Here is a 55,147-nt window from a genome sequence, read left to right as displayed (position 1 = left end):
GATGGGCCGGAGTAGAAAATATAGACAAGTCTAGCAGAGGTGCAAATATAGATGCTAGAATACTTGGAGTATATGAAAGAGTAACGGGAAAACCTTTTTTACAATTTGGAAATAATCCCAATCCTTGGGCTAATGCGGCTGCTAGTATAAAAAGTAGAGTTAAGCAGTTTGAAGATTATTTTTACGCCAGCGTAGAGCTTCAGACCAAATACGGCGGATTATTGGATACCAAGTATCAATATTTTAACTATGACGAGAAGAGATACGGGTATGATTTTTCTAAAGTAAATCAAAAGCTACTTGAGCTTTATAGTAGTAAAAAATATGAAGAAGTGGTTATTTTATCTAACCTAATTAGAAAAGCCGGAGGATATAAGATCACTCTGCTTGAAGGGTTTAAGGCAAATTTAGAAAAACTTACTAAAGATGACAAATATTTTAATTCGATCACACAAAGTCAGCTTATAAAAGGAACCGATAAAGATGATAGGATATATGGCGGCAATAACAATGACTGGATAGCAGGCGGCAGCGGTAACGATGAGCTTAGCGGAGGCAAGGGCAATGATACGCTTTATGGCAATGAAGGAAATGATCTTTTAAATGGTAACGAGGGAGACGACACCCTAAAAGGCGGAAGCGGTAAAGATATTCTATACGGAAAAGACGGCAACGATACCCTCTACGGAAACGAAGGAAACGATAATCTTCAAGGAGGAAACGGTAACGACACTCTAGAAGGCGGAGCGGGTAACGACTATCTTGATGGAGGAGCGGGAAATGATATCTATCTCTTCGGTAGAGGAGACGGAGTAGATACTATAAATAACGGCGACAGCTCTAAAGATAGAGTAGATATTATTAAATTTAAAGAGGGGATAGGTAAGAGGGATTTAATATTTAGTAGAACAGGAAACTACGGAAGAGATCTCTTAATTCAGATTAAAGATACGACAGATTCAATTACGGTTAAAACCATGTTCGGCTATAACGATGGGCAAAAATCTTTTGATGAATCATATATTATAAACAAGATTGAATTTAGCGACGGTTCTTTCTTGAGTGCAGAAGATATAAAAAGCGAAATTCTTTCTAAACAAGATACGGATAAAGATAACACTATTCACGGTTTTGATACGAACGACACCCTAAAAGGCGGAAGCGGTAAAGATATTCTATACGGAAAAGACGGCAACGATACCCTCTACGGAAACGAAGGAAACGATAATCTTCAAGGAGGAAACGGTAACGACACTCTAGAAGGCGGAGCGGGTAACGACTATCTTGATGGAGGAGCGGGAAATGATATCTATCTCTTCGGTAGAGGAGACGGAGTAGATACTATAAATAACGGCGACAGCTCTAAAGATAGAGTAGATATTATTAAATTTAAAGAGGGGATAGGTAAGAGGGATTTAATATTTAGTAGAACAGGAAACTACGGAAGAGATCTCTTAATTCAGATTAAAGATACGACAGATTCAATTACGGTTAAAACCATGTTCGGCTATAACGATGGGCAAAAATCTTTTGATGAATCATATATTATAAACAAGATTGAATTTAGCGACGGTTCTTTCTTGAGTGCAGAAGATATAAAAAGCGAAATTCTTTCTAAACAAGATACGGATAAAGATAACACTATTCACGGTTTTGATACGAACGACACCCTAAAAGGCGGAAGCGGTAAAGATATTCTATACGGAAAAGACGGCAACGATACCCTCTACGGAAACGAAGGAAACGATAATCTTCAAGGAGGAAACGGTAACGACACTCTAGAAGGCGGAGCGGGTAACGACTATCTTGATGGAGGAGCGGGAAATGATATCTATCTCTTCGGTAGAGGAGACGGAGTAGATACTATAAATAACGGCGACAGCTCTAAAGATAGAGTAGATATTATTAAATTTAAAGAGGGGATAGGTAAGAGGGATTTAATATTTAGTAGAACAGGAAACTACGGAAGAGATCTCTTAATTCAGATTAAAGATACGACAGATTCAATTACGGTTAAAACCATGTTCGGCTATAACGATGGGCAAAAATCTTTTGATGAATCATATATTATAAACAAGATTGAATTTAGCGACGGTTCTTTCTTGAGTGCAGAAGATATAAAAAGCGAAATTCTTTCTAAACAAGATACGGATAAAGATAACACTATTCACGGTTTTGATACGAACGACACCCTAAAAGGCGGAAGCGGTAAAGATATTCTATACGGAAAAGACGGCAACGATACCCTCTACGGAAACGAAGGAAACGATAATCTTCAAGGAGGAAACGGTAACGACACTCTAGAAGGCGGAGCGGGTAACGACTATCTTGATGGAGGAGCGGGAAATGATATCTATCTCTTCGGTAGAGGAGACGGACAAGATACTATATATAATAATGACAACTCCAAAGATAGAATGGATGTTATTAAATTTAAAGAAGGGATAAGTAAGAGGGATATCTCGTTTATGCTTAACGGTAGTAATCTATCTATAAAATACAGCAATGAAGATACTATTACACTATCTAGTTACAATAGCTCACCATCTTATCAAATAGATAAGATAGAACTAAATAACGGAAATTTCATAACCAATACCCAGATCAATAAGATAATACAAGACATAAATGCCTTTGCTAAAGATAACGGCATATCAAGCATCAACCACGACACTATAAGAAACAATAACGATATGATGAATATAGTTATGAATGGATGGAATGGGTAGGAGGTTGCAAGCCAATGAGCACTTCCATCCTCTTTGTTAGGTTCGTATAATACCCTAAAACAAAAGAGAAAATAATTTCGCCATACGGCTTGAAATTTAATGAACAGTTAAATTTCAAGCTGCTTCTTTACTAATTAACTAAAACCCAAAAATATCCTTTAACTTAGCACAATTTTTGATAAACCTTGCTTTGCCTGTAAAGCTACTCTTTAGAAATTCTTTCTATCTCCTTTAGTTTGTCTATGATAGGAAGCAGTAACTTATCGTTACCATACTCTTTAAAAAGCTCTAGGAATTCTTTAAATACTTCACTTTGTAGTTTTGGGTTGTGAGCAGGAGTTTGTTTTGGTAAATTTGTGCTGTTTGTATCGCCGTTTATTAGCAAATCCACGCTTGCGTTAAGTTTATCAGCTATTTCTATAAGCTTTTTAGCAGGAATTACTCCCCTATACTGCCACATATTTAAATTTTTATAAGGAATATCTAAAAATTCGCATAGCTCTTTATTGCTTGATACCTTTGCAAGCTTTTTAATATCTTGCAGTATCTCATCATATGTTCTCATTTTGCTCTTTTTACTATAAATATTAGTAAATACTCTTGACATTATACTACATAATATAGTATAATTCTCGCATAGTTACTAAATATTATACCAAATTCTGTTTTATTATCGAATAAGGTAAAGTAGTAAATTTCTTTTTTAGTTAATAATAGAAATTTTGTATGAGCCTTAACCTCAAAAAGATATATTGTGGGTATAAAACGGTATTTGGTGTAGATAAACATAAAAAGGACTCCCATGCGCCAAATAGGTTTTTTAAAAGATGAAGAGCTAGATAGTAAAAGCTTAAATAATAGCAGTTCAAGCACCATCATACCTTGTGATTTTACCCATGCGGTTATCATAGGAGAAACCGGATGCGGAAAGACTACGGCTATGATATATCCTAATTTACTAGACCGTATTAAAAGAGGACATGGTGTATTTATAATAGATTATAAGGGATGCGAGCATCTAAGAGTAAAAGCTCTTGCAAAGCAAGCGGGTAGATTAAAAGACGTAGTATGTGTAGGATCAAGCATAGGTACCCCTATAAATTTTATAATTGATATGAAGACAAAAGATTTCAAGCAATCTTTAACCGCAAGTATGAAAGAGAGGGATAACTCTTTTTGGAGCGAATTTGGCTCTAATATAGCTACAAATAGATTTGAAGTATTAAGAGCTATTAGCCTATATCATAAGATCATAGAGTATAAGGATAGATATCTTGATTTTAACTTTTATATCAAGATAAAATCTCTTGTAAGAGCCTATCATGCAAATTTTGCAACCATAGTAGATTTATCTCAAGATATAGAGAAGATGAGAGTATTTATGGATAAGCTAAAAGAGGTTATCTATGCTAAAGCGACACGATAAGATTATGTATGACGAGTTAAAAATAGATACTATGATATTTATTAAAAAGATAAGAGGGTTTTTAAATAGCGTAAGTAGGTTTAAAAAATCAGAAGGTTCGGATGACAGGGTGTTTAGTGATTTTAGAAACTACTCTATGATGATGACTCCTTTTTTATCTATGATGAATAACCCCTCTTTAAATTCCAAAGAGGGCTCCATAGCTTCAATGCTAAAACAGTCAAAGATAGTAGTGTTTAATGCAAGCTGTTGCGATAAGGGAGCGCTTAATCTGATACTGGCTAGTTTTTTACCATCTTTAACAAATAGGGTAAGCGATACGAACAAGATAAACATATCGGTATTTCTTGACGAGGCCGCAAAGCTGCTTAATGAAGATAGCGAACTTGAAGAGAGTATATTAAGAGAAAACAAGGTAGAACTTATCATCTCTTTTCAAAACCCCTACCTAATGAAGCTAGCAATAGGAGAGATAAGATATGAGGCTCTGTTTGGAAATTTAACCAACAGATACTTTATGAAAAACAAGGTAGAGTGCAAGGTAGCCGGAAGAGATATAGAGTGTAGCGGGCTTAATAAATTCGCTATTATGTAGCAAATGCACAAAAATTTCACTTTAATTTTCAGCTAAAATTCTGTCATAATAAAAGCTAAATAAAGGATAAGATTATGACCGAGTCTCACATAATATCAGCTCTTGTTATAGTATTTGAATAAAAAAGTTAAAAATTGTTTTTCCAAAAGTCATCTTTTATCTTTTCATAATGCCTGCTTGTTAATATTTCTGGCAAACCGTCTACTGATGGGAATTCTGCTTTTATTTCTTCTCGTAAATAATTTAGTAACTTATCACCCATTTCGGTGGAAAATTTACCTCTTAGGGCTTTTTCATACCAATCAACAATGTCCTTTTCGGTAACAATATCTTGAACACGATTTCCCCACCCCATTTGCGTTAAGATAGATAAAATGATTTCTTCATCAGCGTCTTTACAAACTATAACAACGTTGTCACTTGAAATGCCACCGACTATATTTTCGGCTAATTCTACGTCTAAAGTTAAATGTTTAATTTGAACCGCGACACCCCAGCTAGAATACATATCAAGCCCTCTGTCGGCGGCGTTAGTGATCCCCACTCGATAAAATTTAGCCTCTTTAATATATTGCCTATTGTCAAAATCTATTCGCATAACTTTTTTAGTAAAATCTTCAAATTCTTCTATAATGTATTCGCTATTTTCATCAACTGACACTGTAACTTTTAAATTTAAAATATCTACTAGGGTTGAAAATAAGGCGTACACCACTATTTCGTAAATCTTGTCAATACTTCTCTTTAACCCGGGTTCTCTCCAAAACGAATCAATGAATGATTTCACGTCAAAATCTTGTGTTTTGGTTTGCGTGCAGTATATTAATGCTTCTGAAAGTTGGTTGTATCTTTCTACAAAATTACTATAAATATATGCTTCTACTGCCCCTTTTGTTCTAATATTTTCATCTCCAAGAATTTTTAGTATTTTTGGCGGAATCGCATTATTATTAAAAAGGTCGTCTTGAAATCTTGCACTACTAGTACATATTCGTTTTAATAATTTGCTACAAACAACATCTCTCCACTGCTTGCTTTGTATTCTATATTCTGCTAAGTTTGATAGATTTAATTTTTCGGCACCTGTTCTATGTTTAAAAAGTATCTCTGCAATCTGTATCGGCTTATAAAAAAGGATTCTTGATTTTTTAATTAAATTATCAAGTGATGTTTTTGCCGAAGCTATATCATTATCGGGTTTTGTCATTTTAACCCTTTAATGGCATTTAACATATTTGCTGCCACCGCCCTTATGACAGGAACGGCTACTGAATTACCACATTGTTTTTTTATTTTTCCATATGGAACTACTATTTTAAAGTTTTCCGGAAAGCCTTGTAGTCTAAGCATTTCTCTTTCTGTAGGCCTTCTTTCATCATTTATTAAAATGTAATTAGCAGAAGCACCTGCACGTAATGCTGAAGAGTATGGATGAGGGGTTATAGAACCAGCCATATTTTCGTGTGATATATAAGGTTTTGGATAATTCTTATTTTTTAAACGCTGTAATCTGCTATTTTTTATTTCATCTTTTACATAATATTTTTTGTCTACGTTTTTTTCCAAAATATCCCCTATTTTTTTTCTTTTTGATACACAGATAGGGGTAGGAAACTCAAATTTTACATTATCCAAAAAACCGACAATTATAATTCTTTCTCTTTTTTGTGGAACCCCAAAATCAAGAGCATTTAAAACTTTTGAATGCACATTATATCCTAATGCTTCTAAATGTTTTATTATTATTTTAAAAGTATTTCCGTTGTCATGTGCCGTAAGATTTTTGACATTTTCTAACATAAATGCCTTTGGTTTTTTTTCTTTTAGGATTCTTTCTATCTCAAAAAATAGGGTTCCGCAAGTCTCATTGTTAAAACCTTCTTTTTTTCCAATTATTGAAAAGGCTTGACAAGGAAATCCACCTAATAATATGTCAAAGTCGGGTATATTTTTCGCATTAATTTTTGTAATATCTCCAGAAGGATACTCTCCAAAATTAGCTTGATATGTTTTACAAGCATCAGCATCAAATTCAGACGAAAAAACGCAACGTCCACCAACTGATTCAAAACCTAATCTAATTCCACCTATACCGGCAAAAAGGTCAATAAAAGTAAATTTTTTCATAAAATCCAGTCTAAAATATATTTTTTTGTTTATTCCACTCTCTCACAACTTTCACAATCTCATCATCATCTAACTCATTTAGCATATTCAATAACGCTTTCATGGCTAACGGCTTATTCTTGCCACGAGAATACTCCACATAAGTTCTATGCTGAACACCGATGCGTTTAGCCATTTGTGCTTGAGATATTGTTTTAATCTCTTTTGCTTCTATGAGCTTGTGAATTCTATTTATTAAATCATTTAGTTCCATATTTTAATTATAGCAAATTTTTCTTAATTCAAATTTAATTTATTTATATATAAATATCTGATTAAGATATATTTATTTTAAATTAAGATGTAAATATATCTAATTTTAAGTTAAATTTAATACATCTTTATGTATAATTTATCAATAAAAATATAAAGGATTTAAAATGCAACACTTCCTCCTCTCATCTAAAGCTAGAACGGTATCGGTTAAAAAGATAGCTTCTATGAATGAGAAGGATTGCTATGAGTATTTTAAATCGATAAGATGGAGTGATAATAAAGGTGAGCCAATATGCCCAAGTTGTGGAAGTGCAAATAGTCATTATTTTATAGAGGGTAGATTACAATATCGCTGTAAGGATTGCTTTCATACTTTTAGCGTTACTAGCGGAACAATATTCCACTCTCATAAGTTAGACTTTAAAACAATACTATTAGCTATTGTGATATTTACCAATGCTACTAAAGGCATTTCATCACTTCAGCTTAGTAGAGATTTAGATGTTCAGTATAAGACCGCTTGGGTTTTATCTCATAAGATTAGAGAAAGCCTTATGGAACATAAACCTAATGAGAAATTTCAAGGCGTAGTTGAAATGGATGGAGTATATGTCGGAAACCATATAAGACCTGCTAATAATATAAATGATAGAATAGATAGACGTAAAGCTTTTAAACCTAACAAAAGAGTAATTATCTCTTTAAGAGAAAGAAATTTACAAGGCAAAGGTGCAAGTAAAACAAAGACTTTTATATTAAAAAGTGAGAACAATAGTGATATAAACAAGATAGCAAAGGCAAACATTGCCTTAAACTCTCAAATCCATACTGACGAGAACTCAGCTTATGATGATTTATTAGCTCATTACAATCTAAAAAGAGTAAATCATCAAATAGAGTATAGCGGAGTAAATGGAGAAAATAATAATCAATCAGAAAGCTTTAACTCAAGATTTAGACGTATGCAGTATGGACAGCTTCATAGAATAGGCGTTCTTTATCTTTCAAACTATGCTAATGAGATAGCATATAGAGAAGATACCAGAAGGCTAGATAATAGATCTATAATGGATGACATTTTATCAAGATGTTTGGCAAACAACTCAGTATCTAATGAATTTTGTGGATATTGGCAGGGTAATAAGAGAGTAGCTGAAAGGCTTGGAGCTTAAGATATTTTATAGTGTTTAATTCCATCTACTTCAAAAGAGTTTAAAATATTTCTCATTTCCATGTTTCTTATTGCAGAATAGATATTCTTTCTATACTCCACTATCTCTTTACTGCTTTTATTACTGCCAATTGATACATAATCAGTTATCTCTTTAACGTTGCTAGGTTTTTCTTTTATACACTCTATTATCTTTTTACTAAGCTCTCCACGAGAGAAACGTCTATTATTAGTAATGTTTTTAGTTTTTATCTCATTTATATTATAGTTTGGATCAAATATTATAATGGCTTTATTAATAGTCTCAAGCTCAGATTGTAAATTTGAGATGATTGATTTATAATATTCGATATTTCCTTTTATTTCAGAATGTTTAGATACAAGAGCTGATATTACGTGAGTTCTACTCGCTTCGCTCCTAGCTTTTCAAGAACTGCCATAACAAATCCTTTAAAGCAGATGTTTTTATAGCTTAAAAAGAAATGTCTATTATTTAATTAAAGCTATACCGGAATCTTAGCCTCTTTTATTATGAAAGTCTTGTGCATTTGCTACATAATAGCGAAAAATAAGGGTAGTAGTTAATTCATTCGGCTATAAAACTAAAAGTATGTCCGAAACTACAAACTATAAACCAAGGTAGTGGAAATTTAAAGAAATTTAAGCTATAGATAATATTGGTAGATGTAAAATCAATCCTGCCTTTATATCTACACACAAATAAAAACTTCCACACAAATTTATATTATAAAAATTAAAGGATTTAGTTGCATATATATAATATATATGCATACGGCTTTGCTTTGATCCTTGAAGGAAACGGTTATGAGCAGCAGTAACATATTTTTTACGTCCGATCTTCATTTCGGGCATAAGAGCGTGTTAAATTTCTGCCCTTGCTTTAGGAATTTTAGGTCGGTCGATGAGATGGATCATAGATTAATTGAGCTATGGAACTATACGGTAGGTGTAAATGATGAGATTTATAATTTAGGTGATTTTTCTTTTTATAGGGATATTGAAAAGACAATATCTATTTCAAAGAGATTAAACGGTAAGCATACTCTAATCTTAGGCAATCACGATGAGTTAATTAAGGATCATAGGGATGAGCTTTTAAAGATGAGTAAATTTGACGGCAACAGACTATTTGAGGATATATTGGATTATAAAGAGCTAGCTTTAAAATTTAAAGATGATAGTTATAGGCTAGTGCTGTTTCACTATCCTATACTAGAGTGGAATGCGGGGCATCACGGATCTATTTTATTATATGGACATGTTCATGATAGCGTTTCGCCTTTAAAAGGTAGAGCTTTAAATGTAGGATATGATTTACATGGCAAGATACTTCATCTAAGAGATGTAATATCCTATACAAAAGATCTGCCTCCGTTTGAACATCAAGCCGATAAGAAGTTTAGTACTAACGATACAATAGCTAATAGAGAGATAAAGATAAGAGAGATATTAAGGGCAAATAATGAACGATAAGCTAAGAATAGAATATATAGATGAAGATAGATATAAAAAATATTTGTGTTTGGAGATCTACACGGCTCACTTCATCTATTTGATGAGATGATTAAAAAGATATCCTTAACCAAGGATGATCTAGTAATCATTCTTGGAGATAGCTGCGATAGAGGCAAGGACTCAATAGGGCTATATATAAGATATACCGAGATGATAAAAGATGGATATAATATAAAGCATATAATGGGCAATCATGAGTATATGTTTTTAAATCACTATCTTTTACGAGGAAGTATGACTATGCAGTGGGTAAATAACGGAGGATATAAGACTGTTAAATCGATAGAATATAGAAATTTAACCGTTAAAGATCTAAAATGGTTAATAAGCTACTTAAAAACAATGCCTCATATGATAAGCTCAAAGAGCTATATATTTGTTCATGCTTATTATAACCCCAGCTTAGATGAAACCAAACAAGATCCTGAGCATCTAATGTGGAGTAGAAGTCCTTTTTGGTTAATGAATAATACAGGCAAAGAGATATACTACGGGCATACTCCAAATAGAGACAATAAGATAAAAGTAAGAGAGAATAACTGCTACTCTATGGATGTAGGAGCCGTATTCTTTGATAAGTTATCGATAATGGAGATAAAAAATAAGGAGGTGTTTGTGGTTGGGTGAAGGCGGCATGGCTAGAAGTGATTGTTTTAATAAGAAAGACTTAACAGCACAACATGCCAAAATAGCATTTTAAAACACTAAGATATTTGATTACATTTCATTATTCTTAGGCATCATTACGCTTTTATTATTCGCTTTAATGTCACTCAGACAAATTTTCAATATTCAAAACAATGCACTTAAAAATTTAGCACACTCTATGCTACTCGTTTATAATATAAGAGGGTATATTATTTTGTCTTAATACATCCCCAAAATGACTTGTGATACCCACTTTGCCAATAAGTCTTATGCCTATATCTTTATCTTTTACACTGACAATTAAAGCCCTTAATTCCTCCAGGCCCTTTTTCACATCAAAATCAATAAATTTTTTTGCCATACCATCTACTATAGTATGGCTATCAAACGATGCTTTGCTTTGAAGCTGATTAAGCTGAACTACCCAAACTTTATCTCCATCATAGACCCATTCTATTGAAATTTGATCACCCAAAATATGCATATTGCTTCTAATCTTATTGTTTACTTCGGCAACCCTATTTAATACATTGCTAGGTAGATTATCGTAAGAATCAGAGCCTATCATAAATGCATCTCCTTTACCTATAACACCTTCAATAATATCTTCATTCCTATCTTTTTCTATTATGCAGGCCCCAGAGTATTTGGCATTAACGCTATCCTGTGAAATAATGCTGGCTATATTTACATCCTCATTGCCTTTTTTCTCTTCATCAAGCATTAAGAAAAAAGGATCGGACCAAGTACTGCTTGTCGTATATTTTCCAGGCTCTTTTACAATAGGACAGGTCCTCAGCCACTTTTCATGCAATCCGGTTTTTTTGCCAAAAGAAAAAGGGGCAACTCTCCTAGAAATGACGGTAGTATAAGGAACGTTAAAGCCAAGATAGCTTGCTATCAAAAGACCAAAAACTTTATCGCCTATAAATTTAGAAAAATTATTTGGCCAAATAATTTTTTCGTCGTAATTATATATTTTACATTTTTCATATTCCCAAATAATAGTATGATCCTTGTTAACACCCTCCCTGTTTGGATGAATACTAAATTCTACTCTGTACTCTTTTGAGAAATTTATATTTGGAGTAAAACCATATATTGTATGTATTAAGCTATAAGCCAATTGCTTATTTAGTCTGCAAACCCCATCTTTATCAACACACTTTGGAGTATCATCAGGAGAAAATTCTACTATATTACCAAGCACAACCCCAGAAACTCCGCCATCCATAACATCAATGTTCTCATTTATTATCGAGTATTTGCCTTCTGATGCATTATTTTTAATAATATGCAAAATTTCATCTATATCCTCTTTGCTTTTGCCATAATACAAACTGTGCCCTTTTAAGCTCTCTTTAGTAAAACTACGAATATTAACTTTTTTACTTCTAGATGAATCTATCAATAGAAGTATCGCCTCTTTTATACTTTGAAATTTGTAATGATTATAACCATTGATAATAGCTAGTTTTACCTGAGTATTATTATTTGGATCTATGCTTATAAATTGAGCAATATTTCCATAGTTTGATTTTACTATTTTAAATAATTTTTCATCTTTTAATAATTCTTTCATAATCCACTCCAATATTTCAAATTTCAAAGTTGTCAATTAATGAATTTAAATGCAAATACAATTTTCTAGCATAATCATCTGACATGGTTGATATATAGTGAGCAGCCCTCTTCTTTTTTTCTACATTTTCACATTTTTGTCTTTTGTTGAAATACCACATAAAATCTATTATATTGTTGCTAATTTTTGATATTTTTTGATATTTTTGTGGGAACACTTGAAAGTTTTTAACCAAGCTGTTAATCTGATATTCCTGTGGTAGTATATCAAAATTTTTGACCAAGTCATGAAATAAAGATTCAATTATTTTGCTTCCTTTTATATCGCTTTTTTTAATTTTTATATTTTGTATATAATTTTTATCTACAATTTCTCTTAGTTTAATATATGCATCAAATACATTATCTTCAATATTTATAATTTGACCTCTCAGATATGCTTTTCTTTTTCTTTTTTTCTTATCTTTTGTTTCAATATTTTTTTCTTTTTCCAATATTTTTTTATATGTCTCATTTTTAATATTTTCTATTTCCATACTATTTAAATTATTAAAACTCTGCTTAATTAAACTGGTAGTCAAAGGTCTGACTAAATCCCTTGTTTGAAAAATATCCATATTTTTACCTGTAATATTCACTATGGCTTTCTCAATATCATTTTTTACATCAGGATGACTTTTGGCAATATCAGCATACAATTCTGTTTTTTGAAAATCCTCAAAATCATGAGTAATATAAGCTATCTTATCTGCCCATATTACTACTTGCGCCTCCAATGTGCTGGGCGGAGTGCAAAGCTCTGCTTCCAAAAAGTTATCTTTTTTTTCATTAAGACTAGTTTGAATCTTTTTATTTGAAATAGGAATAAAGTGATTTTTAACAATATTTTCTTTTTTATCTTTTTCTATACAGTACATGTCAGAATCATGTTTTAATATACCTTCATAAACTACATATGAAATTTTATCTCCATATTTTTCCCAGAGATATTTTACGCTTTGAATTGGATGATAAAATCCTCCGCAATCTTTTAATAGCTCATTTAAAATTTTTTCTCCGGCGTGACCAAATGGTGTATGACCAACATCATGCCCTAATGCTATTGCCGAAACTAAATCTTTGTTTAAGCCAAGCGCATCCGCTACACTTATAGCTATTTGTTCTACTTCTAGTGTATGAGTTAGCCTCGTTCTGTGATCTCCCAATTTGTGAGTGGGCATTACCTGAGCTTTACCTTGAAGCCTTCTAAAACCACCAGAATATAAAATTTTATCTCTTTGTCTTCTTAGGCAAGTTCTATACGTTTCCTCTTCTTTGTCTTTTTTGTCTAAATTATGCTTATATGCATATTTTGACATAAGCTGATTAGCCTCTTTTTCAAGACGATTTCCTTTTTTTAGCTTCCTAGACATATTATATTCCCAAAAGATATTATATATAGCATAATTCTACAAAAATCTAATTAAAAGACTCTTATGATACAGATCGCAATAGACTGTTTGTGTTTTGAGTTGGATTAGAAAGACATAAAAATAAGTTTAAAAAATATCTCTAAACAATGCATAGCCTAAATTAAAAAATTAGTAAATTTTACTAGTGTTTGATGGAATAAATATAAGTAAAGCAAAAAGTTTATTAATTATTTAATTTATTTATAGGCAAATGTATAGGCGAGGATACTTTTTGTCTGACAAGTCAGACAAAATATCACTCGTTAGGGGTAAACCCCTAAAACCCTTTTTGTAACATAATAATATAAAATATAATTATTTCTAAGCAATAACTACAACACACATCTTAGTTAGCATATAATCGTTTTTAGATTTCAATAATATTATAAATAATTCAAATATTCATTCAAGGCAATTTCAATTTTTATTTTGCTGTTGATTCATATGGCTAGATTATTTTACAATTACTTAGTTGTTTTTATGAAATCTAAAAGCAAAAAATATGCAATAGTTTATATAAAACTACACCTTATTATATAGATTCTAAAATGTATCACTTTCTGTATCACTTATTTTTTGAAATAATTCAAATGTCTATAAATACATACTTACTAATTACTATTCAAATCCCATCCTGTCTGCCACTTTATTAATACAAAATAAAATTTATATCATATTTTCATTTTTTATTTAGCTTTATTTAATATTTTATAAGAGTAAATTTAATAAAATTAATAAAAATAAATCCACACAATAATCAAGACCGAAAGTCATTATTGCGTATAGAAAGGTGCAATTATGTTTTTTGGAAACAAAAACACACAAGAAATAGAGGTGTTAAAGGAGCAAATTAAAAAGCTTCAACAAGAAAATCAAAGTCTTACTGAAGAGAACTCAAGATTGCGAGATGAAATTTCAGTAGTAAACAAATCGCCAAGCCAAGAAAATAATGAAGACAATATTATGGCTAGAAGTATTATCGATGGCGCAAAAGTAGGTATAGCGGCAGTGCAAAAAAATATCCAAGAGATAACAAGGATTAAAGATCTATCTGAAAGTAGTATAAAAAATGCAAGAACAATAGATAGGCTGCAAGCCGAATCAAACGGAATAATTAACTCAATTTCGCATATCACAGAGTCTTCAAATAAATCTCGTGAGACAGCAGAAGGACTGCATAAAAGCGTAGACGAAATAACAAGTGTTATAAATTTGATTAAAGATATATCCGATCAAACTAATCTACTCGCCCTTAATGCTGCCATAGAAGCCGCAAGAGCAGGGGAGCATGGAAGAGGATTTGCCGTAGTTGCGGATGAAGTAAGAAAACTAGCCGAAAGAACACAAAAAGCAACAGCTGAAGTCGAAATGAACGTAAATTTGCTCAAACAAAATGCGAGCGACATGTTTGCCCAAAGTGAAGAGATAGAAAAAATATCTTTAAATTCAAACGAAAGCATATATAGTTTTAAAAATTTATTTGATGAGCTTCATAGCGAACTGATAAAATTTCAAGGCGAGACAGAGCAGCTATACTATGAAATTTTCATAACTTTAGCAAAAACAGATCATATAATTTTTAAATTTAATGGATACGACCACATTCTTAAGGCCGATTGGTCGGCAATGACAGATCATTTTAATTGCAGACTAGGCAAATGGTGCGATAACGCCGGTAAAGAAATTTTCGGTCAAACCACATCATTTAAAAAGCTCCACGAGCCTCACGCCAATGTCCATAAACAGATAAACAACTCTTTAGTTGCAATGAGCGAGAATAAGATTACAATCTCTCAAATTATAGAAAATTTCAAAAAGGCCGAAGAGTCTTCTCAAATTCTGTTTAGTCTATTTGACGAGATGCTTAAAGAAAAACTACAAAAATAACTTTGTGGCAGTTATTATGCCGCAAAGTTATATAAAAACTACTATTAAAAATACGCCCAATATAAGACGGTACATCACAAAAGGTAGCATGCTCATCTTTGATATCAAAGCCATAAAAAGTCTCACGCATATATAGGCGCTAACTCCACTGATTGCAGCCCCCAATATTAAATCACTCCAAGAGATATGCCAAGGAGAGTTTGCAAGCTTTACGGTTTCAAGCAATCCTGCAAGCAAAATAACAGGAATGGACATTAAAAAAGAGAAATTTGCACTAGCGGTTCTACTAAATCCCAAAAGCAAAGCCGCACTCATAGTAATTCCCGATCGGGAAACACCAGGGATTAAAGCTATGGCTTGAGCCAAGCCTATGATAAGCGCAAGCTTGATTGTCATATCATATTCACTTTTTAATCCGTGATTTTTATCTGCGATAAACAATACCACGGCAAATAAAATAGTGGTAATAGCGATAATAATGCCACTTCTGACATATTGTTCAATAATATCATTAAGAGCTAGACCGCATAGCCCTACCGGCAATGTTGCAAAGCCGACAGACCACACAAGAGTGCTGTCGCCAACTTTTTTTCTCTGCATTATTGAAGCAAAAAAATCAGATAAAAGCTTTTTTAGACTATCTTTAAAATAAAATAAGATTGCGGTTAGTGTTCCGACATGAACCGCCACATCAAAGGCTAAGCCTTGATCTTGCCAACCAAGCAACTTTGGTACAAGCACCAAATGTGCCGAGCTTGATATAGGCAAAAATTCGCTTATGCCTTGAACAAGAGCAAGAACAATAACCTGCAAAAAATCCATTATTTAACTAAATCTTTGATAAATTTGACCAGTTTTTCAGGGCTAAATCCAAAATAATCAAACAGATCATCCGCTTTGCCGCTCTCACCAAAACTCTTCATTCCATAAACAATATCTGCAAATTTATACCACTCTAGCGCACTTGCAGCCTCTACAGCTACTATATTTGTGGTTGGATCTAAAATTTTATCTACATAATCTTTTGGCTGTTCGCAAAGCAGATCAAAGCATGGTGCCGAAACTACATTTACGCCTATACCAAGAGCGTTTAGAGTGTCTGCCGTTTTTACGCATAAACTTACTTCGCTTCCGCTTGCAACAAGAGTTATTTTCGCATCTGGTGTAGATTTTAAAAGATAAGCTCCTTTTTCTACACTTCCAAACTCACCACTCTTAAGAGGCTCGAGCCCTTGGCGAGATAGCACAAAAGCCGATGGAGCATTTAAATTTAAAGCTACTTTCCAACATTCTACGTTCTCGTTTCCGTCTGCCGGACGGAAAGTATAAAAATTTGGCATCGCACGAAGAGTGCTAAGCTGCTCTATAGGCTGATGAGTAGGACCATCTTCTCCTACTCCGATGCTGTCGTGAGTAAGGATAAAGAAGTGCTTTACGCCCATTAAAGCGGCAATTCTTGCACTTGGCTTTAAATAATCGCTAAAGATAAAAAATGTCGCCGAAAAAGGCAAAAACAGACCGTATCTAGCAAATGCATTATTTATCGCGGCCATCGCATGTTCTCTTATTCCAAAGTGTATATTGCGTCCGTTCGGGAAGTCACCCATACCTTTTAACTCAGTTTTGTTTGATGGAGCAAGATCTGCTGAACCACCCATAAATCCAGGAAGAGTCTTTGCGATTTCATTTATTATCGCGCCGTTACTATCGCGTGTTGCTACTTTTTTGCCTGCAAAATCAGGAAAATTTATCTTTGATATTTCAGGATTAAGAAGTGAATTTAAAAGCCTTTTGCCCTCATTGCTTAAATTTTCAACCTGTTTATTCCATAAAGCCTCAGCCAAATCGCCTTTCTCAATAGCCGCTCTAAAACGCAACAACACATCTTCATCGATAGTAAATTTTAAGTCAGGATCAAACCCCGCAGCCTCTTTAGCGGCTCTTATAATCTCTTCTCCAAGCGGAGCACCATGACTATGATGGCTTCCCTCAAGCTCACCGGCACCCTTTGCTATACGTGTATTTGCAATGATTAGATAAGGCTTTTCTCTTTCCTTAGCTTGTTCAAGTGCAAATTCAATCTGATCATAGTCGTGCCCATCTATACGAGCCACATCCCAGCCTTGAGCCTCAAAACGAACTTTTACGTCCTCGCTCCAAGCTATACTTGTATCGCCCTCTATTGTGATATTATTTGAGTCGTATATCAAAACCAAATTATTTAAACTCAAATTTCCCGCTATAGCACAGGCTTCATAACTAATACCCTCTTGTAAATCGCCATCTCCGCAAAGACAGTAAATTTTATGATTTATCACCTCATTATTTGGTTCGTTTAGCAAATTTGCAGCGTATTTTGCAGCCATGGCAAATCCTACGGCATTCGCCACACCTTGTCCAAGCGGACCAGTTGCAACCTCTACACCTTTGGTATGAATCTCAGGATGACCTGGGGTAAGCGAACCAAGCTGGCGGAATTTTTTAAGTTCATCAAGGCTTAAATCATATCCGCTTAAATGTAAAAAACTATACACGAGACTACTTGCGTGCCCACCGCTAAATACGAGTCTATCGCGATTTAGCCAATTTGGATTTTTTGGATTGTGATTTAAAAATTTCATAAGTACGACCATCACGTCCGCTAGCCCCATTGGCGCACCCGGATGTCCGCTATTTGCCTTTTGCACCATATCGGCACATAAAAATCTTATAGTATCGGCTTGTTTTTTTAACATATTTTTCCTTTATCTCAAGTGTCTATCTATTAAATTTGCAACTATCTCTTTGATGCCAAGATGAGTGCTTTTTAGCTCGTTTTCTATTTTTTCTATAAGCTCGTCTTTTGCCTCTTTAGCGCCTTTAACGCCAAGTAGATTGGTAAAAGAGTTTTTCACACCGTCATTATTTGTAGGCTTACCAGCCTCAGTGGCACTCTTTGTCGCATCTATAATATCATCGGCTATTTGAAAAGCAAGTCCCAAATCAAGCCCGATCTTATAGATTTTTTCGCTATCTTCATAGCTCATATCGGCTATTACGCATCCGGCTTTTAAACTTGCGGCAATTAGCTTAGCGGTTTTGTGCAAATGCAAAAACGTAAGCTCTTGCAATCCAAGCCTCTGGTTTTCAAAGTGGCAATCCAATGCCTGGCCCAAAACCATTCCACTAACACCGGCATTTTGACTTAGAATTTCAACGCATTTTATACGAATTTCAGGACTTAAATTAGCTTTTGAAATTTGATAAAACGCATGAGTGTTCAAAGCATCTCCAACCAAAACAGCGGTAACCTCATCAAATTTTACATGAAGCGTAGGCTTGCCTCTGCGAAGCTGGGAATTATCCATTACCGGCAAATCATCGTGAATAAGAGAGTAAGTGTGCATCATCTCAAACCCAAGCGCCACATCAAACGCATCCTTTAAAACTTCGGGCTTAAGCGCTTTCACAACACCCAATAAAAGCATTGCACGAAAGTGTTTACCTCCGGCAAGCAGCATATACTTTAAAGCCTCATCAAAATATGGATGAAAGCTTGGAGCACTTGGCAAATTTTCCGCCAAGAAACTCTTAAAATCATTTAATAAATTTTCATTCATTTAGCGCACTTTATAAAAGAAGTCAAAACCTTCACGTCGAAAAAGCAGTATATATTCGCCTTTTTCTTTTGACGTAAATTTCAAAATATCCTTATAATTTTTAACCTCATTTTGATTAATTTGTATGAGCTTATCGCCAGGTTTTATCCCAAATCCGGCAGCCTGAGAATCTTCATCAACTTTTTTGACTACAAGTTTATCATCAAGAGTTATTCCTTGCGCCTTAAAAAAATCTCTGGCGGCATTAACTACTTTAGACTCTTTTTTTGTTTCTGTTTTATCAGCATTTAAATTTGTCTTTTGAGTATTTTGGGTGTTTGGCTCGCTAGAAACAGGTATATCAAACCTCTCGACTACTTCATTTCTGATGATTTCAAAATTTAAAATTTCGCCCTTTTTGGCGAATAAAATTCTCTCATTTAGCTCTCTTAGAGTGGTAAATTTTTGGCCATTTATACTTACTATTTCATCGCCCATCATCAATACAGCGCCTCTACCTAATCTCTCTACGCTTTTTACGTAAATTTTATCCTTAATAGCCTCAAAGCTAGCTCCAACGTCTCCATAATACAAATAAGGATAGGCGATAAAATGCTTTAGATATCTACTTGGCACAAATTTATTATCGCCAACTGCGATACCGCGCATATTACAACAAACACTAAGAAGCGCTCCTGTGCCATTTACATCAAAAGTAAGAGTATCAAGCTCTCCTAGTCTTTCTCCAAGAGATTTGACATGCCCATAAACAGTCGCATTAAGATCGCTAGTAACGCTTACCCAATCGCTCTTTTTGGTATTGTTATCATCGCTCATTCTAATTGGCTCAAGCTTGATATCCGATGCAACTAGATAAAGTCCCAAAAATGGATCAAATTTGATATAGTTTTTGACAGGCATTTGACTATTTTTAGGAACGGCTATTAAATTTGAACTAAGCGCAATGCCCTTATTTCCACTTACATTCACAATACTTGGTAAGGTTTTTTCAAAGCAAGCGTTAAAGTCATCTTGTGTAGGTCTAGGGGCGGCAAAAATAATCGCACAAAGTGTTAAAATAAGAAAAATTTTTCTCATCTATACACCTCCGACAAATCCGCCTAACATCTTAGAAGCCATATGCTTTTTGCTCTCTTCAACCATTGCCATTACGTCATTTACAGCACTAATTAGTAAAATTTGCAAACTCTCTTTGTCTTCAAGTAGGCTATCGTCTATATTGATATCCAAAAGTTCCCCTTTGCCATTAGCTTTTACGCTAATAAGCCCCCCGCCGCTTTTTACGCTAAATTCGCGATTTGCAGTTTCATTTTCAAGCTCACGAGCTTTCTTTTGAACCTCTTCGAGCATCTCACCCATTTTAGAAAAATCAAGTCCTTCAAACATAAAAAATCCTTTTGGTTTTGGCTGATTATATCAAATTTGAGCTTATATAAATTTGTTTCAATTTTTTAATCTATCTGCAGAGTATCGAAATTTTAGGATATTATTTGGTTTTTATCATTTACATGCACGATTTTTGGCTCAAATTTTTTAGCCTTTTTAAATTTCATTGTTGCGTAAGCCACTATTATAACTTTATCCCCTATGCAAACTTTGCGTGCAGCGGCTCCATTAAGGCAAATATCGCCATCTTTTTTACTCTTTATTACATACGTAGAAAACCTCTCGCCGTTGTTGATATTTAGAATTTCAACCTTTTGGTTTTCTATCAAATTTGCCGCTTCCATCAATTTTTCATCAATTCCTATTGAGCCTACATAGTTTAGATTGGCATCACTTACTGTTGCTCTGTGAATTTTACTAGCCAAAATCTCTATTCTCATTTTATACCTTTTATATTTTATTTTATTTGCTGTAGATAAATTTAGTGAGATAAAGCCTGTAAAACAACATCTTTATCACTAAACGGATATTTGATACCTTTGATCTCCTGATAGCTCTCATCGCCTTTACCTAAAATCACTAAAATTTGTACATTTTTTAAGCTTTCAAGTCCGATTTTAATCGCTTTTTTTCTATCAGGTTCGCAAATCACGCTATCATCCATCTTCATGCCCGCACAAATTTGCTTTATTATCTCCATCGGCTCTTCGCTTCTTGGATTATCGCTAGTCACTATTGCAAGCTTTGCAAATCTTTGCACTATAGCACCCATTTTAGGACGCTTTGTGTTATCTCTATCACCTCCAGCTCCAAACACTACCACAATCTCATAGTGACAAAGTGCGCTTAGGACTTTTTCAATTCCATCTGGAGTATGTGCAAAATCAACAATAACAAGAGGATTGTCACTAACAACCTCCATACGACCCTCAACACCGCCAAAATTACTAACTGCACGCGATATCTCATTACAACTCTTATCCGTTAAGCTCATTACGCAACCAATCGCTGCAATTAGATTGTAAAGATTAAATTCACCCTGCAAATTTGAGCTGATCTCAAGCTCGCCCTTTGGAGTCTTAATAATAGCATTAATGCCATTTTTTAGCCCGTAAGCGATAGGAGCGAAATTTGCATGCTTTTTAAGCGAGTAAGTAAGCGCATTTTTAGCGTTAAATTTTAAATTTCCATCATCGATATTTATAAGTTTTAAAGTGTCATCATCAAAAAAACTGCTTTTAACACGCGCGTATTCTTCGAAAGTGTGGTGGTAGTCGAGGTGATCTTGTGTCAAATTTGTAAAAATTTTCATCGCAAAATCAAGACTTTCTATACGGTTTTGGTCTATGGCGTGAGAACTAACCTCCATAACGAAAAATTCGCACTTCTCTTCGCTTGCAACTTTTAAATAATTAATAGTACGCAAAATTTCACTTGTAGTAAGCGCCTTTTCATCAATCCTTTTATTATTAACAAATGCGCCTCTCGTGCCGCAAAGCCCGCATTTATAGCCAAGATCAAGCAATATTGAGTAAATCGCTGCGGCAGTTGTAGTTTTACCGTTTGTTCCCGTTACGCCTATGATTTTTATATTTTTATCAATCCCCAAAATCTCTTTGCATTCGCTTAAACTTATGACTTTAGCGCCATTAGCAATAGCTGAGTCTATAAATTTTGAATTTGTATGAGTGCGAACAAAAAAGCATCCTTTTTCGCATTCTTTTGAATTATCCGTTACAAATGAGTCTTTAATGTAAATCTTCACTTTTGCGCCTTTTGTTTATTTCGCCGATTAGCGCATTTAGTCTCTCGTCGCCGGCAAAAATAGAGGCAACGCTTTCTATGTAGTTTAATCCCATCTCGATAAAATCGTTTTTAATCAAATTTTCTAAAAATTGCAAAAAGTCATCTCGGCTACTTATCATAACTCTGGTAGAAAACATAATATCTTCAAATACACTCTTAAAGCTACCCTCTTTGGCAACCGCCTGCATAAAATCATGATAGCTGATCGCATTTTGACTTTCAAGCTCATCTTTCTCTTCAAATTTAGACTCTAGAGTGGCTAAAATTTCATCCAAATCCTCAGCACTCATTCCCACATCCTCTTTGACCTTAAAAATTTCAAAGAGCATCATAGCCTCATCATATCTATTTTTAGCAAGCGAACAAAGCATAATAAAAAATAGTAGTCTCTTGTCCTCTTTTTTATTATAAGCCAGCGAAAAATAGTTCATCGCCTCATCAAATCGCCCTTTATAAAAGGCCTTGACACCAAGTTTTTTATAATCTATCAATCTAAATTAACCTCTTCGCCAATAGGAATATTTATCACTTCAAGTTCAGGGTGAATATCTATCCTAAGTTGTCTTTCTATGCCGTATTTTAAAGTAGTTCCGCTTGCTGCACAGCCGTGACAATGACCTGTAAGTCGAACATAAATTTTGCCATTTTTAATGCCTAAAAGCTCGAGTCCTCCACCATCTCGCTCAAGCATAGGCATAACCTTTTGCAGGCTCGCACTTACAGGCTTTAGCAGCTCTTCGTCGGTAAATGGAATCATATCTCGCCCTTTTTATTTTTTATTTTATTATACCTCTACTTTGGCAAAATAAATTTTAAATTTCGGAGGTTTTGGGAGTTTTTAAGGTTAAAGGGCAAATTTGCCCTTTAAATTTTAGTTTATTAGAAGTGATTTTATGTCTATTTTTTGCTCGATCATCTTGCTTTCAAGCATAAATTCTTGCGTAGCTTCAAGTGCTTTTATATCATCAGCCGTGATCTTTGAGCTAAAGTCATACTGCGGATACATGCTCTTAACCGCTTCTATACTAAGGCCGGTTTCCTGGGCTGTAAATTTAAGAGCTTCCTCTTCGTTTGCTTTGATAAAATCTAAAATTTCATCCTGAGTCTTCTTAAATTTCTCAACTACATCTTTGTGCTTCTTATAAAACTCTCCGCTTGTAGCCGTTACGATAACCGGAGTGATGACGCCCTTGCCGGTTGTGACGATGTGAAGTCCTGATTTTTGTGCGTTATAAGCTGCAGGCCCAGCCAAAAGCGCCATATCAACGCTTCCGTTTTCAAGTGCGGCTTGTGCAGGCGGGATGCCCATAGAGATGAACTCAACGTCGTTTATACTAAGTCCGCCAAGTGCAAGGTATCTAACCAAAAGCTCGTTTAGTATCGTGCCTTTAGGTCCTGCGATCTTCTTGCCTTTTAGATCTTTTGGCGATTTTATGCTTTTATCTTTAGCAAATATAACAAACGCTTCAGGCGCTCTTGAATACGCACTTATGATCTTGATATCAGCCTTGTTTGCAGCCGCTAGGATAACCGAAGTGCCGCCCACACAGTTAAGAAACTGAAGCGAATTTGATGCGAGCGCTTGAGTCTGCTTGGCTCCTGAAGTTATCTCAAAATACTCCACCGGCACGCCAAATGATTTGCCGTAAAAGCCTTTGAATTTATCGACGATTGACGGGACGTTTAGCGGTGATTTGACGTAAGTTATGCCGATTTTGTCTAAATTTTCTTTTGCATTTGCAAGAGAGCAAAGCAAGGAAAACGCACATAAAATTTTAAAGATCTTTCTCATCTTTTCTCCTTTTTGATTTAAAAACCAAATTATATAAAATTTTTGCTTCATTCTGGTTTTAATTATCAATTGCCATAATACTTTTTTAGAAATTTTAATCATACTAAATAGTAAAGAGAAAAGTTCTAGCTATCTTAGAAACCTCGACAAATTGTACGGTTTGCAATAGAATGCGAGATAGACCGCTAAATGTGAGCTAAAATTTCGCGCTTTAGCCTTATCACATCATCACAAAGCAAGTCTCTGGGCCTAGCTAAATTTGATAGATCGTAGCTTGATTTGATACCGCCTTTTTCAAGCAAGATGATCTCGTCTGCCAAAAATAGCGCTTCATCGATATTGTGAGTTACAAAAAGGATGGTTTTGCCGGCTTGTATCTTTAAAATTTCAGCTTGCATACTGGCCCTCGTAAAGGCATCAAGCGCCGCAAAAGGCTCATCCATAAGGATCAAATTCGCCTCATACGCAAGCACTCGTGCAAGAGCGACGCGAGAGGACATGCCGCCTGAAAGCTGCGAAGGAGAGGCGAATTTAAAGTCGTTAAGCCCTATCATCGATATGAGATCATCAATTTTAGCCTCGTTAATCTCATGCTTTTTGAGCGAAAAAACGATATTTTCATAGACGTTTAAAAACGGCATAAGGCGCGCTTCTTGAAAGACAAAGCCGATTTTGGCTTCATTTTTGATCCTGATCTCGCCTGCACTTAGGCTCTCAAGCCCGGCAATAAGCCTTAAAAGAGTTGTTTTACCACAACCACTCCTGCCAAGCACGACGGTGATCTTATCTTTTTTGATGGTTAAATTTAAATTTTTTATGACGTCAAGGCGCTTGCCGTGGATGAAAAAATACTTGGATAAATTTGAGATTTCTATCATTATTCGCCTCGCAAAACTCTAAATTTGGCTATCAAAAACAAAAATATCCGATCAATAAGCACCCCACAAACTCCGATCGTAAATATACCCACAAATATCCTATCCGCGCGCGAAAGCTCTTCTGCGTCAAGGATAAGATAGCCAAGTCCGCTTGAGGCTGCGATCATCTCCGCTCCAATGATGGCTCTCATAGCGTAGCCAAAGCCGATACGCATTCCGACAAAAATGTCTTTAAGTGCGCTTTTTAGAATGATTTTGTAAAAAATTTCAAATTTGCTAAAACCAAAAATTTTACCGACTTCAATGAGCTTAATATCGCAGTTCGTTAGCCCTTTTGAAATGCTTAAAAACATCGGGAAAAACGACGCAAGGATGATGATGATTATCTTTGGAGCCTCGTTAATGCCAAACCAAAGCACCAAAATCGCAATCAAGCTAAGCGGAGGAATGTTTCTAAAAAACTCCAAAATCCACTCGTAATAAACGCTGATCTTAGGCAGAAGTACCGCTATGCCACCAAGAATAAGCGCCAGCGCAAAAGCAAGAGCGTAGCCTGTAAAAATGCGCTTAAAGCTAATGAGCGTGTGCGTAACCAACTCGCCGCTTAGCGTCATATTAAACATAGTTTTAAAGGTGACGATCGGACTTGGCAGGATATAAGCCGTAAAAATTTCAAGCTCGCAAACAGTGTGCCAAATAGCAAACACAGCAAGGATCAAAATGCTCTTTTTAAAAATTTCCTTCAAAGCCCGTCTCCATTGTGACAGCCGTTTTCGCAGTGCAAAAGCTCGATGATCTGATAGTTTTTTAGCTCGTTAAATTTATAAGAAAATGCGTTTTGTATCTTTTCTTCGCTGCTTAAACTGAGAGTTTTTATGCCCAAATTTTCAAAAAAACCAACGGGAATCGGGCTTAAATTTATTTTGTTTGTGCTCAAATTTATCTCGTTTAGCTCTTTAAAATCTTTCCAAGTTAAAAATGTAGTCTGAGTCAAATTTAACTCTCTGCCAAGCTTGGCTAAATCCTCGCAAGGGGTAGTTATAAAAAGATGTTCGTCGTGCTTTAAATTTGCGCTAAGTTCAAGTGCACTTTCTATGAGGATAGGATTTAGCTTTGAAATTTGACTCGAATGCTCTTTGAAATTTGATCTTATAAAGTTTACAGCTCTAGGGCAGCGACTATCTAGGATTAAATTTTTAAATTTGAGCTGGTTTTTGTAGGCTGTTTTAACATTTTTAACATGATCTTTTTTACACTCTACGATACTAAAACCCTTATCTTCTAAAAGCTTCTTTAGGGATTCAAAATCATAAATGCTTTTTACAATGGGGTTTAACCAAACTAGTTTTTTCATAAGCTCTTTCGTTAAATTTATAGATCAAATTTTTGATAATTAGAGTTAAAATTGTATCTTTTGGAAATTTAAAGTTACGTAAAATAAAGGCTAAAAAATTAAAATTATAAATGAAGAATTAGAAAGAAGAGAGCCGAAGCTCTCTAAAAATTATTCGCTAACTAGCTCTATATAAGCCATTTCAGCTGCATCGCCACGTCTAATGCGAGTTTTTACTATTCTTGTATAGCCGCCGTTGCGTCCTACAAATTTAGGAGCTACTTCGGTAACAAGCTTGTTTGTAGTCTCTTTGTCTTGAAGGCTTGCAAAAACTGCTCTGTGAGCGTTGCTATCGCCTTTTCTAGCTCTTGTGATAAGCTTTTCGATATAGCTTCTAAGCTCTTTTGCTTTTGGTAGAGTGGTCTCAATCTTTTCACTTTTTATTATCGCAATTGCCATATTTTTAAGCAATGCAGAACGATGAGATGCCGTTCTACCTAATTTTCTATAACCATGTTTATGTCTCATTTATTGTCCTTTTATTCTTTTGGGCTGGTTTGTGATTTTAGCTCAGCAATCTTCTTTTTAAGCTGATCTTTACCGTTGCCTAAAGCATTGCCTCCGATAGGATATCCAATCTCTTCCATTACGGCTTTTATCTCTTCAAGAGATTTTTTACCTAGATTTTTAAGATCTCTCAGCTCATTTTCATCCATTAAAGCAAGCTCACCGATAAATCTAACATCTGCTCTATCAAGGCAGTTAAAGCTTCTAGCGCTTAAATTTAAATCTTCAACACTTTGAAGAAGTTTAGTATGCTCACCTGAAGCCATAGCTCCACTAGTCTGTGCAGAGATATCAATATCCAAAACGCCTTTAAATACAGACATTTGGTGATACATAGCCTCAATGGCATGCTTAAATGCTTCTATTGCACCAACCTGACCATCGGTAGTAACTGTAAAAACTATCTTTTCATAATCTGGGTTGTCTTCAACCAAAACATTTTGCAACTCATACACAGCCTTTTTTACTGGCGTAAAGAAAGCATCAAGAGCTATATAGTCATCTTCCATCTCTTCACGAATCTCTTCGCTAGGAACATAACCTATACCTTTTTGTATAATGATCGAAAATTTAAGCTCAGCATCTTCATTTATAGTAGCCAAATAAGCATCAGGATTTACAATCTCAACCAAATCATTGCCAAGATCTTTACCGCTTATCTCTTTTGGCCCTTTAAAAGAATACTCCACAATCTCTTTTTCAGAGTCATTTTTAAGCTTGAAGCGCAAATTCTTTAAATTTATAATGAACTGAGCAACATCTTCAAGCATACCGCGCATAGAATCAAACTCGTGCGCAACACCCTCTATCTTAACGCCTGTAGCAGCAAATCCTACGGTGCTGCTATAAAGAAGACGACGAAGAGGGTGAGCTAAAGTCACCGCATAACCTGTCTCAAATGGATAGGCTGTTATTCTAGCAACATTTTCGCTTATACTCTCTACCGAAATTTCGGTAGGCATATAAGCTGATGTAGTAATCTTTTTCATTATTACACCCCTTATTATTTCGAATAAAGCTCTACTATGAATCTTTCCTCAACAGGAATGACAACCTCTTCTCTTTCTGGTGTTCTTGTAAAAATTCCAAATTTTTTATCTTTTTCAACATCAACCCAAGAAACGATTCCGGTTTGTGCTGTGAGATCAATAGCGCGAACTATTTGAGGGTTGTTTTTTGACCTCTCTACTATCTCGATTTTAGCGCCGGCATCAACTCTGTATGATGGGATATCAACTTTTTTACCGTTTACTAAAATATGTCCGTGAGTTACAAGCTGACGAGCAAATCTGCGAGTTGTAGCAAAGCCCATTCTGTAAACTACGTTGTCAAGTCTTTGCTCAAGAAGTTGAACTAAAAGCGCACCTGTGTTGCCTTCTCTTCTAGCTGCTTCTTGGAATAGCTTTCTAAATTGCTTTTCAGAAATTCCGTACATAAATTTAGCTTTTTGTTTCTCTCTTAATTGAAGTCCGTATTCGCTAATCTTTGCTCTTCTTTGTCCGTGTTGTCCAGGAGCATAAGGGCGTTTTTCAACAGCTGATTTACCAGCCAATCTTCTCTCTCCCTTAAGTGCTAAGCTTACACCAAGACGTCTTTCTAATTTTTCAACAGGCCCTCTATATCTTGCCATAATAATTCTCCTAATTTTCTAATTATACGCGGCGGCGTTTTGGTGGTCTGCAACCATTGTGAGCAAGCGGAGTTATATCTTTAAGGAATGTAACTTTAATGCCCTCTATTGCACCTACACTTTTTACAGCAGTCTCTCTACCGCTTCCTGGACCCTGAACTTTTATGCCCACCTCTTTTATTCCGTGCTCTTTTGCTTTATTAATAGCATCTTCTACTGCTTGTTGAGCTGCATATGGAGTTGATTTTTTGCTTCCTTTAAAGCCTAAACCACCTGCGCTACTCCAAGCTATAGCATTTCCCATCTCATCAGTAACTGTTACCATGGTGTTGTTAAAAGTCGCACTGATATAAACAACACCTTTGGCAATACTTTTTCTTACTACTTTCTTTTTAGTTATCTTTCTTTTTGCCATCATCTATCCTTATTTTGTTGCAGAGCCAACAGTTTTACGCTTGCCTTTTCTGGTTCTAGCGTTTGTTTTAGTCTTTTGACCGCGCACCGGAAGACCCTTTCTATGGCGAAGACCTCTATAGCTTCCAAGATCCATAAGCGCTTTTATATCCATAGCAACGCTCTTTCTAAGATCACCTTCAACCACATGTTTCTCTTGGATCTCTTTACGAATAGCAGCAGCCTCATCTTCAGTTAGCTCATGAACTCTCTTGTCATAAGAAATTCCAGTAGCCGTAAGAATCTCTCTTGATTTATGAAGGCCGATACCATAAATGTAAGTTAGACCATACTCAATTCTCTTTTTTTTCGGTAAATCTACACCTGCAATACGAGCCATTCTTTATCCTTGTCTTTGTTTATGTTTTGGATTTTCGCAAATAATGCGAACTATACCTTTACGCTTGACAATTTTACATTTGTCACACATCTTCTTTACAGAAGGACGAACTTTCATCTCAGTCTCCTAAAAATTTATTCCACTTTTTGGGGGCTGCATCAGGTTTAAAGAAGTTATTAAACCAACTATTTTCAAAACAAGTGGTAGCTTTGAAAATAATTCTTCATACAGCTTAGTTGCAAAGGCTAGATTCTATCTAAAATCAGCTTTTGTTTTACTTATGTCTATAAATTATTCTACCTTTATCAAGACTATAAGGCGTGAGTTCTACTTTTACGCGATCTCCGGGCATGATCTTGATATAGTGCATTCTCATCTTGCCCGCGATATGACATAAAATCACATGCTTATTATCAAGCTCAACTTTAAATGTCGCATTAGGCAGAGCCTCTATAACATTGCCGTCAATCTCTATGACGTCGTCTTTTGCCACTATTTACCTCCTCTCATAAATTTGATCTTTATTCAGCTGCAGGATCGCAACATAAATAACTTAAAATTTTAACTCACCACAAATTAAAATTTTACAATTCACAAATTTGATTTGTAAATTGTAAAAACTTAGGCGATAAATTTACGCTTTACTTAAAATTTCAGCTCTTCCGTTGATCACAGCAACACAGTGCTCATAGTGGCTAGTTCTTAACCCATCCTTACTAGTTACTTTCCATTTGTCACTTCCAATAACCGGGGTTCCGTCTTTTTGGCATATCATCGGCTCTATACAAAAAACCATTCCGTTTTTAATCTTTGGTCCAGCTTTTGGGTTGTTGCCCTCTAAATAGTTTGGCACTTCAGGCTCTTCATGTGGGCGCTTACCTATGCCGTGTCCGCAAAATCCTCTTAACGGCACAAACCCTCTTGCAAGAATAAATTTCTCAAGCTCATAACTAAGCTCTTTAAAATGCATTCCATCTCTTATGATGTCAATCGCAAAATAAAGCGCATCTTTAGAACAAGCTATCAGAGCTTCATCCTCTTTTGAAATTTGCCCAACTGCAAAAGTTCGAGCAGAGTCACCAAAAAAGCCGTTTAAATTTGAGCCGATATCAACACCTACTATATCGCCTTCTTTTAGAATTGTTTTATTAGGAATGCCGTGTATAACTACCTCATTTAAACTTATGCAGGCTGCATTTGGAAAGCCGTAAAGTCCTTTAAAAGCAGGCTTTGCGCCGGCAGCACATATCATATCGTCGCAAATTTTATCAATCTCAAGAAGTGACATTCCCGGCTTTATGATACCTTCAACATAATCAAGCGTGCGAGCGACAATTTGATTTGCCGCTCGAAGCTTTTCAATTTCAGCCGGTTTTTTAAGCGAAATCGCCATTTTATAAGCCTACCGCACTTAGAGTTTGGTATTTGTTCATATAAATTTGAGCCTCAATCCTTCTCATTGTATCAAGTGCAACAGAAACAACAATCAAAACTGATGTTCCACCGAAATAAAAAGGCACACCCATAAATTTAACCAAAACCCAAGGCAAAGTTGAGATAAGTCCCAAATATATAGCACCTCCGAATGTCAAGCGCGATGCAATCTCATTTAGATACCCTGCAGTTCCCTCACCAGGCCTAATTCCAGGTATAAATCCACCCTGTCTTTTTAAATTTTCGCTAATATCTTTTGCGTTAAATACAATTGAAGCGTAAAAATATGCAAAAAACACTACAAGCAAGAATGTTAAAAAGTTAAAAAAGTATCCGTTCGGATTTAAAAAGTCGTTTATTGCCTGGATATATTTGTTTGTGCTTGCCTGTAAAATCGTACTTGGAAACATCAATATAGCACTAGCAAAGATAGGCGGGATAACACCGCTTAAATTTACTTTTATAGGGATGTAGTTCATTATACGCTTATTTTGGTTTTCCATTACAACTTTTCTGGAGTAAGAGACAGGGATACGTCTTTCGCCCATCTCAACAAAGATAACTATACCTACGGTTGCCAAAATAACAAGCAAAATTCCTATAACAACTAAGAAATTTAATTCGCCTGTATTTACAAGATTTACAGTTCCGCCAATAGCAGATGGGATTCCCGATACGATACCTGCAAAGATAATAAGACTTATACCGTTTCCTATTCCTCTTTGGGTTATCTGCTCGCCTATCCACATAAGCATCATAGTTCCTGCTAGCATTGAAGCTGCCGCAATAGCTATAAATAGATTCATATCTAGCATTATAGCCTGCTCACCACCTCTTCCACTTAAGCCCTGAAGTCCGATACTAACACCGATTGCTTGAACTACTGTTATGCCGATTGTGGCATAGCGAATGATCTGCATATACTTTTGCATACCGTCGCGATCTTTTTTCATCTTGCCTAAATTTGGGAATGTAGCAGCTAAGAGCTCCATAACAATGGAAGCTGTAATGTATGGCATAATACCAAGCGATATTATGCTTAATCTTTCAGCGGCCTTACCGCTAAACATATTAAATAATCCTAATGCATTAGAGCTATTTGAATCAAAAAACTCCTTAATTACATCGGCATTAACGCCAGGAACCGGCACATAGGCCAGTATCCTGTAAGCAAACAAAAATGCCAACGTGATTAATATCTTGTTGGTCAATGTTTTATTCATTATGCACGTCCGCTAACGATAACGTTCTCGTCTTTGATCTTTGAAACAAGAGTTTTTGCGCTCGCTCCAATTAGTTTTATTTTTGTAACGCTTCTTGAAATTTTATGAACAGTAGCGATTGAAGCGATTGTAATTTCGCCAAGCTCTTTTACCGCTGTAATTTTCTCAACGTTGATAACATAAGGTTTTTCAAATTTAGAAGCAAAACCTACCTTAGGAAGACGTCTTTGAAGCGGTTGTTGTCCACCTTCAAAACCTCTCTTTTCATTGTAGCCTTTTCTAGCTCTTTGACCCTTATGTCCTTTTCCTGCAGTTTTACCTTGACCGCTACCTTGACCGCGTCCTAATCTCTTAGTTTCGCGAGTTGAACCGGTAGCAGGAGTTAATTTTTCAAGTCCCATGTTCCCTCTCCTTAGCTTTTAAGCATACTTAATGCTTTGATTGTAGCGCGAACAACGTTTGCAGAGTTGTTTGAGCCAAGTGATTTTGTCAAGATATCCTTAATACCTGCAAGCTCTAGAATAGGGCGAGTTGAACCACCGGCTATAACACCTGTACCTTCGCTTGCTGGGCGAAGTAGAATTTTACTTGCATTGTATTTAACCTCTATATCGTGAGGAATAGTTGAACCTTTAAGTTTAACGTTAATAATGTTTTTGAAAGCATCATCAACTGCTTTTCTAATGGCATCAGGAACCTCTTTAGCTTTACCAAAGCCAAAGCCTACAAGTCCGTTTCTATTACCAACAACTATAAGAGCAGTAAATCTAAATCTACGACCACCTTTAACAACTTTCGTAACCCGACCGATATCGACGATTACTTCTTCAAATTCTTCTCTATTATACTTTTCCATCGATTTTCCTTTGGGTTATAGTTTTATGCCGTTTTCTCTCAAAGCGTCAGCAAAAGCCGCTACAACGCCGTGATACAAATAGCCGTTTCTATCGAATATCGCCTCTTCTATTCCCTTGCCTTTTAATGTTTTTGCAAATTCTTTTGCCAAAACAGCTGCGCCATCTTTATTGGCTTTTACACCAAGTTTTCTTCCGTCAGCTGCCGCAATAGTAACCGCAGCAACATCATCTATAGCTTGAACGTAAAGTGTTCTATTTGACTTAAAAATAGAAACTCTTGGCAATGTTGTTGTGCCAGAAATTTTTGCTCTGATTCTTTTTTTTCTCTTGATTCTAAGAGCCAATTTTCTTTTTAATACATTTGCTGTCATTGCCTATCCCTTACTTCTTAGATGTTTTACCGGCTTTGCGGATAATACGCTCTTCTACGTATTTAATACCCTTGCCTTTGTATGGCTCAGGTGGGCGGTAGCCTCTAACTTGAGCTGCGATTTGTCCTACTACTTGCTTATCATCGCCTTTAATTGTGATGATATTTTTCTCTACGCTTACTTCAACACCTTTTGGAACTTCGTGATTTACAGGGTGTGAAAAACCAAGAGTTAGCTCAAGCACATTGCCTTTTGCCGCTGCTTTATATCCAACACCATTTATCTCAAGCTTACGAATAAATCCGTCCGTAAGACCTGTAACGATATTATTAGCTAGCGCTCTGTATGTGCCCCAGTATGCTCTACTTTGTCTATCTTCGCCTTTAGGAGAAAATACGATTGAGCCATTTTCTACCTTAACATCAACATGACCTTTTGTGTCAAGTTCTTTTGTATTATTGCCTTTTTTAAATTTAAGCAAATTTCCTTCTACGCTGACATCTAGTCCATTTGGAATAGCTATCGGCTGTTTACCTATACGTGACATTTTTTTCCTTTTTACTTGTCTAGGGTATGTCTACTTTATACGAATGGATACCACAATACCATAAAAAGCAGAAACTAAATTCCACTTCGTCCAAAGTTAAATTTGAACGACTAAAAAGGGTAAAAACCCTTTTTAAACCTTTAAATTTTTATTATCTTAAATTTAGCAAATTTGATCGCTAAATTTTGAAGTGTTGCAAAAACAATAAGCCAATAAGCTTAGCCTATCGTGCAAGCTCCATTATAAAGTGCTATAAACGATGTCATGACATCGTTTATATTCATTACCACACAGTGCAGATGATCTCGCCACCAACTCCGGCTTTATGTGCGTCTTGGTTGCTTAAAACACCTTTACTTGTACTAACTATAATAGTTCCGTAACCGTTTTTAAATCTCTTGATATCCTCTTTGCCTTTATAGACACGACGACCAGGTTTTGAAACTCTTTTTAGTTCGTTTATAACGCCTCTTCCACGCTCATCATACTTTAAAACAACATTTATAAATTTTTTCTTATCCTCTTCAACCACATTATAGCTCTCTATATAGCCTTCTGCAGCCAAGATAGCCAAAGTTGCTTCTACAACGTTTGAGTGAAGCAATTTAGTTGTTTCAAGTCTTCTCATAGAAGCATTTCTGATACGTGTTAGTCCATCAGATATTAAATCATTCAACATTTTTTTTCCTTACCAGCTTGCTTTTTTAAGACCTGGAATTAGTCCTTCGTTAGCCATTTTTCTTAGACATACACGACAAATTCCAAAATCTCTATAAACAGAGTGTGGGCGTCCGCAAATTTGGCACCTTGTATATCCGCGCACTATAAATTTAGGAGTGCGCGCTGCTTTTGCAATCATTGATTTCTTTGCCATATTACTTTCCTTTTGCAAATGGCAAACCAAATAGTTCTAACAATTTGAATGCCTCTTTATCGCTATTTGTTGTAGTAACAACTGTAATATTCATACCGTGAGTGCGCAGAATCTTATCATACTCAACCTCAGGAAACATTAGCTGCTCGTCTAAACCGAAGCTATAGTTACCGCGTCCATCAAATCCATTTTTAGGAAGACCTCTGAAGTCCTTAACTCTAGGAAGAGCAATAGTAATAAGCTTATCTAAAAATGCATACATTTGCTCTTTTCTAAGAGTTACTTTCACTCCTACAGGAAATCCCTCACGAACTTTAAAGCCAGCAACTGACTTTTTAGCATCGGTCACAACCGCTTTTTGTCCAGCAATTAACGAAATCGTATCAGCCATATTTTGAAGTAGCTTTTGATCTTTTGCAGATTCGCCTGCACCTACACTAATAACGATCTTTTCAATCGCTGGGATAAGCATAGGATTTTTGATATCAAATTCTTTTGCTAAAGCTGGCTTAATGGTTTCGCTATATTTTACTTTTAATCTATTCATAATTAACCCTCAACCTTCGCAACATTTGAGATATCAATTGGCATCTCTTTATTTATAAAGCCACCGTTTGGAGTCTTTTCGCTTGGTTTGATAGCCTTTTTAGCTACTTTGCAACCCTCAACGATAACTTGTCCTTTTTTAGCAAGAACCGATAAAATTTTGCCTGTTTTGCCCTTGTCATCACCTGCAATAATCTTTACGGTATCGCCCTTTTTAACTTTGAATTTTACATTAGCCATTATAACACCTCCGGAGCAAGTGAAACAATCTTCATAAAGTTAGCATATCTAACCTCACGACCAACAGGTCCGAAGATACGAGTTCCTATAGGCTCTCTTTTGTTATCTAAGATTACCGCTGCATTCTCGTCAAATCTAATTAGCGAGCCGTTTTCTCTTTGAACCTCTTTTTTAGTTCTTACTACGACCGCTTTTACAACTTGACCTTTCTTGATCTTTCCGTTTGGAAGAGCTTTTTTAACAGAGCAAATAATAACATCACCAAGTGTTGCATATCTTCTTTTGCTTCCGCCTAAAACTTTTATACACATTAGCTCTTTTGCACCGCTATTATCAGCAACTGCAAGTCTTGTAAAACTTTGAATCATTACTCAACTCCCTTTGCTAATACAGCTTTTAGACGAAAACTTTTGCGTGCTGAAAGTGGTCTGCACTCAACTGCAACAACAGTATCTCCTGCTTTTGTTTCGTTTTTCTCATCATGAATCATATATTTCTTAAAGCGTTTTACAAATTTATGGTATCTTGGGTGCATAACACGTCTTTCTACCAAAATAGTAGCTGTTTTATCTCCAGCTTTTTGTAAAACAACACCTTGGATTTCTCTTTTAAATGCCATTTCTCACCCCTTATTTTGTTGCACTAATTGCAGTATTGATCTGTGCTATCTCTTTTTTAACAGCACGGATCTCGTTAGGGTTGCTTAACTGCATAGTCTTTAGCTTTTGTCTTAATGTAAATAAAAGCACCTTTTTCTCTTTCAATAACGCGTTTAGCTCTACTACGCTCTTATCTTTTAAATCAGTATATTTCATTTTCACTCTCTCGCGTTACAATTTTTGTCTTAAATGGCAACTTGTGCATAGCCAGCGTAAGCGCCTCGCGTGCAAGTTCCTCATTAACTCCTGCCAACTCATAAATGATTCTGCCAGGCTTAATGTTCATAACCCACTCTTCTACACCTGCCTTACCTTTACCCATACGAGTTTGAAGTGGCTTTTTAGTTAGTGGCTTATCAGGGAAAACTCTAATCCAAATTTTAGCCTGTCTCTTTACATGACGTGTAAGAGCTTGACGAGCAGCTTCGATTTGGCGTGAATTTACGCGTCCAGCCTCAACAGCCTTTATGCCTACTTCACCCATTGCAAGATCTATACCACGAGTAGCCTTACCGCGGTTGCGACCTTTCATCTGTTTGCGAAATTTTGTTCGTTTTGGCATCAACATGATTATTTACCCCTTCTTGCTCTGCGTGTTTTCTTAGGCGCCTCTTCCTCATTCTTCTCGACTTGAACGCCTTTTTGAAGAACTTCGCCTTTAAATATCCACACTTTAATACCTATATTTCCATAAGTAGTATGCGCCTCTGCGAAGCCATAATCAATCTTCGCTCTTAGTGTATGAAGAGGCACACGACCCTCCAAATACCACTCTGTTCTTGCCATCTCAGCGCCGCCTAGACGTCCAGCAACTGAAATTTTAATACCTTTAGCGCCAGATTTTTGAGCAGCTTGGATTACTTTTTTCATTGCACGTCTAAATGCAACACGTTTTTCAAGCTGCATTGCAACATTTTCTGCAGCAAGTTGAGCAGAAGATTGAGCTTTTCTCTCTTCTTTAATATTTACATTAACCTCTTTATTGATTAGCTTTTGGATATCCTCTTTTAGCTTCTCAACATCTGAGCCTTTTTTGCCAATAATGATTCCAGGGCGAGCTGCCACTACAGTCACTCTTATCTTCTTAGCTGTTCTTTCTATTACAATTTGTGAAATTCCAGCATAGTATAGTTTTTTCTTCAAAAATGCACGAATTTTATAGTCTTCGCCAATATTTTCTACCATACTTCCTTTAGTAGGAAACCATCTTGACTCCCAGTTGCGGTTGATTCCTAGTCTTAAACCGATCGGATTTACTTTCTGTCCCATATTATGCTTCCTTCTTTTCAGGTTTAGATACTTCTACCAAAATGTGAGAAGTAGGCTTGCGAATTCTGCTCGCGCTTCCTCTTGCTCTTGGTCTAAATCTTTTTAATACAGGACCCGCATCCACACGGCAGCTTTTCACAACTACCTCTTCAGGCTCAAAACCGCCATTTGCAACAGCCGAGCTGATTGCATTTGCTATAAATTTAGCGCCACGGTTTGGCATAAAGCTAAGGCTTGCAAGTGCAAGCTCAGCACTCATTCCCTGAACCTCATTTGCTATCAATCTTGTTTTAGTTGGAGATAGTCTTACGAATTTTATAATTGCTTTACTCATTCATATCTCCTTATTTGCCTATTTTCTTTTGCACTGAACCTTTATGGCCCTTAAATGTGCGTGTTGGAGCAAATTCGCCTAGTTTGTATCCGATATGATTTTCTGTAACATATACTGGAATGAAACTTTTACCATTGTGGACATTAAATGTTAGTCCAATCATTTCAGGCACAATCGTACTGCGTCTTGACCATGTTTTGATCGGCTTGTTGTCGTTGGCTTTTTTAGCAGCAACAACTTTTTTCATTACATGTCCGTCTACGAAAGGACCTTTTTTGAGTGATCTAGCCATCTCTATTTTCCTTTCCTTCTTGAAATAATTAGCTTATCGCTAGCTTTTTTGCGGCGAGTCTTAGCACCTTTTGTTGGTTTACCCCATGGAGTTACTGGATGACGGCCTGAATTTTTCTTACCTTCACCACCACCGTGTGGGTGATCTACTGGGTTCATAGCTGAACCACGAGTTTGAGGGCGAATTCCTCTGTGGCGATTTCTACCTGCTTTACCGATAGTTATGTTAGCCCAGTCTTCATTACCGATAACGCCAACGCTTGCCATACACTCTGCTAAAATTTGTCTCATCTCGCCACTTGGAAGTCTTAAGATGACATATTTTTCCTCTTTACCCATTAGCTGAGCATATCCGCCTGCAGATCTTGCTATCTGTCCGCCTTTGCCAGGTTTAAGCTCAACGTTATGAACGATTGTTCCCACAGGAATATTTTTAAGCTTCATTGCGTTACCTGGTTTTATATCAAGACCATCTTCAGCTGCAGATACGATATCGCCTATATTTAGTCCATTTGGTCTAATGATATAGCGTTTCTCGCCATCTTTATAAGCAATAAGTGCTATACGGCAGTTTCTATTTGGGTCATACTCAATAGCCTCAACCTTGCCTTCGATACCAAATTTGCGTCTTTTGAAGTCGATAATTCTGTATAGCTTTTTAGCACCGGCCTGTTTATGCCTTGAAGTAATTCTTCCGTTATTATTTCTACCGCCTGTTGCAGGAAGTTTTACAAGCAAACTTCTAACGCTTGGTTTAGCTGTGATATCTTCACTGCTAAGACCAGTCATAAATCTACGACTAGGTGTATATGGTTTATATGTTCTTATTGCCATCTTACGCCTCCACACTTGCTAGAGCTGAACCTTCAGGCAACTTAACATAAAATTTCTTTATATCTTTGCGTTGTCCTGTTTGTCCTTTGAAACGCTTAACTTTTCCGTCCATTCTAAGTGAATTTACGCTAAGTGGCGTTACTCCAAAATACTCTTTTAAAATTTCTTTTAGCCTATTTTTAGTCATTTTTGGTGAAGTTTGAATAACTACGACACCTTGTTCTTGAAGGCCAAGAGTTTTTTCTGTATATAAAATTGTTTTGATATCAGTTATATCTGCCATTTTAGCCCTCTTTTGTTATAGTTTCAAGTGCTGCTTTTTCAATGATAACCGCACCAAATACAGATACTAGATAAGCGTTTACTTCGCTTGCATCTACTAAATAGCAATTTGCCATATTTCTAAATGCTAGTAGCGTCTTATCATCAAGCAAATCTTTAACTATCAACGCATCTCTTAAATTTAAAGCGTCAATAATTTTCGCCGCGTCTTTTGTCTTTCCGCTTTCTATAGATATACTATCAACTGCGAAAATTTTGCCTTCGTTAGCCTTTTGTGCTAGTGCGCACTCAAGAGCTAATTTCTTTTGTTTTTTATTAATTTTTTGGAAATAATTTCTATTATTCAATGGTCCAAAAGATACTGCACCGCCTACCCATACGTTAGTTCTAGTTGAGCCTGCACGAGCACCGCCACGACCCTTTTGTCTCCATGGCTTCTTACCGCCACCGCTTACAAAAGCACGAGTCTTAGTGTGAGCTGTATTTGCGCGGATACCTGCAAGGTAAGATTTAACATATAGATAAAGGTTATGTGGATTTACCTCTGCATAGTTTGCAGGAAGATCTAAATCTCCAGCCTTTTCAAATTTCTCGTTTAATACGCAAACTTTACTCATTTTACTATCCTTACTCTACCCATTGCGCCATTGTGTCCAGGAACTGAGCCTTTTAAAACCAAAATTCCGTTCTCGCTATCAAAACTTACAACTTCGTTTTTAACAGTTACTTTCACATCGCCCATGTGTCCGGCCATTTTCATACCAGGTTGAACACGTCCCGGCCATTCGCAGTTACCGATTGATCCGTGGCGTCTGTGGAAACGTGAACCGTGACTTTTTGGTCCGCCACCAAATCCGTGTCTTTTAACAACACCTTGATAACCTCTACCCTTTGAATCAAAGCTAACTTTGATAACAGCAGCTGAACTTAGCGGGCTTACGTCAAGATCGCCTGCTTCGCTATTTGCAACTGTTAAAGTGGCAAATTTGTTGTACTCAGCTGAAAGATTGTATTTCTTTTGCTGACCTGCTATAGCTTTGTTCTTTGCTTTACCTTTTGCATAAGCAACGATTGCGCGGTTGTTTTCACCTACTTCGCAAACTTTAGTTTCTACAAGTTTTAGAAGTGTAACTGGTGTGCTAGGAACCGAAATCGTCCTACTCATGCCTATTTTTTCTACGATATATTCCATTATCTAACCTTTCGCCTGATTACTTGCCCATCGCACGAACTTCGACGTTAACTTCAGGAGCCAAGTCAAGTTTTGTTAGCGAATCGACTGTGTCAGGTGTAGCTGCTACGATGTCAAGCATACGTGCATGAATTCTCATCTCAAACTGCTCACGTGAATCTTTGTTGATGTGTGGTGATTTTAAGACTGTGTAGCGTTTGATCTTAGTAGGCATTGGCACTGGACCTCTTACGTCAGCACCAGTTCTTTTGACAGCTTCTACGATTGCTGCAACTGTGCGGTCTAGAACTCTATGGTCATAAGCTTTGAGCTTAAGCCTGATTCTCTCCATTTGATTTCCTTTAAAATAGAACTTGTCGCAAACATACGACCTTTTATGACTTACATAAAAGACTTAGATTTTACTAAAATGAGCTTTTAAAGTCAATGTTTATATACGAATTTGATAAAATTTAATAAATTTATTTCCTTATAAAAAGGAAAATATAGTATAATTATCTAAAAAATTAAAAGGAAATTCTTGGATATTCTAAATCATATTTATAATCTTCCATTAAAATCGATAAAATTTATAGATAGAAAATTTAGCATATCATCTCCAAAAATTCTAATTATAGGCCCTAGCGGAAGTGGCAAAACCTCTCTTGTGATAGATTCTTTAAAAAGATTTAAAAATGAAGAGAAGCTATATATAAATTTATCAGATATCAGAATAAACTCAGAGCAAATTTTAGATAGCTTGGCAGATTTTTTATCAGAAAATAGACAGATAAAAACTCTAGCCATAGATAACATAAACTCAGAAATTCAAGTCAATAAAATAACTCAAATTTTAGATAAAAATTTAGAAAATATAATCCTTGCAACAGACAAAAAAAGTATAAATTTGCCAAATTTTAAGATCTTAAATCTAAACTACTTAGACTATGAAGAATTTATAGCATTTTTTCGTAAGAATTTTGATGAAGACACACTTTTTAGTCAGTTTTTATCTCATGGAAGAAGCCTTGCTTCAGCTTTTTTAGATACAAGTGAAGTAACCGAAAGTCTGCAAAATTCTCTCAAAAAAAATTTAAATGAAATAAGTATAAATATCCTTAGAGAGTGTGCAATCTTTCAGGGGCAAAATTTAAGTGCTCACGAGCTTTATAAAAATTTAAAAGAGAAGATGAAAATATCAAAAGATAGCGTATATGGCATACTAAACGAACTTGAAGAAAGAGGATATATATCTCTTGTGGAGAAATTTAATGAGCCAAATTCTGCCAAAAAACTATATTTTGAGGATTTTGGACTGAGAAATGCTTTGAGTTTTAAAAAAGATTTCGCTAAATTTTTCGTAAATGTAGTTTTTTGTGAACTTTTTAAATTCAAAGAGCAAGTTTTTTATACTAAAGACTTTGATTTTTTCCTTTATAAAAGGAAGCTTGCTATTTTATCTATCCCGTTTGGAGATAGCGATCTTATTTTTTTAAAATTCAAAAAACTACATGCAAATTTAAAAGAATTAGGAGCAAATAGGCTTCAAGTTATTACTATGGGAAATTCAGGTGAGCTTAGCATAGAAGGTATAAAATGCGAGGTTGTGCCATTTTCAAGATGGGCGCTTGGACTTTAAAATTTAAAAAGGAAGATTTATGAGAGTATTTTTAATATCTATTTTTACATTTTCTCTACTTTTAGGGTATGAGATAAATCACGAAAATATGGGTAAATTTTATAAATTTCAAGGTGATGCAGATGGGGCTAAATTTGAACTTTATCTTAATTTTTTTGATGTCGAATTTGAAAATTTCAAAGATTCTAAACACTTAATAATCCCTACAAAAATTTACGGACATATATTTTTTAACGGCTCAAAATATGATTTTAGTAAAGGTAGTGTAGATCAAAATTCTACAAGTATAAATGCTATAAACGCTCTTTCAGACTGGCTTAATCTAGATGTCAAGCTCGAAGAAGACGGCAAGTTAAAAGGAAAATTAGCCATAAAAGGAAAAGCCCACAGAGCAGAAATTAGCCAAGATTTAAGCTATGAAATATTGGCTCTTGGAGTTCAGATTGTGGATGCTAACGGAACAAAATTTGAAGCTATAGCAAGTGAATTTTTCTTGGCAGATTTAAATAAGAAATTTAAAAAATCGCTCGAGAAAAAAATCAAAATTTTAAAAGATAAAAATATACAAAATACAGAATTTAACATTGCAAACGAGCTAGTAAATTTAGAGTTTCAAAATAACAAAATAAAAACCATATGCACTACATTTAGCAAATCTAAAAAGAGCTGTATGGTAGAACTTCTAAAAGGTCTTAAGCAAATAGGGCTAGATGATGTTTTTGTCAATATGAAAGATGAAAATTTAAAAGCTATTTTTAGTAAAAAAGAGATAATTCCAAGCGAAAATTTTTCACTAACACCTATTGGAATAACATTTTATAATGAAAACGAAAAAACAATTGATTTAGAGGAAATAAAGCCTTATTTAAAACAAAATTTTGGGCTATTTAATGAGTAAAATTTGCGGTATAGATGAGGCGGGTAGGGGGGCTCTGGCAGGCTGCCTAGCTGTAGCGGCATGTGTGCTAAACAAAAAAATACCAGGACTAAACGACTCTAAAAAGCTTACTGCAAAAAAACGCAAAGAGCTATTTGATAAGATCTTTGCTAATTCAAATTTTTTAATAGTTTATTTTTCAAACCAAGATATAGACGAGATGGGATTAAGCGAGTGCTTAAGAAGGTCTTTAAATCTTTTTAAACTTCATTTCAAAGAATACGAACTTGTATATGATGGCAATGCTGATTATGGCACAAGAGTTAAAACTATGATAAAAGCCGATGGTAAGGTCGCAGAAGTATCTGCTGCCAGTATCTTGGCAAAAGTTAGCCGAGATATGCTAATGGATAGATGGAGCGAAGTTTATCCAAACTATGGATATGCCACACATAAAGGATACGGGACTAAGGCTCATTTAGAAGCTATATCAAGATTCGGCGAGTGCGAATTAACTCGCAAAAGCTTTAAAATAAAAGCATTTCAACCATCACTATTTGACTAACGTTACAAATTTTCATATAAATATTTTTTAGAAATCAAAAGCTTAATATAATTTGAAAAAATAAAAAATTTTAGCTACAATCAAATTCATGAAAACACTAATATTTCCAATTGTAGCTATTGTTTTATCAGTAGTAGCGTATATGTTTCCGGGTGGCTTTACTCCTCTAAAAGGCTATATAGTACCGCTTTTGGTCGTTATCATGCTTGGCATGGGTATCACGCTTAGCATAAATGATTTTAAGCAAATTTTACATAAGAAAAAAGCTCTTTCTTTAGGTGTTGCAATGCAGTTTATTGTAATGCCTCTGGCTGCATTTGTGATATCAAAGCTCTTTGGTTTTAGTAACGAAGTAACAGCAGGCATGATGCTAGTAGGAACGAGCGCCGGCGGTACAGCATCAAATGTAATGACCTATCTGGCAAAAGGAGATGTGGCGCTAAGCGTTAGTATGACTCTACTTTCTACTCTGCTTTCTATAGTTTTAATGCCATTTTTAACATGGCTTTATATCGGTCAGGAAGTGCCTGTACCTGCTATGAATATGCTAATTAGCCTTATCAAAATTATGCTAGTTCCGATAATAGTAGGTGTGCTTATAAATACATTTTTCCATAAATTAGTACAAAAAATTTTACCTGCATTGCCAATAATATCGATGGCGGCTATAATCGCGATCATAGCAATAGTTGTGGCTTTAAATGTTAAAAATATCCAAACTGTTGGTATTTTGGTCGTAATAGGCGTCATACTTCACAATACAGCAGGGCTTGTATGTGGATATGTATTTTCCAAGATGCTTGGATTTGATGAAAAAACTGCAAGAACTGTAGCTATTGAGGTCGGTATGCAAAATTCTGGCTTGAGCGTTAGTTTAGCGATTAAATATTTTGGTTCGCTTGCTGCGCTTCCAGGAGCTCTATTTAGTATTTGGCATAATATTTCAGGCTCTATATTGTCCAGCATTTGGCATCACAAAAGCTCTAAATAAGCGACATTACAATATAGCATAAGCTCTAAGAGGCGCTGCATCGGCGTTTTCTATCTTTAAAGGAGCAGCCGAGAAGAAAAAAGTTTTGTTCTCCAAAGGCTTTAAATTTACAAGACATTCTATGATCTGAATACCTCTTTCAAAAGCCTCTTTGTGACACAAATTTGATCCGTGAGCGTCGATAGTAGATAAATTTGTAGCGATAGTTTTAAAGCCGTTTTGCTGAGCCAAATTTAAAAAATCCTCATCCAAAAAAGGAGAATTTATGAAAAAATCTTGCTCGTTTTTAAACTCACAATGCACATTTAAAAGCAAAATTTGAGCGTTTTTTGGATTTGGCGGCATTTGAAATTTGATAGCTTCGTTTGAATTTGCCTTCACTCCGACACAAACGGCTTCGCCTACAAAATAGCCAAGAGAAATTTCTTCGCTTGCTACTGCGTTCATGCCGCAATGCATAGCAAAATCAGTATGCGAACCTGTATGAAGCGACATAGAGAGGTTTCCCGTGCAAAATCCGCCGTCTAAATTTTGCTCTATCAAAAACGGCGCATCGCCAGGATAAATTTGCATTTTAGGGCTTAAAACCGGGCTTAGATCTATGATTTTCAAATTTTGCCTTTTGAGATTTTAAGAAGTGTAGCTAAAAATTTATTAAAATTAAAAAGATGGAAATTTTGGCTTTGAGATAAATTTCAAAGCCAAAATTTTAAGATATTAATGTCCGCAACCGCAGCCACAACCTGCGCCGCTTGATTTGATTGCGTCAAACACAGCATCGTAGTTTGGCTCATCTGCGATTTCAGGTACGATTTGCTTGTGGATGATAACTCCATCTTTTACTACAAAAACAGCGCGAGTAAGAAGACCTTTAAGCGCTCCTTCGTCGATCAAGACGCCATACTTCTCGCCAAATTCTTTAGCTCTAAAGTCGCTTCCCACGCGCAAATTTGCTATGCCTTCAGTAGAGCAAAATCTACCCATCGCAAATGGCAAATCACCTGAAATAACACTTAGTTTTACCGCGTTTTTGCCAGCCATTTTTTCATTAAATTTGCGAGTTTCAGTCGCGCAAACTCCGGTATCAAGCGAAGGAACTGTGACTAAAACTTCGATTTTAGCGTTGTCTGCGCCTACTTTAAACTCACCAAGATCGCCTCCCACGAGCGTAACCTCAGGAGCGCGCTGTCCTACACACACCTCATCGCCTCTTAAATTTACAGGAGAGCCTTTGAAATTTACCTTTGCCATTTTTATCCTTTTAGTTGAAATATAACTGAAATATTACTACATTTTTACAAACAATTAACCACAAATTAAACCCCAAATAGTTACAATATAAATAAATAAGGAGAATAACATGAGTGAAAAAGAGATCTTAGAAAAATTGCAAGAAAAACGCACTAAATGCGTGGTTTATACTCGTGTAATGGGCTATCACAGACCGGTTGAAAGCTTTAATCTCGGTAAAAAAGGTGAACACAAAGAACGAGTGAAATTTTGTGAGCGCACAAAATAAGCCGCTTCACTCCATAACTCCATTTACTACTCTTGATTTTCCCGATAAACCTGCGTGTGTAGCGTGGTTTACGGGGTGTAATATGCGCTGTGCCTACTGCTACAACACAGCTGTCGTGCTTGGCGAAGGCTTTGTGAGCGAAGATGAGTTTTTGCAGTTTTTAGATAGGCGCATAGGCAAGCTAAGCGGAGTTGTATTTAGCGGTGGAGAGTGTACTATCAGCAGCAGTTTTTTGCCTCTTGCACGTGAAGTGAAAAGACGCGGATTTTTGCTTAAAGTTGATACTAACGGCTCAAATTTAAAGGCTTTAAAAGCAGCTTTAAGTGAAAATTTGATCGATTATATTGCACTTGATTTTAAAGCTCCGAGTGAAAAATTTCATGATATAACGAAGTCAAATTTCTATGAAAATTTCATCCAAACACTTAAGTTTTTGATATCCATAAATTTCAAATTTGAAGTTCGCACGACCGTGCATGCTGATCTGCTCTGTGAAGATGATATCTCAAATATGAGCAAAGTACTTCAAAATCATGGCTATAACGGAACTTACTACTTGCAAAATTTTTTAAACACAGGTGAAAATTTCGGAAATTTAACTACTCCGCAAAGAGAATTTGACGCTAATAAGATAGAGTCAAATTTAAAAATAGAGTTTAGGAATTTTAACCAATAGATGAATATTGCTTTACTTCATAAAGTAAAAAATCATAAACTCTTTGCTGAATTAATGTCTCTTCCTCTTCTCCGTTAATAAGTCTTCTAAGGTGTGAAAAATCTATTTTAGAAGCATATCTTTTATGGCTTTTCATAGATTGATCTATACTTAAAAGTAGGGTATCAAGAGTGAGATGATCCTTACATTTTACCTTTGATATATACTCTTTTGTAATCTGTATTAAAACAGCTTTTCTATCCTCGTCATTATCGTAAATCTCTTTTGAAATTTCATATAGTATTATGAAATCATCTTCATCAGGATCAAGTTTAGCAGCTATAATAGCGGCAAAAACTTTCGCACGAAATTCCAAAGATCTATGATGATATACAAAAAATTCGCGAAAAAACGACAAAAATCTAGATTTTATCCCAACTCCCATAAAATGCCTCAATTAGTTTTAAGTTATACTTTAGTAAAATTGCACTCGCCTCTTCTTAGACCTGTGCAATGCCTCTTTCAGGCACCGCTTCAGGGTGGGAACACAGCAGAGCACTTGAATTTGGTGTGTGCCGCAGTCATCTGAGAAGGGGTTTTAAATTCCACTCTTCAGATTATCGCACAAATTTTTAAATTTTTACTTGCAAAAGAGAAAAATGCTCTTTAAATTCCTCGCAAATTTTAGCGAAATTTACACCGTCAACGCTTGGTTTATTTCTAAAAAAACTATCCATATTATTAAAACCGTCAATGAGCTCTTTTGACTTTACACCGTAGCTTATGGAAATGCCTGCTTCTATAAATGCTGCAAGCTTGTCGCAGTATTTAAGAGCTTTGCCGTCAATCGCGTTAAATTTATCCTCATTTACATTTTCCATCGTGCCTTCGTGATAGGCCGGTTTCTTTTCGCAAATTCTATTTTCAAACTCGTTTTTTATGAATTTTCCGCCCTGCTCTCTTATACCTAAAATATAGCTAAACACATCTCTAAAGCTATCCGGCACAAACGGCAAAATTCGCTCATCAATGAGTCTCATCTCGTATTCGGTTATGATCTCATTTAGACCTTCGACACCGTATTTAACGGGGCTTATGATGTCTCTTGTAAGACTTTCAGGAAGGTCGTGAAAGAGTGCACAAAAGAAGTTATTTTCAAGTCTTTTTGCACAAGCCTTAACCTCAAGCGAGTAAAAATAACTTAAAATAGCAACCACAAGCATATGTCCAAGCACCGCAGTTTCAGGGATGCGCGGAGTTTGAGCCCAGCGCTTTTGAAAGCGAAGTCGTCCGCTTAGGTCCACAAGTTTTGCTAACTTTTGATTCATCACGATTTTTCGTACACCGATTAGCTCGTAATAATCCTCAAGCTCCTCTTCAACCTTACTCTTAAGCTCTTCTATATCGCTTAAAAACTGGCTTGTCTGATAGACGATAGAAAACTCCCAGCGAGTTGCAAGGTAGCTTGCAGCTTTTAATATAAGGCGTTCTTTAGCGTGTTTTTTATCTTTTTTAAGCAGGTAGTTTCTAAGTCGCTCCAAAAATTTGCCTCCATCGATATCACGGATCAAATTTTCAAGTATGCTTAGCACCCAACCGTTTATCTGCTCGCTCTTTTGTTTTTGTATCTGATGAAATACATCCGGGCGGATATCAGTAACTACCACGCGTGCGAAAAACTCAAAAATTCCCGCCTCGATGATGTAGTTCATATCGATATCTTTTTCAAGCTTTGCGATAAAATAAGCGATAACAAATTTATGCGCCTGCTTATCAAGCTCGACTAAATTTGTCATCTTCGGATAGTCATTCCAGCGCGATATGGACGCCGCTTTGAAAATATGTTCGATCAAATTTGCATTTATCATTATTTATCTTTTTTAACTACTCTTGCACGTTTTTCGCCTAAAAATTCAGGCTTTTTAAAGCCTTCTTTCGCAGGTTTCTTTCCGGCTTCCGATCTTTCTCTACTTGGTTTTTTATCAAATTCTTTTGTTCTTGAGCCACCTCTTGAATTTGTACGTGAATCAGACTTTCTGTCACTACTTCTTTCACGTCTTTCATAACTTGGAGTTATAAAATTCGTGGCAGGCTCTTTGATTTCCGGTTTTTTAATGATCTCATCAGAGCTTATCTCGATAACCGTATGAACGTTGCCGCGCGGGTTAAAGTCACCTACGATCTTCATCCATTTTGGCTCAAGCTTTCTTTCAAGAACAGAATAAATTTCGTTTATGCTATCTTCGTGGCTTATGTTTCTGTTCATAAAGCTGTTTATATAAAGCTTGATCGCCTTTAGCTCGACTACAAATTTGTTCGGCACGTACTCAAGATAAATCGTTGCAAAATCAGGGTAACCAGAACGCGGGCAAAGGCAGCAAAATTCAGGCAAAGTGATCTTGATCTTATAATTTCTGCTTTGCTTGTTTTCCCAAATTTCAAGGTCACGCTCGACATCAAACTCTTTTAAAATTTTCTCACCGTATTTTTGCTCTTGTCCTAAATTATTTTCATTAATTTCTTGCATATTTTTCCTTAAATTTCTTTTGGTTTTTCTATATAAAACCCTTGTACATAGTCGATTCCGCCACTTCTTACATTTTCAAAAAAATCAGCCTTATCGACAAATCTAAAAGCTGTTTTTACTCCTATTTTTTTAGCAGTTTTATTAAGATTAACAAATAAACTCTCAAATCTTTCGTCATTTAAATTTTTATTAAACTCAATATCATAGATGAAAAAATCTATAGGCAGATGTTTAAAATACTCAAATCCTGCGTTATTTCCACCAAATTTATTAAAAGCAAATCTAAAACCTAAATTTTTATATTGATTTAGAATTTCTTTAAATCTATTCATTTCATTATAAACGATCTTTTCACTAAATTCTAAAATAACTTTATTTGGATTAATTTGACCAGACTCTACAAATTCTTTTATAAAATTTATAAATTGTAAATTTCTAATCGAGACTGATGAAACTTCAATAATATAAGAATTTTCATCATTAAATTTTGCCTCAGCAAATTTCTTAATGGCATTTATATCAAATAAGATCTCATATCCGTTTTTATTCGCGATATTTTGGGCTTTTTGCTTTGATATAAGTCCGAATTCCTCAGTATCAATTTTAATCAAAATATTTTTTAAATTTTCTTCATCTTTTAGACTACTTACTAGCTGAGATTGAAACGAAAATTGTTTATCTTTTATAGATTTACAAACAGATTGTTCAAATTCATCTGTAATTGCAAATTTTGCATTCTCTTCTAAGCTTAATCTCTCTATTAAAACAGATATTGAATTTTCAATATTTTTAGAATAATTAATATTAACTAATTCGAATTTAATCTTAAGCTCTATATCATCTATTCCATGAGATAAAACACTTTTTTCAAAAATATTTAAAAAATGTATTAACTGAGAGCTTTTACCCTCACAAAACATTAAAAAGCAATCGTTAGTATATCTGCCTATTAAAGTTTTTTTTGATACTTCTTTATTTAGAAAAAAATCTAACCTCTCAATAAGTTTTCTAAGTAAAACATCTGTAATATCAAAGCTATAACGCTCATTTATATCGTTTAAATTTAGTATTTTTAGCATTACTATATTGCCATCTTGTCGATTTTTAAACTGATCTGCTTTTTTTGAAATTACTTTTAAAACTTCACTTCTATTAAAAGAGCCGGTAGTGCCGTCTAATACTGTATTATTGAAACTTTGATATATTTTATAAGTAGTAAAATATACTTGACATATTATTAAAACTATTAAAAGTACTATTTCATCATTTTCTAAATTTACTTCGTCTCTTTTTATAAAGACGTATGCAAAAAATAGTATAACTGCAAAAAATGGAATAGATATCTCAAGAGCAGATATAAATCTTCTTGATCTTTCTTTTATTTCAGAATCCAACATCACACATCCAAATGTTTAACGTCTTTTGCGTGCTCTTGTATGTAGTTTCTTCTTGGCTCTACCTCATCGCCCATAAAGAGATTAAACGTATCACTAGCACTCATAGCATCATTTATATTTATCTGTAACAAGCGGCGATTTTCAGGATTCATCGTAGTCTCCCAAAGTTGATCGGGATTCATCTCACCAAGACCTTTATAACGCTGTATATAAGCACCTTTTTTAGCGTTTTTCTCGACTTCATCAAGAATTTCAATCACATCTTTAGTAAAGCTAAATTCGCGATCTTTTATCTTATTACTGATGAAAAGCGCCTCTTCATAAAGAGGATTTGTAAATAAATTTTCATTTACGACAAGCTCTTCAAGACCGCTTTCAGTCTGGACATAGATGCGAATTTCATCTTCATTTATGTATGAATTTAGGATATTGTATCCTTCATTTTCAAGGTATATTTTTAAAATTTCAAAAATTTCATTGTAATTTTTAGAAACTATATCAGGATTTTCTATCATATATCTAATCGCACTTAACACGTTAAATCGCTTCTCAAGCTCTTTTAACACGCTTCTATAAGCGGCTACTATTTTAAGAAAATCAATTAAATCCTTATTTCCGATTCCTTCAAATTCAACCCCTTCAATTCCCGTCTCAATCAAAAATTCATTCAAAGCCTTTTCATCTTTAAGATAAATTTCCTTTTTACCTTTTTTATAACGATAAAGCGGCGGTTGAGCAAGATATATGTAGCCGTTTTCAACTACAGGATTTAAAAATCTAAAGAAAAATGTTAAAAGCAGAGTTTGGATATGACTTCCGTCAACATCGGCATCAGTCATTATAATAATCTTATGATAGCGAAGTTTTTCGGCATCAAATTCATCTCCGATACCACAACCAAGAGCCGTTATCATATTTTTAATCTCATCTGATTTTAAAATTTTATCAAGTCTTGATTTTTCAACGTTTAAAATTTTACCTTTCAGAGGCAAAATCGCCTGAAAAACTCTATCACGACCCTGTTTTGCAGAGCCTCCCGCAGAATCACCCTCCACTAAGTAAAGCTCACTTATACTTGCATCTTTACTTTGACAGTCAGCCAATTTTCCCGGCAGAGTTCCTACGCTAAGTCCTTCTTTTTTGCGGGTTAGATCCCTTGCTTTTTTAGCTGCCTCTCTTCCTCTTGCAGCCATCAAAGCCTTGTTCATTATAGCTTTTGCTTCGATAGGATTTTCTTCAAAATATTTAACCAAAACCTCAAAAGTCATCTTTTGAACGATAGGTTTTACATAGCTTGAGCCAAGTTTGCCCTTAGTTTGACCCTCAAACTGCGGCTCAGGCACTTTAACGCTTACAACAGCGATAAGTCCCTCTCTGATATCATCACCTGTTATCTTCGTATCTTTTTCACGTACTGCTGCGTTTGCTGCGATGTAGTTTGTAATGGCTCTAGTAAGACCCGCTCTAAATCCTGCTTCGTGAGTTCCACCGTCAGGAGTTTTGATGTTATTTACAAAGCTTAGTAAATTTTCGCTATAAGTTTCATTATACATCAAAGCAAAATCAACTATAACATCCTCTTCGCCGCCACTAAATGATACGGCTTTGCTTACAGGATTTGATCTGTTCATATCGGTTACAAAGCTCTCAATTCCGCCTTCAAAGTGATAGCTTTCAGTTCTACCCGTGCGTTGATCTTTAAAATTTATAGTTATTTTTGGGTTTAGATATGCTAGTTCTTTAAATCTCTTAGTTAAAATTTCATCGTCAAATTCGGTTACTTCAAATATAGTCTCATCAGGCCAAAATTCAACCATAGTTCCTGTTCTATTAGTAGTTTTTATGACCTCCATTTCGCTTGTTGGAATTCCTTTTGCAAATTCTTGTCTATGAAGATTTCCGTCACGCTTAATATTTACAACCAATTTTTTTGAAAGCGCATTTACTACAGATACACCAACACCGTGAAGACCGCCTGAAACCTTATAAGTATCTTTATCAAATTTTCCGCCTGCGTGAAGCACAGTTAAAACAACCGTAGCGGCTGAAATTTTCTCAGTCGGGTGCATATCTACAGGGATTCCACGACCGTTATCGCTAATTATCGCTGAGCCTTCGTTTGTAATTTCAATATTTATCGTATCACAATACCCTGCCATCGCCTCATCGATAGAGTTATCAACAACTTCATAAATCATATGATGAAGTCCGTTTATATGAGTATCTCCGATATACATTCCAGGGCGTTTTCTAACGGCTTCTAAACCCTTTAAAACCTTAATATTTTCTGCGCCGTAATTTTTTTCCATAAAATAACCTTAATTATAAATTTATTGGCATAATGATGGTTTTTAGCTCATTTGAACTAACAGTAAATGCCAAATTTGAGTCGTTAAAACCAAGCTCGAAACTATCTTCTTCGATATTTGTTAAAAAGTCTATTAAGTATCTATTTCTAACGCCTACGAAAAATTCCTCGTCAAGTCCTGTTTGAAAATCAATCACAGTTCTAGCCTCTGAATTATCTTCGATAATACTTTCAAAAGTTATGGTTTGAGGAGCGAAAATTATCTTCATACTATCTGATAAAATTGATATAGTTTTAATCCCCTCTATCATCTTATCTCTGCTTAGTTTTAGTCGTTTTTTAATATCTTTTGGAATTACCCTATCGTAATCAGGGAATTTACCGTTTATAAGTTTTGTAAAAAACTCAAAATTTGCACTTTGAGCTATCAAAATGTTTTCATCGTAATAAATCTCTATCTTATCGTAAAAAAGTTTTTGAATTTCGCTTATTGCTTTTTTTGGAATTATAAGCGAAAATTCACTTTGAGTTGGAGTTTCAAATTTAAATACACTTAGTCTTTTAGTATCTGTTCCTACGATATTTATGTAGTTTTGCTTAATGTCTATAAGAGCTCCGTTTAGCTCGAATTTTGGATTATTCGTATCTATACTAGGAAATATCTTTTTAAGGCTTCTTCCAAGCATTATCGCATCTATGTCAAATTTACTCTTTCCTTCTACAGTTGGAAATTTAGGAAAATCTTCAAATTTATACATAGGAAGTTTGTATTTTGAGTTTTTTTGCTTGATGTAAAGGTAGTTATTTACCGTTTCAAGAGTTACCTCTTCGTCTTTTAAGCTTCTTATAATGTCAAGCAGTTTTTTACCGTTTGCGGTTGCGTTTCCTTCATCCATTATCTTTACATTACTTAGTTTATATGCAAGACCTATCTCGTGATCTGTGGCTTTTATATTTAAAATTCCATCTTTAGCGCAGATATATATGTGAGAAGTTATAGCGCTTAAATCCTTTTTTTCTAAGTAAGGATTTGTGTTTGTAACTATGCTTTCAAGAGCATTTTTGTTAATTACCGCCTTCATAGTTTTCTTCCTTTATTTTTTAAATTTCTTTTAGTATCAGTAGTAGGTGTCATGAATATGTGAAAAACAGTTTCAAAGCTTGAAATTTCAGCATTTGGATAGTTTAAAACCAAATCTGATTTTTCACATTTATTCACATATTTCATCTTAAATTTTATCCCTTTGTCAAAATTTTGTTTTTAATCTCTTCAACTTTTATCTTAAAATACTCATCTTCATTTATCATTTCATTTATCTTTTTGATATTGTGACTAACTGCCGAGTGATCTTTCATGTTAAAGTAACTTGCTATCTGAGGCATAGAATTTGGCGTTAAATTTTTAGCCAGATATATTACGATTCGCCTTGCTTCAACGATATTTTTCACGCGTGATTTGCTTTTTATCTCGCTTGGTTTTATATTTAGCTCTTTGCTTACTATTTCGATTATGTTTTCTAAATTTATATTTTCACGCTTCTCTTTTATCTGATCTCTTAATATATTTTTAGCAAATTCAAGGCTTATCTCTTGCCTCATGAGTGTTGCGTAAGCATTTAAATTTATGATTGCGCTTTCGATTTCGCGGATATTATCACCCATATTTGTTGCGATATATTCGATCACGTCTTTAGTCAGATAAATTTTATCAAATTCACATTTTTTCTTAATGATGGCTATCTTAGTATCAAGTTCAGGTGGAGTGATATCGGCTATTATTCCCCATTCAAAGCGGGTTCTAAGTCTATCTTCAAAGCCTTTTAGGTGTTTTGGCTGACGGTCTGAAGTCATGACGATCTGACCGTTTTTTGAATGAAGTTCGTTAAAAGTGTGAAAAAACTCTTCTTGAATTTTATCCGTTTTACCTAAAAACTGCACATCATCGATAAGCAAAACATCGCAGTTTCGGTATTTTTCACGAAATCTTTGCATTGAGTGGTTGTTGATATGATATGTAAAATCTGTGATAAACTGCTCGCTTGTGATACAAATCACTACTTTTCCGTTGTTTAAGCAAAAATTTCCTACAGATTGAAGCAAGTGAGTTTTACCAAGACCAGTTGGACCGTAGATAAATAGCGGATTATACGCTTTTCCAAGCTGCTCGGCGGCTGATTTTGAAGTGATATAAGCGTATTGGTTTGAATCGCCTACAACGAAATTTTCAAAGGTATAGCTTGGATTTAAAAGGCTGCTTTGAGCCTTTATCTGATTTACATCTACTTTTGCGTTTTTTATCTGTGGCTTGCTCTTTTGAGAAGTGATGTTTATGTGAGGTTTTGCACCTGTTTTTACTTCAAAAAGATGAGCTATCTTGCCTGCGTATTTGGTTTGGATAAATTTTGCTATAAGCTCGTTTGGAGCGTTAAATACGATAACTTCTGAATTTGAAGCTTTTTCGTTAAATTTAAGCTGCTTTATGTAACACTCATATTCTGATTTTAAAATTTCGTGTCCAAGTAGCTCTAAAACCTCGTTTGCAAGCAA

The 55,147-nt window shown here is 35.2% G+C and carries 71 protein-coding genes, 1 other RNA gene and 1 pseudogene (1 of these 73 cut by a window edge); 15 read left to right on the top strand and 58 right to left on the bottom strand.

All coding sequences use genetic code 11. From position 1 onward, the window contains the following. Positions 1 to 2,729, top strand: partial view of a calcium-binding protein gene (locus tag CDOMC_RS00360; RefSeq protein ID WP_172126911.1) — the 3' portion only. 3,397 nt of this gene lie to the left of the window's left edge; 2,729 of the gene's 6,126 nt are visible here — the last part of the coding sequence; its start codon lies beyond the left edge, outside the window; its stop codon occupies positions 2,727 to 2,729. A gap of 202 nt (positions 2,730 to 2,931) precedes the next feature. On the opposite strand, the gene CDOMC_RS00355 is transcribed toward CDOMC_RS00360, so the two are convergent. Next, a complete protein-coding gene (locus CDOMC_RS00355; protein ID WP_172126909.1) occupies positions 2,932 to 3,294 on the bottom strand; it encodes a helix-turn-helix domain-containing protein in 363 nt (120 codons plus the stop codon). A 237-nt stretch (positions 3,295 to 3,531) separates the two neighbouring features. Here CDOMC_RS00355 and CDOMC_RS00350 point away from each other — a divergent pair, with 237 nt between their 5' ends. After that, complete coding sequence (locus CDOMC_RS00350) at positions 3,532 to 4,155, top strand: type IV secretory system conjugative DNA transfer family protein (protein ID WP_172126907.1); 624 nt, start codon at positions 3,532 to 3,534, stop codon at positions 4,153 to 4,155. Continuing rightward, positions 4,136 to 4,750 carry a hypothetical protein gene (locus tag CDOMC_RS00345; protein ID WP_172126905.1) on the top strand — a complete coding sequence of 205 codons (615 nt, stop codon included), beginning with the start codon at positions 4,136 to 4,138 and terminating at the stop codon, positions 4,748 to 4,750. The genes CDOMC_RS00350 and CDOMC_RS00345 overlap by 20 nt, the downstream gene beginning before the upstream one ends. 127 nt (positions 4,751 to 4,877) lie before the next feature. Here the strand turns inward: CDOMC_RS00345 and CDOMC_RS00340 are convergent, their stop codons facing one another. From CDOMC_RS00340 to CDOMC_RS00330, 3 genes are read right to left on the bottom strand one after another with little or no spacing between them, the layout of a single operon-like run. Beyond that, positions 4,878 to 5,957 (bottom strand): HaeII family restriction endonuclease, encoded by a 1,080-nt coding sequence (locus tag CDOMC_RS00340; RefSeq protein ID WP_172126903.1) that lies wholly within the window; start codon positions 5,955 to 5,957, stop codon positions 4,878 to 4,880. Next, on the bottom strand, positions 5,954 to 6,877 hold the full coding sequence (locus tag CDOMC_RS00335; protein ID WP_172126901.1) for a DNA cytosine methyltransferase: 924 nt from the start codon (positions 6,875 to 6,877) through the stop codon (positions 5,954 to 5,956). Before CDOMC_RS00335 ends, CDOMC_RS00340 begins: the two co-directional genes overlap by 4 nt. Positions 6,878 to 6,887: 10 nt before the next feature. Continuing rightward, positions 6,888 to 7,130, bottom strand: a complete 243-nt coding sequence (locus CDOMC_RS00330) for an XRE family transcriptional regulator (protein ID WP_172126899.1) — start codon at positions 7,128 to 7,130, stop codon at positions 6,888 to 6,890. A gap of 166 nt (positions 7,131 to 7,296) precedes the next feature. Here CDOMC_RS00330 and CDOMC_RS00325 point away from each other — a divergent pair, with 166 nt between their 5' ends. From CDOMC_RS00325 to CDOMC_RS00315, 3 genes are all read left to right on the top strand, one after another. Further along, entirely contained in the window at positions 7,297 to 8,304 is a 1,008-nt protein-coding gene (locus CDOMC_RS00325; RefSeq protein WP_172126897.1) for an IS1595 family transposase, read from the top strand. Positions 8,305 to 9,128: 824 nt separating this feature from the next. Further along, positions 9,129 to 9,797 carry a phosphoesterase gene (locus tag CDOMC_RS00320; protein ID WP_172126895.1) on the top strand — a complete coding sequence of 223 codons (669 nt, stop codon included), beginning with the start codon at positions 9,129 to 9,131 and terminating at the stop codon, positions 9,795 to 9,797. 45 nt (positions 9,798 to 9,842) lie between these two features. Beyond that, positions 9,843 to 10,466, top strand: coding sequence for a metallophosphoesterase family protein (locus CDOMC_RS00315; RefSeq protein ID WP_236861321.1), 624 nt, complete (start codon positions 9,843 to 9,845; stop codon positions 10,464 to 10,466). A gap of 202 nt (positions 10,467 to 10,668) precedes the next feature. Here the strand turns inward: CDOMC_RS00315 and CDOMC_RS00310 are convergent, their stop codons facing one another. Both CDOMC_RS00310 and dgt read right to left on the bottom strand, forming a co-directional pair. Then, positions 10,669 to 12,069, bottom strand: a complete 1,401-nt coding sequence (locus tag CDOMC_RS00310; RefSeq protein ID WP_172126893.1) for a hypothetical protein — start codon at positions 12,067 to 12,069, stop codon at positions 10,669 to 10,671. Between the two features lie 16 nt (positions 12,070 to 12,085). After that, the gene (gene dgt / locus CDOMC_RS00305) at positions 12,086 to 13,480 is read right to left on the bottom strand and encodes a dGTP triphosphohydrolase (RefSeq protein WP_172126891.1); all 1,395 of its coding nucleotides are present in this window, start codon (positions 13,478 to 13,480) and stop codon (positions 12,086 to 12,088) included. Positions 13,481 to 14,710: 1,230 nt separating this feature from the next. On the opposite strand from dgt, the pseudogene CDOMC_RS10310 reads away from it, so the two are divergent. Together CDOMC_RS10310 and CDOMC_RS10305 are read left to right on the top strand one after the other, a co-directional pair. Continuing rightward, positions 14,711 to 14,887: pseudogene (locus CDOMC_RS10310) on the top strand (methyl-accepting chemotaxis protein); the annotation flags it as partial. Further along, a complete protein-coding gene (locus tag CDOMC_RS10305; protein WP_442861613.1) occupies positions 14,888 to 15,406 on the top strand; it encodes a CZB domain-containing protein in 519 nt (172 codons plus the stop codon). A 27-nt stretch (positions 15,407 to 15,433) separates the two neighbouring features. Here the strand turns inward: CDOMC_RS10305 and CDOMC_RS00295 are convergent, their stop codons facing one another. The 42 genes from CDOMC_RS00295 to rpsJ form a co-directional block, all read right to left on the bottom strand. Continuing rightward, positions 15,434 to 16,228 (bottom strand): undecaprenyl-diphosphate phosphatase, encoded by a 795-nt coding sequence (locus CDOMC_RS00295; protein WP_172126887.1) that lies wholly within the window; start codon positions 16,226 to 16,228, stop codon positions 15,434 to 15,436. Beyond that, positions 16,228 to 18,141: a transketolase gene (tkt, locus tag CDOMC_RS00290; RefSeq protein WP_172126885.1), complete on the bottom strand. Its 1,914-nt coding sequence runs from the start codon at positions 18,139 to 18,141 to the stop codon at positions 16,228 to 16,230. The genes CDOMC_RS00295 and tkt overlap by 1 nt, the downstream gene beginning before the upstream one ends. 9 nt (positions 18,142 to 18,150) lie before the next feature. Next, positions 18,151 to 19,005 (bottom strand): polyprenyl synthetase family protein, encoded by an 855-nt coding sequence (locus tag CDOMC_RS00285; RefSeq protein ID WP_172126883.1) that lies wholly within the window; start codon positions 19,003 to 19,005, stop codon positions 18,151 to 18,153. Beyond that, positions 19,006 to 20,082: a DUF7488 domain-containing protein gene (locus CDOMC_RS00280; protein WP_172126881.1), complete on the bottom strand. Its 1,077-nt coding sequence runs from the start codon at positions 20,080 to 20,082 to the stop codon at positions 19,006 to 19,008. It abuts the gene before it with no gap. Beyond that, positions 20,083 to 20,391 (bottom strand): YbaB/EbfC family nucleoid-associated protein, encoded by a 309-nt coding sequence (locus CDOMC_RS00275; RefSeq protein WP_172126879.1) that lies wholly within the window; start codon positions 20,389 to 20,391, stop codon positions 20,083 to 20,085. 92 nt (positions 20,392 to 20,483) lie between these two features. Then, on the bottom strand, positions 20,484 to 20,831 hold the full coding sequence (gene panD / locus CDOMC_RS00270; RefSeq protein ID WP_172126877.1) for an aspartate 1-decarboxylase: 348 nt from the start codon (positions 20,829 to 20,831) through the stop codon (positions 20,484 to 20,486). 41 nt (positions 20,832 to 20,872) lie between these two features. Next, a complete protein-coding gene (locus CDOMC_RS00265) occupies positions 20,873 to 22,156 on the bottom strand; it encodes a UDP-N-acetylmuramoyl-L-alanyl-D-glutamate--2,6-diaminopimelate ligase (protein ID WP_172126875.1) in 1,284 nt (427 codons plus the stop codon). Continuing rightward, a complete protein-coding gene (locus tag CDOMC_RS00260; RefSeq protein WP_172126873.1) occupies positions 22,140 to 22,688 on the bottom strand; it encodes a histidine kinase in 549 nt (182 codons plus the stop codon). Before CDOMC_RS00260 ends, CDOMC_RS00265 begins: the two co-directional genes overlap by 17 nt. After that, positions 22,685 to 22,954, bottom strand: coding sequence for a NifU family protein (locus CDOMC_RS00255; protein ID WP_172126871.1), 270 nt, complete (start codon positions 22,952 to 22,954; stop codon positions 22,685 to 22,687). The genes CDOMC_RS00260 and CDOMC_RS00255 overlap by 4 nt, the downstream gene beginning before the upstream one ends. Positions 22,955 to 23,068: 114 nt before the next feature. Further along, the gene (locus tag CDOMC_RS00250; protein WP_172126869.1) at positions 23,069 to 23,989 is read right to left on the bottom strand and encodes an ABC transporter substrate-binding protein; all 921 of its coding nucleotides are present in this window, start codon (positions 23,987 to 23,989) and stop codon (positions 23,069 to 23,071) included. A 185-nt stretch (positions 23,990 to 24,174) separates the two neighbouring features. Then, on the bottom strand, positions 24,175 to 24,867 hold the full coding sequence (locus CDOMC_RS00245; protein ID WP_172126867.1) for an ABC transporter ATP-binding protein: 693 nt from the start codon (positions 24,865 to 24,867) through the stop codon (positions 24,175 to 24,177). Then, complete coding sequence (locus tag CDOMC_RS00240; RefSeq protein ID WP_172126865.1) at positions 24,867 to 25,613, bottom strand: ABC transporter permease; 747 nt, start codon at positions 25,611 to 25,613, stop codon at positions 24,867 to 24,869. The genes CDOMC_RS00245 and CDOMC_RS00240 overlap by 1 nt, the downstream gene beginning before the upstream one ends. Then, on the bottom strand, positions 25,610 to 26,221 hold the full coding sequence (locus tag CDOMC_RS00235; protein ID WP_172126863.1) for a hypothetical protein: 612 nt from the start codon (positions 26,219 to 26,221) through the stop codon (positions 25,610 to 25,612). Before CDOMC_RS00235 ends, CDOMC_RS00240 begins: the two co-directional genes overlap by 4 nt. A 150-nt stretch (positions 26,222 to 26,371) precedes the next feature. Then, entirely contained in the window at positions 26,372 to 26,728 is a 357-nt protein-coding gene (rplQ, locus tag CDOMC_RS00230; protein WP_172126861.1) for a 50S ribosomal protein L17, read from the bottom strand. Between the two features lie 11 nt (positions 26,729 to 26,739). Further along, the gene (locus tag CDOMC_RS00225; RefSeq protein WP_172126859.1) at positions 26,740 to 27,756 is read right to left on the bottom strand and encodes a DNA-directed RNA polymerase subunit alpha; all 1,017 of its coding nucleotides are present in this window, start codon (positions 27,754 to 27,756) and stop codon (positions 26,740 to 26,742) included. Between the two features lie 14 nt (positions 27,757 to 27,770). Further along, positions 27,771 to 28,397: a 30S ribosomal protein S4 gene (rpsD, locus tag CDOMC_RS00220; RefSeq protein ID WP_172126857.1), complete on the bottom strand. Its 627-nt coding sequence runs from the start codon at positions 28,395 to 28,397 to the stop codon at positions 27,771 to 27,773. Positions 28,398 to 28,419: 22 nt separating this feature from the next. Continuing rightward, a complete protein-coding gene (rpsK, locus tag CDOMC_RS00215) occupies positions 28,420 to 28,812 on the bottom strand; it encodes a 30S ribosomal protein S11 (protein ID WP_172126855.1) in 393 nt (130 codons plus the stop codon). 9 nt (positions 28,813 to 28,821) lie between these two features. Further along, positions 28,822 to 29,190: a 30S ribosomal protein S13 gene (gene rpsM / locus CDOMC_RS00210; protein ID WP_169941724.1), complete on the bottom strand. Its 369-nt coding sequence runs from the start codon at positions 29,188 to 29,190 to the stop codon at positions 28,822 to 28,824. Positions 29,191 to 29,193: 3 nt separating this feature from the next. After that, positions 29,194 to 29,307 (bottom strand): 50S ribosomal protein L36, encoded by a 114-nt coding sequence (gene rpmJ, locus CDOMC_RS00205; protein ID WP_169975264.1) that lies wholly within the window; start codon positions 29,305 to 29,307, stop codon positions 29,194 to 29,196. A gap of 157 nt (positions 29,308 to 29,464) precedes the next feature. Continuing rightward, positions 29,465 to 29,683: a translation initiation factor IF-1 gene (gene infA, locus CDOMC_RS00200; protein ID WP_002943098.1), complete on the bottom strand. Its 219-nt coding sequence runs from the start codon at positions 29,681 to 29,683 to the stop codon at positions 29,465 to 29,467. A 141-nt stretch (positions 29,684 to 29,824) separates the two neighbouring features. Continuing rightward, on the bottom strand, positions 29,825 to 30,583 hold the full coding sequence (gene map, locus CDOMC_RS00195; RefSeq protein WP_172126853.1) for a type I methionyl aminopeptidase: 759 nt from the start codon (positions 30,581 to 30,583) through the stop codon (positions 29,825 to 29,827). 1 nt (position 30,584) lies between these two features. Further along, entirely contained in the window at positions 30,585 to 31,847 is a 1,263-nt protein-coding gene (gene secY / locus CDOMC_RS00190; protein WP_170019515.1) for a preprotein translocase subunit SecY, read from the bottom strand. After that, positions 31,847 to 32,248 (bottom strand): 50S ribosomal protein L15, encoded by a 402-nt coding sequence (gene rplO, locus CDOMC_RS00185; protein ID WP_172126851.1) that lies wholly within the window; start codon positions 32,246 to 32,248, stop codon positions 31,847 to 31,849. Before rplO ends, secY begins: the two co-directional genes overlap by 1 nt. An 11-nt stretch (positions 32,249 to 32,259) precedes the next feature. Beyond that, the gene (gene rpsE / locus CDOMC_RS00180; protein WP_169975256.1) at positions 32,260 to 32,703 is read right to left on the bottom strand and encodes a 30S ribosomal protein S5; all 444 of its coding nucleotides are present in this window, start codon (positions 32,701 to 32,703) and stop codon (positions 32,260 to 32,262) included. Positions 32,704 to 32,718: 15 nt separating this feature from the next. Next, positions 32,719 to 33,075 (bottom strand): 50S ribosomal protein L18, encoded by a 357-nt coding sequence (gene rplR / locus CDOMC_RS00175; protein ID WP_170019519.1) that lies wholly within the window; start codon positions 33,073 to 33,075, stop codon positions 32,719 to 32,721. A gap of 10 nt (positions 33,076 to 33,085) precedes the next feature. Further along, complete coding sequence (gene rplF, locus CDOMC_RS00170; RefSeq protein WP_172126849.1) at positions 33,086 to 33,622, bottom strand: 50S ribosomal protein L6; 537 nt, start codon at positions 33,620 to 33,622, stop codon at positions 33,086 to 33,088. Positions 33,623 to 33,905: 283 nt separating this feature from the next. Next, positions 33,906 to 34,301 carry a 30S ribosomal protein S8 gene (gene rpsH / locus CDOMC_RS00165; protein WP_172126847.1) on the bottom strand — a complete coding sequence of 132 codons (396 nt, stop codon included), beginning with the start codon at positions 34,299 to 34,301 and terminating at the stop codon, positions 33,906 to 33,908. A 9-nt stretch (positions 34,302 to 34,310) separates the two neighbouring features. Continuing rightward, entirely contained in the window at positions 34,311 to 34,496 is a 186-nt protein-coding gene (locus tag CDOMC_RS00160) for a type Z 30S ribosomal protein S14 (protein WP_172126845.1), read from the bottom strand. Position 34,497: 1 nt separating this feature from the next. After that, positions 34,498 to 35,043 carry a 50S ribosomal protein L5 gene (gene rplE, locus CDOMC_RS00155; RefSeq protein WP_172126843.1) on the bottom strand — a complete coding sequence of 182 codons (546 nt, stop codon included), beginning with the start codon at positions 35,041 to 35,043 and terminating at the stop codon, positions 34,498 to 34,500. A gap of 2 nt (positions 35,044 to 35,045) precedes the next feature. Then, the gene (gene rplX / locus CDOMC_RS00150) at positions 35,046 to 35,282 is read right to left on the bottom strand and encodes a 50S ribosomal protein L24 (protein WP_002943173.1); all 237 of its coding nucleotides are present in this window, start codon (positions 35,280 to 35,282) and stop codon (positions 35,046 to 35,048) included. Continuing rightward, on the bottom strand, positions 35,282 to 35,650 hold the full coding sequence (gene rplN / locus CDOMC_RS00145) for a 50S ribosomal protein L14 (protein WP_169975246.1): 369 nt from the start codon (positions 35,648 to 35,650) through the stop codon (positions 35,282 to 35,284). Before rplN ends, rplX begins: the two co-directional genes overlap by 1 nt. Next, the gene (gene rpsQ / locus CDOMC_RS00140; protein WP_169975244.1) at positions 35,650 to 35,901 is read right to left on the bottom strand and encodes a 30S ribosomal protein S17; all 252 of its coding nucleotides are present in this window, start codon (positions 35,899 to 35,901) and stop codon (positions 35,650 to 35,652) included. Before rpsQ ends, rplN begins: the two co-directional genes overlap by 1 nt. Before the next feature lie 10 nt (positions 35,902 to 35,911). Then, positions 35,912 to 36,097: a 50S ribosomal protein L29 gene (rpmC, locus tag CDOMC_RS00135; protein WP_169975242.1), complete on the bottom strand. Its 186-nt coding sequence runs from the start codon at positions 36,095 to 36,097 to the stop codon at positions 35,912 to 35,914. Further along, complete coding sequence (rplP, locus tag CDOMC_RS00130; protein WP_169975240.1) at positions 36,084 to 36,509, bottom strand: 50S ribosomal protein L16; 426 nt, start codon at positions 36,507 to 36,509, stop codon at positions 36,084 to 36,086. Before rplP ends, rpmC begins: the two co-directional genes overlap by 14 nt. 2 nt (positions 36,510 to 36,511) lie before the next feature. Continuing rightward, entirely contained in the window at positions 36,512 to 37,210 is a 699-nt protein-coding gene (rpsC, locus tag CDOMC_RS00125; protein ID WP_169975238.1) for a 30S ribosomal protein S3, read from the bottom strand. A 1-nt stretch (position 37,211) separates the two neighbouring features. Next, positions 37,212 to 37,544 carry a 50S ribosomal protein L22 gene (rplV, locus tag CDOMC_RS00120; protein WP_172126841.1) on the bottom strand — a complete coding sequence of 111 codons (333 nt, stop codon included), beginning with the start codon at positions 37,542 to 37,544 and terminating at the stop codon, positions 37,212 to 37,214. Between the two features lie 10 nt (positions 37,545 to 37,554). Further along, positions 37,555 to 37,836 carry a 30S ribosomal protein S19 gene (gene rpsS, locus CDOMC_RS00115; protein ID WP_169941760.1) on the bottom strand — a complete coding sequence of 94 codons (282 nt, stop codon included), beginning with the start codon at positions 37,834 to 37,836 and terminating at the stop codon, positions 37,555 to 37,557. Between the two features lie 2 nt (positions 37,837 to 37,838). After that, entirely contained in the window at positions 37,839 to 38,669 is an 831-nt protein-coding gene (rplB, locus tag CDOMC_RS00110) for a 50S ribosomal protein L2 (protein WP_172126839.1), read from the bottom strand. A 1-nt stretch (position 38,670) separates the two neighbouring features. Beyond that, entirely contained in the window at positions 38,671 to 38,952 is a 282-nt protein-coding gene (locus CDOMC_RS00105; RefSeq protein ID WP_172126837.1) for a 50S ribosomal protein L23, read from the bottom strand. 1 nt (position 38,953) lies between these two features. Further along, positions 38,954 to 39,568 (bottom strand): 50S ribosomal protein L4, encoded by a 615-nt coding sequence (gene rplD / locus CDOMC_RS00100; protein WP_172126835.1) that lies wholly within the window; start codon positions 39,566 to 39,568, stop codon positions 38,954 to 38,956. After that, positions 39,565 to 40,143, bottom strand: coding sequence for a 50S ribosomal protein L3 (rplC, locus tag CDOMC_RS00095; RefSeq protein WP_172126833.1), 579 nt, complete (start codon positions 40,141 to 40,143; stop codon positions 39,565 to 39,567). Before rplC ends, rplD begins: the two co-directional genes overlap by 4 nt. Positions 40,144 to 40,162: 19 nt before the next feature. Beyond that, entirely contained in the window at positions 40,163 to 40,474 is a 312-nt protein-coding gene (gene rpsJ, locus CDOMC_RS00090) for a 30S ribosomal protein S10 (protein ID WP_002947121.1), read from the bottom strand. A gap of 189 nt (positions 40,475 to 40,663) precedes the next feature. Here rpsJ and CDOMC_RS00085 point away from each other — a divergent pair, with 189 nt between their 5' ends. The 4 genes from CDOMC_RS00085 (at position 40,664) to CDOMC_RS00070 (ending at position 44,194) form a co-directional block, all read left to right on the top strand. Then, positions 40,664 to 41,761, top strand: coding sequence for an ATP-binding protein (locus CDOMC_RS00085; RefSeq protein ID WP_172126831.1), 1,098 nt, complete (start codon positions 40,664 to 40,666; stop codon positions 41,759 to 41,761). 19 nt (positions 41,762 to 41,780) lie between these two features. Next, complete coding sequence (locus CDOMC_RS00080; RefSeq protein ID WP_172126829.1) at positions 41,781 to 42,659, top strand: hypothetical protein; 879 nt, start codon at positions 41,781 to 41,783, stop codon at positions 42,657 to 42,659. Then, complete coding sequence (locus CDOMC_RS00075) at positions 42,652 to 43,203, top strand: ribonuclease HII (RefSeq protein ID WP_172126827.1); 552 nt, start codon at positions 42,652 to 42,654, stop codon at positions 43,201 to 43,203. Before CDOMC_RS00080 ends, CDOMC_RS00075 begins: the two co-directional genes overlap by 8 nt. Positions 43,204 to 43,291: 88 nt before the next feature. Continuing rightward, positions 43,292 to 44,194 (top strand): bile acid:sodium symporter family protein, encoded by a 903-nt coding sequence (locus CDOMC_RS00070; protein ID WP_172126825.1) that lies wholly within the window; start codon positions 43,292 to 43,294, stop codon positions 44,192 to 44,194. A gap of 6 nt (positions 44,195 to 44,200) precedes the next feature. Here the strand turns inward: CDOMC_RS00070 and CDOMC_RS00065 are convergent, their stop codons facing one another. Together CDOMC_RS00065 and tpx are read right to left on the bottom strand one after the other, a co-directional pair. Then, positions 44,201 to 44,806, bottom strand: a complete 606-nt coding sequence (locus CDOMC_RS00065; protein ID WP_172126823.1) for a cyclase family protein — start codon at positions 44,804 to 44,806, stop codon at positions 44,201 to 44,203. A 105-nt stretch (positions 44,807 to 44,911) separates the two neighbouring features. Further along, the gene (tpx, locus tag CDOMC_RS00060; protein WP_172126821.1) at positions 44,912 to 45,445 is read right to left on the bottom strand and encodes a thiol peroxidase; all 534 of its coding nucleotides are present in this window, start codon (positions 45,443 to 45,445) and stop codon (positions 44,912 to 44,914) included. A 109-nt stretch (positions 45,446 to 45,554) separates the two neighbouring features. Between tpx and nrdD the strand changes: the two genes are divergently transcribed. Together nrdD and CDOMC_RS00050 are read left to right on the top strand one after the other, a co-directional pair. Next, positions 45,555 to 45,713: an anaerobic ribonucleoside-triphosphate reductase gene (nrdD, locus tag CDOMC_RS00055; protein WP_169975218.1), complete on the top strand. Its 159-nt coding sequence runs from the start codon at positions 45,555 to 45,557 to the stop codon at positions 45,711 to 45,713. Continuing rightward, on the top strand, positions 45,697 to 46,389 hold the full coding sequence (locus tag CDOMC_RS00050; RefSeq protein WP_172126819.1) for an anaerobic ribonucleoside-triphosphate reductase activating protein: 693 nt from the start codon (positions 45,697 to 45,699) through the stop codon (positions 46,387 to 46,389). The genes nrdD and CDOMC_RS00050 overlap by 17 nt, the downstream gene beginning before the upstream one ends. Here the strand turns inward: CDOMC_RS00050 and CDOMC_RS00045 are convergent. Beyond that, positions 46,379 to 46,813, bottom strand: a complete 435-nt coding sequence (locus tag CDOMC_RS00045; RefSeq protein ID WP_172126817.1) for a hypothetical protein — start codon at positions 46,811 to 46,813, stop codon at positions 46,379 to 46,381. The two genes, CDOMC_RS00050 and CDOMC_RS00045, sit on opposite strands and share 11 nt — an antisense overlap. A 52-nt stretch (positions 46,814 to 46,865) precedes the next feature. On the opposite strand from CDOMC_RS00045, the gene ffs reads away from it, so the two are divergent. After that, positions 46,866 to 46,963: signal recognition particle sRNA small type (gene ffs, locus CDOMC_RS00040), an RNA gene on the top strand. Between the two features lie 37 nt (positions 46,964 to 47,000). Here the strand turns inward: ffs and CDOMC_RS00035 are convergent. Genes CDOMC_RS00035 through dnaA form a run of 7 tightly spaced genes read right to left on the bottom strand, consistent with a single transcriptional unit; the run spans position 47,001 to position 55,147 of the window. Beyond that, positions 47,001 to 48,236, bottom strand: coding sequence for an HD domain-containing protein (locus CDOMC_RS00035; RefSeq protein WP_172126815.1), 1,236 nt, complete (start codon positions 48,234 to 48,236; stop codon positions 47,001 to 47,003). Beyond that, positions 48,236 to 48,895 carry a preQ(1) synthase gene (queF, locus tag CDOMC_RS00030; protein WP_172126813.1) on the bottom strand — a complete coding sequence of 220 codons (660 nt, stop codon included), beginning with the start codon at positions 48,893 to 48,895 and terminating at the stop codon, positions 48,236 to 48,238. The genes CDOMC_RS00035 and queF overlap by 1 nt, the downstream gene beginning before the upstream one ends. An 8-nt stretch (positions 48,896 to 48,903) precedes the next feature. Beyond that, entirely contained in the window at positions 48,904 to 50,292 is a 1,389-nt protein-coding gene (locus tag CDOMC_RS00025) for an EAL domain-containing protein (RefSeq protein WP_172126811.1), read from the bottom strand. After that, positions 50,292 to 52,601, bottom strand: a complete 2,310-nt coding sequence (gene gyrB / locus CDOMC_RS00020) for a DNA topoisomerase (ATP-hydrolyzing) subunit B (RefSeq protein ID WP_172126809.1) — start codon at positions 52,599 to 52,601, stop codon at positions 50,292 to 50,294. Before gyrB ends, CDOMC_RS00025 begins: the two co-directional genes overlap by 1 nt. A 13-nt stretch (positions 52,602 to 52,614) precedes the next feature. Then, positions 52,615 to 53,682 carry a DNA polymerase III subunit beta gene (dnaN, locus tag CDOMC_RS00015; RefSeq protein ID WP_172126807.1) on the bottom strand — a complete coding sequence of 356 codons (1,068 nt, stop codon included), beginning with the start codon at positions 53,680 to 53,682 and terminating at the stop codon, positions 52,615 to 52,617. Further along, positions 53,679 to 53,828 carry a hypothetical protein gene (locus CDOMC_RS00010; RefSeq protein ID WP_172126805.1) on the bottom strand — a complete coding sequence of 50 codons (150 nt, stop codon included), beginning with the start codon at positions 53,826 to 53,828 and terminating at the stop codon, positions 53,679 to 53,681. The genes dnaN and CDOMC_RS00010 overlap by 4 nt, the downstream gene beginning before the upstream one ends. A gap of 8 nt (positions 53,829 to 53,836) precedes the next feature. After that, positions 53,837 to 55,147 (bottom strand): chromosomal replication initiator protein DnaA, encoded by a 1,311-nt coding sequence (gene dnaA, locus CDOMC_RS00005; protein ID WP_172126803.1) that lies wholly within the window; start codon positions 55,145 to 55,147, stop codon positions 53,837 to 53,839.

This window comes from Campylobacter sp. RM16192 (assembly GCF_004803855.2).
Lineage (GTDB): Bacteria > Campylobacterota > Campylobacteria > Campylobacterales > Campylobacteraceae > Campylobacter_A.
Note: the sequence above shows the minus strand (reverse complement) of the source record. Positions and strands in the feature narration are given on the sequence as shown.

Coding starts and splice junctions, on each gene's coding strand:
- CDOMC_RS00355 (WP_172126909.1), bottom strand. CDS start 3,294: ATGAGAACATATGATGAGATACTGCAAGATATTAAAAAGCTTGCAAAG.
- CDOMC_RS00350 (WP_172126907.1), top strand. CDS start 3,532: ATGCGCCAAATAGGTTTTTTAAAAGATGAAGAGCTAGATAGTAAAAGC.
- CDOMC_RS00345 (WP_172126905.1), top strand. CDS start 4,136: ATGCTAAAGCGACACGATAAGATTATGTATGACGAGTTAAAAATAGAT.
- CDOMC_RS00340 (WP_172126903.1), bottom strand. CDS start 5,957: ATGACAAAACCCGATAATGATATAGCTTCGGCAAAAACATCACTTGAT.
- CDOMC_RS00335 (WP_172126901.1), bottom strand. CDS start 6,877: ATGAAAAAATTTACTTTTATTGACCTTTTTGCCGGTATAGGTGGAATT.
- CDOMC_RS00330 (WP_172126899.1), bottom strand. CDS start 7,130: ATGGAACTAAATGATTTAATAAATAGAATTCACAAGCTCATAGAAGCA.
- CDOMC_RS00325 (WP_172126897.1), top strand. CDS start 7,297: ATGCAACACTTCCTCCTCTCATCTAAAGCTAGAACGGTATCGGTTAAA.
- CDOMC_RS00320 (WP_172126895.1), top strand. CDS start 9,129: ATGAGCAGCAGTAACATATTTTTTACGTCCGATCTTCATTTCGGGCAT.
- CDOMC_RS00310 (WP_172126893.1), bottom strand. CDS start 12,069: ATGAAAGAATTATTAAAAGATGAAAAATTATTTAAAATAGTAAAATCA.
- dgt (WP_172126891.1), bottom strand. CDS start 13,480: ATGTCTAGGAAGCTAAAAAAAGGAAATCGTCTTGAAAAAGAGGCTAAT.
- CDOMC_RS10305 (WP_442861613.1), top strand. CDS start 14,888: ATGAACGTAAATTTGCTCAAACAAAATGCGAGCGACATGTTTGCCCAA.
- CDOMC_RS00295 (WP_172126887.1), bottom strand. CDS start 16,228: ATGGATTTTTTGCAGGTTATTGTTCTTGCTCTTGTTCAAGGCATAAGC.
- tkt (WP_172126885.1), bottom strand. CDS start 18,141: ATGTTAAAAAAACAAGCCGATACTATAAGATTTTTATGTGCCGATATG.
- CDOMC_RS00285 (WP_172126883.1), bottom strand. CDS start 19,005: ATGAATGAAAATTTATTAAATGATTTTAAGAGTTTCTTGGCGGAAAAT.
- CDOMC_RS00280 (WP_172126881.1), bottom strand. CDS start 20,082: ATGAGAAAAATTTTTCTTATTTTAACACTTTGTGCGATTATTTTTGCC.
- CDOMC_RS00275 (WP_172126879.1), bottom strand. CDS start 20,391: ATGTTTGAAGGACTTGATTTTTCTAAAATGGGTGAGATGCTCGAAGAG.
- panD (WP_172126877.1), bottom strand. CDS start 20,831: ATGAGAATAGAGATTTTGGCTAGTAAAATTCACAGAGCAACAGTAAGT.
- CDOMC_RS00255 (WP_172126871.1), bottom strand. CDS start 22,954: ATGATTCCATTTACCGACGAAGAGCTGCTAAAGCCTGTAAGTGCGAGC.
- CDOMC_RS00250 (WP_172126869.1), bottom strand. CDS start 23,989: ATGAGAAAGATCTTTAAAATTTTATGTGCGTTTTCCTTGCTTTGCTCT.
- CDOMC_RS00245 (WP_172126867.1), bottom strand. CDS start 24,867: ATGATAGAAATCTCAAATTTATCCAAGTATTTTTTCATCCACGGCAAG.
- CDOMC_RS00235 (WP_172126863.1), bottom strand. CDS start 26,221: ATGAAAAAACTAGTTTGGTTAAACCCCATTGTAAAAAGCATTTATGAT.
- rplQ (WP_172126861.1), bottom strand. CDS start 26,728: ATGAGACATAAACATGGTTATAGAAAATTAGGTAGAACGGCATCTCAT.
- CDOMC_RS00225 (WP_172126859.1), bottom strand. CDS start 27,756: ATGAAAAAGATTACTACATCAGCTTATATGCCTACCGAAATTTCGGTA.
- rpsD (WP_172126857.1), bottom strand. CDS start 28,397: ATGGCAAGATATAGAGGGCCTGTTGAAAAATTAGAAAGACGTCTTGGT.
- rpsK (WP_172126855.1), bottom strand. CDS start 28,812: ATGGCAAAAAGAAAGATAACTAAAAAGAAAGTAGTAAGAAAAAGTATT.
- rpsM (WP_169941724.1), bottom strand. CDS start 29,190: ATGGCTCGTATTGCAGGTGTAGATTTACCGAAAAAAAAGAGAATTGAG.
- rpmJ (WP_169975264.1), bottom strand. CDS start 29,307: ATGAAAGTTCGTCCTTCTGTAAAGAAGATGTGTGACAAATGTAAAATT.
- map (WP_172126853.1), bottom strand. CDS start 30,583: ATGGCGATTTCGCTTAAAAAACCGGCTGAAATTGAAAAGCTTCGAGCG.
- secY (WP_170019515.1), bottom strand. CDS start 31,847: ATGAATAAAACATTGACCAACAAGATATTAATCACGTTGGCATTTTTG.
- rplO (WP_172126851.1), bottom strand. CDS start 32,248: ATGGGACTTGAAAAATTAACTCCTGCTACCGGTTCAACTCGCGAAACT.
- rpsE (WP_169975256.1), bottom strand. CDS start 32,703: ATGGAAAAGTATAATAGAGAAGAATTTGAAGAAGTAATCGTCGATATC.
- rplR (WP_170019519.1), bottom strand. CDS start 33,075: ATGACAGCAAATGTATTAAAAAGAAAATTGGCTCTTAGAATCAAGAGA.
- rplF (WP_172126849.1), bottom strand. CDS start 33,622: ATGTCACGTATAGGTAAACAGCCGATAGCTATTCCAAATGGACTAGAT.
- rpsH (WP_172126847.1), bottom strand. CDS start 34,301: ATGTTGAATGATTTAATATCTGATGGACTAACACGTATCAGAAATGCT.
- CDOMC_RS00160 (WP_172126845.1), bottom strand. CDS start 34,496: ATGGCAAAGAAATCAATGATTGCAAAAGCAGCGCGCACTCCTAAATTT.
- rplE (WP_172126843.1), bottom strand. CDS start 35,043: ATGAATAGATTAAAAGTAAAATATAGCGAAACCATTAAGCCAGCTTTA.
- rplX (WP_002943173.1), bottom strand. CDS start 35,282: ATGGCTAATGTAAAATTCAAAGTTAAAAAGGGCGATACCGTAAAGATT.
- rplN (WP_169975246.1), bottom strand. CDS start 35,650: ATGATTCAAAGTTTTACAAGACTTGCAGTTGCTGATAATAGCGGTGCA.
- rpsQ (WP_169975244.1), bottom strand. CDS start 35,901: ATGGCATTTAAAAGAGAAATCCAAGGTGTTGTTTTACAAAAAGCTGGA.
- rpmC (WP_169975242.1), bottom strand. CDS start 36,097: ATGAAATATACTGATTTAAAAGATAAGAGCGTAGTAGAGCTAAACGCG.
- rplP (WP_169975240.1), bottom strand. CDS start 36,509: ATGTTGATGCCAAAACGAACAAAATTTCGCAAACAGATGAAAGGTCGC.
- rpsC (WP_169975238.1), bottom strand. CDS start 37,210: ATGGGACAGAAAGTAAATCCGATCGGTTTAAGACTAGGAATCAACCGC.
- rplV (WP_172126841.1), bottom strand. CDS start 37,544: ATGAGTAAAGCAATTATAAAATTCGTAAGACTATCTCCAACTAAAACA.
- rpsS (WP_169941760.1), bottom strand. CDS start 37,836: ATGGCTAGATCACTCAAAAAAGGTCCTTTCGTAGACGGACATGTAATG.
- rplB (WP_172126839.1), bottom strand. CDS start 38,669: ATGGCAATAAGAACATATAAACCATATACACCTAGTCGTAGATTTATG.
- CDOMC_RS00105 (WP_172126837.1), bottom strand. CDS start 38,952: ATGGCAGATATAACTGATATCAAAACAATTTTATATACAGAAAAAACT.
- rplD (WP_172126835.1), bottom strand. CDS start 39,568: ATGAGTAAAGTTTGCGTATTAAACGAGAAATTTGAAAAGGCTGGAGAT.
- rplC (WP_172126833.1), bottom strand. CDS start 40,143: ATGGAATATATCGTAGAAAAAATAGGCATGAGTAGGACGATTTCGGTT.
- rpsJ (WP_002947121.1), bottom strand. CDS start 40,474: ATGGAGAGAATCAGGCTTAAGCTCAAAGCTTATGACCATAGAGTTCTA.
- CDOMC_RS00080 (WP_172126829.1), top strand. CDS start 41,781: ATGAGAGTATTTTTAATATCTATTTTTACATTTTCTCTACTTTTAGGG.
- CDOMC_RS00075 (WP_172126827.1), top strand. CDS start 42,652: ATGAGTAAAATTTGCGGTATAGATGAGGCGGGTAGGGGGGCTCTGGCA.
- CDOMC_RS00070 (WP_172126825.1), top strand. CDS start 43,292: ATGAAAACACTAATATTTCCAATTGTAGCTATTGTTTTATCAGTAGTA.
- tpx (WP_172126821.1), bottom strand. CDS start 45,445: ATGGCAAAGGTAAATTTCAAAGGCTCTCCTGTAAATTTAAGAGGCGAT.
- nrdD (WP_169975218.1), top strand. CDS start 45,555: ATGAGTGAAAAAGAGATCTTAGAAAAATTGCAAGAAAAACGCACTAAA.
- CDOMC_RS00045 (WP_172126817.1), bottom strand. CDS start 46,813: ATGGGAGTTGGGATAAAATCTAGATTTTTGTCGTTTTTTCGCGAATTT.
- CDOMC_RS00035 (WP_172126815.1), bottom strand. CDS start 48,236: ATGATAAATGCAAATTTGATCGAACATATTTTCAAAGCGGCGTCCATA.
- queF (WP_172126813.1), bottom strand. CDS start 48,895: ATGCAAGAAATTAATGAAAATAATTTAGGACAAGAGCAAAAATACGGT.
- CDOMC_RS00025 (WP_172126811.1), bottom strand. CDS start 50,292: ATGTTGGATTCTGAAATAAAAGAAAGATCAAGAAGATTTATATCTGCT.
- gyrB (WP_172126809.1), bottom strand. CDS start 52,601: ATGGAAAAAAATTACGGCGCAGAAAATATTAAGGTTTTAAAGGGTTTA.
- dnaN (WP_172126807.1), bottom strand. CDS start 53,682: ATGAAGGCGGTAATTAACAAAAATGCTCTTGAAAGCATAGTTACAAAC.
- CDOMC_RS00010 (WP_172126805.1), bottom strand. CDS start 53,828: ATGAAATATGTGAATAAATGTGAAAAATCAGATTTGGTTTTAAACTAT.